Source organism: Winogradskyella ursingii, from assembly GCF_013403975.1.
GTDB lineage: Bacteria > Bacteroidota > Bacteroidia > Flavobacteriales > Flavobacteriaceae > Winogradskyella > Winogradskyella ursingii.
In genome coordinates this window covers 519,043-576,713 of record NZ_JABFDH010000002.1, presented here as the reverse complement: position 1 = coordinate 576,713, position 57,671 = coordinate 519,043, and the positions used below count along the sequence as shown (strand labels likewise).

General features: G+C 35.1%; 53 protein-coding genes and 1 tRNA gene (2 of these 54 only partly in view). 18 read left to right on the top strand and 36 right to left on the bottom strand.

The window, feature by feature from the left end; genetic code table 11:
* On the top strand, nucleotides 1-1,182 hold the 3' portion of the coding sequence (locus HM983_RS06310; protein ID WP_179344541.1) for an MFS transporter. Its footprint begins 90 nt before the window's first position; only the last 1,182 of its 1,272 coding nucleotides appear in the window; its start codon lies off the left edge, out of view; it ends in the stop codon at nucleotides 1,180-1,182.
* Here the strand turns inward: HM983_RS06310 and HM983_RS06305 are convergent.
* Both HM983_RS06305 and HM983_RS06300 read right to left on the bottom strand, forming a co-directional pair.
* Nucleotides 1,179-1,958 carry a UDP-2,3-diacylglucosamine diphosphatase gene (locus tag HM983_RS06305; RefSeq protein WP_179344769.1) on the bottom strand — a complete coding sequence of 260 codons (780 nt, stop codon included), beginning with the start codon at nucleotides 1,956-1,958 and terminating at the stop codon, nucleotides 1,179-1,181. The genes HM983_RS06310 and HM983_RS06305 overlap by 4 nt on opposite strands.
* Nucleotides 1,959-1,968: 10 nt before the next feature.
* On the bottom strand, nucleotides 1,969-2,421 hold the full coding sequence (locus tag HM983_RS06300; RefSeq protein WP_179344540.1) for a 6-pyruvoyl trahydropterin synthase family protein: 453 nt from the start codon (nucleotides 2,419-2,421) through the stop codon (nucleotides 1,969-1,971).
* 122 nt (nucleotides 2,422-2,543) lie between these two features.
* Between HM983_RS06300 and HM983_RS06295 the strand changes: the two genes are divergently transcribed.
* A complete protein-coding gene (locus HM983_RS06295; RefSeq protein WP_179344539.1) occupies nucleotides 2,544-3,173 on the top strand; it encodes a 2OG-Fe(II) oxygenase in 630 nt (209 codons plus the stop codon).
* Nucleotides 3,174-3,311: 138 nt separating this feature from the next.
* Here the strand turns inward: HM983_RS06295 and HM983_RS06290 are convergent, their stop codons facing one another.
* Entirely contained in the window at nucleotides 3,312-4,646 is a 1,335-nt protein-coding gene (locus HM983_RS06290) for an MATE family efflux transporter (RefSeq protein ID WP_179344538.1), read from the bottom strand.
* Entirely contained in the window at nucleotides 4,643-5,143 is a 501-nt protein-coding gene (locus tag HM983_RS06285; protein ID WP_179344537.1) for a GNAT family N-acetyltransferase, read from the bottom strand. Before HM983_RS06285 ends, HM983_RS06290 begins: the two co-directional genes overlap by 4 nt.
* 47 nt (nucleotides 5,144-5,190) lie before the next feature.
* Here HM983_RS06285 and HM983_RS06280 point away from each other — a divergent pair, with 47 nt between their 5' ends.
* The 4 genes from HM983_RS06280 (at nucleotide 5,191) to HM983_RS06265 (ending at nucleotide 10,032) form a co-directional block, all read left to right on the top strand.
* Nucleotides 5,191-5,988, top strand: a complete 798-nt coding sequence (locus HM983_RS06280) for a universal stress protein (RefSeq protein WP_179344536.1) — start codon at nucleotides 5,191-5,193, stop codon at nucleotides 5,986-5,988.
* 22 nt (nucleotides 5,989-6,010) lie between these two features.
* Nucleotides 6,011-6,084 (top strand) — tRNA-Ala (locus HM983_RS06275).
* 136 nt (nucleotides 6,085-6,220) lie between these two features.
* Nucleotides 6,221-7,582, top strand: a complete 1,362-nt coding sequence (locus tag HM983_RS06270; RefSeq protein ID WP_179344535.1) for an acyl-CoA dehydrogenase family protein — start codon at nucleotides 6,221-6,223, stop codon at nucleotides 7,580-7,582.
* A gap of 89 nt (nucleotides 7,583-7,671) precedes the next feature.
* Entirely contained in the window at nucleotides 7,672-10,032 is a 2,361-nt protein-coding gene (locus HM983_RS06265; protein ID WP_179344534.1) for a hybrid sensor histidine kinase/response regulator, read from the top strand.
* Here the strand turns inward: HM983_RS06265 and HM983_RS06260 are convergent, their stop codons facing one another.
* From HM983_RS06260 to HM983_RS06240, 5 genes are all read right to left on the bottom strand, one after another.
* Complete coding sequence (locus HM983_RS06260) at nucleotides 10,033-10,878, bottom strand: alpha/beta hydrolase family protein (RefSeq protein ID WP_179344533.1); 846 nt, start codon at nucleotides 10,876-10,878, stop codon at nucleotides 10,033-10,035. It abuts the gene before it with no gap.
* Complete coding sequence (locus HM983_RS06255) at nucleotides 10,869-13,637, bottom strand: PD-(D/E)XK nuclease family protein (RefSeq protein ID WP_179344532.1); 2,769 nt, start codon at nucleotides 13,635-13,637, stop codon at nucleotides 10,869-10,871. Before HM983_RS06255 ends, HM983_RS06260 begins: the two co-directional genes overlap by 10 nt.
* 62 nt (nucleotides 13,638-13,699) lie before the next feature.
* Nucleotides 13,700-15,103, bottom strand: coding sequence for an OmpA family protein (locus HM983_RS06250; RefSeq protein ID WP_179344531.1), 1,404 nt, complete (start codon nucleotides 15,101-15,103; stop codon nucleotides 13,700-13,702).
* A 124-nt stretch (nucleotides 15,104-15,227) separates the two neighbouring features.
* Nucleotides 15,228-16,421 (bottom strand): glycine C-acetyltransferase, encoded by a 1,194-nt coding sequence (gene kbl / locus HM983_RS06245; protein ID WP_179344530.1) that lies wholly within the window; start codon nucleotides 16,419-16,421, stop codon nucleotides 15,228-15,230.
* A 52-nt stretch (nucleotides 16,422-16,473) separates the two neighbouring features.
* On the bottom strand, nucleotides 16,474-19,602 hold the full coding sequence (locus HM983_RS06240; protein ID WP_179344529.1) for a UvrD-helicase domain-containing protein: 3,129 nt from the start codon (nucleotides 19,600-19,602) through the stop codon (nucleotides 16,474-16,476).
* Between the two features lie 112 nt (nucleotides 19,603-19,714).
* On the opposite strand from HM983_RS06240, the gene HM983_RS06235 reads away from it, so the two are divergent.
* Nucleotides 19,715-20,323: a superoxide dismutase gene (locus HM983_RS06235; RefSeq protein WP_179344528.1), complete on the top strand. Its 609-nt coding sequence runs from the start codon at nucleotides 19,715-19,717 to the stop codon at nucleotides 20,321-20,323.
* A gap of 559 nt (nucleotides 20,324-20,882) precedes the next feature.
* On the opposite strand, the gene HM983_RS06230 is transcribed toward HM983_RS06235, so the two are convergent.
* The 4 genes from HM983_RS06230 to purN form a co-directional block, all read right to left on the bottom strand.
* The gene (locus tag HM983_RS06230; RefSeq protein ID WP_179344527.1) at nucleotides 20,883-22,781 is read right to left on the bottom strand and encodes an amidophosphoribosyltransferase; all 1,899 of its coding nucleotides are present in this window, start codon (nucleotides 22,779-22,781) and stop codon (nucleotides 20,883-20,885) included.
* Between the two features lie 58 nt (nucleotides 22,782-22,839).
* Nucleotides 22,840-23,766, bottom strand: a complete 927-nt coding sequence (locus tag HM983_RS06225; RefSeq protein WP_179344526.1) for a PfkB family carbohydrate kinase — start codon at nucleotides 23,764-23,766, stop codon at nucleotides 22,840-22,842.
* An 80-nt stretch (nucleotides 23,767-23,846) separates the two neighbouring features.
* Complete coding sequence (locus tag HM983_RS06220) at nucleotides 23,847-24,488, bottom strand: ribonuclease H1 domain-containing protein (RefSeq protein WP_179344525.1); 642 nt, start codon at nucleotides 24,486-24,488, stop codon at nucleotides 23,847-23,849.
* 85 nt (nucleotides 24,489-24,573) lie between these two features.
* Nucleotides 24,574-25,137 (bottom strand): phosphoribosylglycinamide formyltransferase, encoded by a 564-nt coding sequence (purN, locus tag HM983_RS06215; protein WP_179344524.1) that lies wholly within the window; start codon nucleotides 25,135-25,137, stop codon nucleotides 24,574-24,576.
* 182 nt (nucleotides 25,138-25,319) lie between these two features.
* On the opposite strand from purN, the gene HM983_RS06210 reads away from it, so the two are divergent.
* The 6 genes from HM983_RS06210 (at nucleotide 25,320) to HM983_RS06185 (ending at nucleotide 30,438) form a co-directional block, all read left to right on the top strand.
* The gene (locus HM983_RS06210; RefSeq protein ID WP_007137004.1) at nucleotides 25,320-25,556 is read left to right on the top strand and encodes an acyl carrier protein; all 237 of its coding nucleotides are present in this window, start codon (nucleotides 25,320-25,322) and stop codon (nucleotides 25,554-25,556) included.
* A gap of 13 nt (nucleotides 25,557-25,569) precedes the next feature.
* Nucleotides 25,570-26,820, top strand: coding sequence for a beta-ketoacyl-ACP synthase II (gene fabF, locus HM983_RS06205; protein ID WP_179344523.1), 1,251 nt, complete (start codon nucleotides 25,570-25,572; stop codon nucleotides 26,818-26,820).
* 7 nt (nucleotides 26,821-26,827) lie between these two features.
* A complete protein-coding gene (rnc, locus tag HM983_RS06200; protein WP_179344522.1) occupies nucleotides 26,828-27,571 on the top strand; it encodes a ribonuclease III in 744 nt (247 codons plus the stop codon).
* 144 nt (nucleotides 27,572-27,715) lie between these two features.
* Entirely contained in the window at nucleotides 27,716-28,195 is a 480-nt protein-coding gene (locus HM983_RS06195; protein ID WP_179344521.1) for an IPExxxVDY family protein, read from the top strand.
* 4 nt (nucleotides 28,196-28,199) lie between these two features.
* Nucleotides 28,200-29,639, top strand: coding sequence for a pyruvate kinase (gene pyk, locus HM983_RS06190; protein ID WP_179344520.1), 1,440 nt, complete (start codon nucleotides 28,200-28,202; stop codon nucleotides 29,637-29,639).
* A gap of 100 nt (nucleotides 29,640-29,739) precedes the next feature.
* Entirely contained in the window at nucleotides 29,740-30,438 is a 699-nt protein-coding gene (locus HM983_RS06185) for a TonB-dependent receptor plug domain-containing protein (RefSeq protein ID WP_179344519.1), read from the top strand.
* Nucleotides 30,439-30,547: 109 nt separating this feature from the next.
* Here the strand turns inward: HM983_RS06185 and dinB are convergent, their stop codons facing one another.
* Nucleotides 30,548-31,648 (bottom strand): DNA polymerase IV, encoded by a 1,101-nt coding sequence (gene dinB, locus HM983_RS06180; protein WP_179344518.1) that lies wholly within the window; start codon nucleotides 31,646-31,648, stop codon nucleotides 30,548-30,550.
* Nucleotides 31,649-31,739: 91 nt separating this feature from the next.
* On the opposite strand from dinB, the gene HM983_RS06175 reads away from it, so the two are divergent.
* Together HM983_RS06175 and HM983_RS06170 are read left to right on the top strand one after the other, a co-directional pair.
* On the top strand, nucleotides 31,740-32,216 hold the full coding sequence (locus tag HM983_RS06175; RefSeq protein WP_179344517.1) for a CYTH domain-containing protein: 477 nt from the start codon (nucleotides 31,740-31,742) through the stop codon (nucleotides 32,214-32,216).
* Complete coding sequence (locus HM983_RS06170) at nucleotides 32,213-32,743, top strand: YciI family protein (RefSeq protein ID WP_179344516.1); 531 nt, start codon at nucleotides 32,213-32,215, stop codon at nucleotides 32,741-32,743. The genes HM983_RS06175 and HM983_RS06170 overlap by 4 nt, the downstream gene beginning before the upstream one ends.
* A gap of 1 nt (nucleotide 32,744) precedes the next feature.
* Here HM983_RS06170 and HM983_RS06165 read toward each other — a convergent pair whose 3' ends face one another.
* On the bottom strand, nucleotides 32,745-33,659 hold the full coding sequence (locus tag HM983_RS06165; RefSeq protein WP_179344515.1) for a PorP/SprF family type IX secretion system membrane protein: 915 nt from the start codon (nucleotides 33,657-33,659) through the stop codon (nucleotides 32,745-32,747).
* Between the two features lie 5 nt (nucleotides 33,660-33,664).
* Nucleotides 33,665-34,603, bottom strand: a complete 939-nt coding sequence (locus tag HM983_RS06160; protein WP_317166947.1) for an endonuclease/exonuclease/phosphatase family protein — start codon at nucleotides 34,601-34,603, stop codon at nucleotides 33,665-33,667.
* Nucleotides 34,604-34,682: 79 nt separating this feature from the next.
* On the opposite strand from HM983_RS06160, the gene hflX reads away from it, so the two are divergent.
* Entirely contained in the window at nucleotides 34,683-35,906 is a 1,224-nt protein-coding gene (gene hflX / locus HM983_RS06155) for a GTPase HflX (protein WP_179344513.1), read from the top strand.
* Nucleotides 35,907-38,177 (top strand): transglycosylase domain-containing protein, encoded by a 2,271-nt coding sequence (locus HM983_RS06150; protein WP_179344512.1) that lies wholly within the window; start codon nucleotides 35,907-35,909, stop codon nucleotides 38,175-38,177.
* A 137-nt stretch (nucleotides 38,178-38,314) separates the two neighbouring features.
* Here the strand turns inward: HM983_RS06150 and HM983_RS06145 are convergent, their stop codons facing one another.
* The 17 genes from HM983_RS06145 to HM983_RS06065 all read right to left on the bottom strand — a co-directional run bounded on the left by HM983_RS06145 (nucleotide 38,315) and on the right by HM983_RS06065 (nucleotide 55,394).
* On the bottom strand, nucleotides 38,315-39,223 hold the full coding sequence (locus HM983_RS06145; protein ID WP_179344511.1) for a DUF3078 domain-containing protein: 909 nt from the start codon (nucleotides 39,221-39,223) through the stop codon (nucleotides 38,315-38,317).
* Nucleotides 39,224-39,355: 132 nt separating this feature from the next.
* The gene (locus HM983_RS06140; protein WP_179344510.1) at nucleotides 39,356-39,862 is read right to left on the bottom strand and encodes a DUF2480 family protein; all 507 of its coding nucleotides are present in this window, start codon (nucleotides 39,860-39,862) and stop codon (nucleotides 39,356-39,358) included.
* An 18-nt stretch (nucleotides 39,863-39,880) separates the two neighbouring features.
* Nucleotides 39,881-41,716, bottom strand: a complete 1,836-nt coding sequence (locus HM983_RS06135) for an ABC transporter ATP-binding protein (RefSeq protein WP_179344509.1) — start codon at nucleotides 41,714-41,716, stop codon at nucleotides 39,881-39,883.
* A gap of 104 nt (nucleotides 41,717-41,820) precedes the next feature.
* On the bottom strand, nucleotides 41,821-42,147 hold the full coding sequence (locus tag HM983_RS06130; RefSeq protein WP_179344768.1) for a DUF59 domain-containing protein: 327 nt from the start codon (nucleotides 42,145-42,147) through the stop codon (nucleotides 41,821-41,823).
* Between the two features lie 71 nt (nucleotides 42,148-42,218).
* On the bottom strand, nucleotides 42,219-42,641 hold the full coding sequence (locus HM983_RS06125) for a SufE family protein (protein ID WP_179344508.1): 423 nt from the start codon (nucleotides 42,639-42,641) through the stop codon (nucleotides 42,219-42,221).
* 33 nt (nucleotides 42,642-42,674) lie between these two features.
* Nucleotides 42,675-43,196, bottom strand: a complete 522-nt coding sequence (locus HM983_RS06120; protein ID WP_179344507.1) for a hypothetical protein — start codon at nucleotides 43,194-43,196, stop codon at nucleotides 42,675-42,677.
* Between the two features lie 104 nt (nucleotides 43,197-43,300).
* Complete coding sequence (locus HM983_RS06115) at nucleotides 43,301-44,365, bottom strand: zinc metalloprotease (RefSeq protein ID WP_179344506.1); 1,065 nt, start codon at nucleotides 44,363-44,365, stop codon at nucleotides 43,301-43,303.
* Between the two features lie 159 nt (nucleotides 44,366-44,524).
* A complete protein-coding gene (locus tag HM983_RS06110) occupies nucleotides 44,525-45,763 on the bottom strand; it encodes an aminotransferase class V-fold PLP-dependent enzyme (protein ID WP_179344505.1) in 1,239 nt (412 codons plus the stop codon).
* A complete protein-coding gene (gene sufD / locus HM983_RS06105; RefSeq protein WP_179344504.1) occupies nucleotides 45,764-47,077 on the bottom strand; it encodes a Fe-S cluster assembly protein SufD in 1,314 nt (437 codons plus the stop codon).
* A 160-nt stretch (nucleotides 47,078-47,237) separates the two neighbouring features.
* Nucleotides 47,238-47,990, bottom strand: a complete 753-nt coding sequence (gene sufC / locus HM983_RS06100) for a Fe-S cluster assembly ATPase SufC (RefSeq protein ID WP_179344503.1) — start codon at nucleotides 47,988-47,990, stop codon at nucleotides 47,238-47,240.
* A 4-nt stretch (nucleotides 47,991-47,994) separates the two neighbouring features.
* Nucleotides 47,995-48,402, bottom strand: a complete 408-nt coding sequence (locus HM983_RS06095; protein ID WP_179344502.1) for a hypothetical protein — start codon at nucleotides 48,400-48,402, stop codon at nucleotides 47,995-47,997.
* 70 nt (nucleotides 48,403-48,472) lie between these two features.
* A complete protein-coding gene (gene sufB, locus HM983_RS06090; protein WP_179344501.1) occupies nucleotides 48,473-49,921 on the bottom strand; it encodes a Fe-S cluster assembly protein SufB in 1,449 nt (482 codons plus the stop codon).
* Between the two features lie 9 nt (nucleotides 49,922-49,930).
* Entirely contained in the window at nucleotides 49,931-50,260 is a 330-nt protein-coding gene (locus HM983_RS06085; RefSeq protein WP_179344500.1) for a HesB/IscA family protein, read from the bottom strand.
* Nucleotides 50,261-50,779: 519 nt separating this feature from the next.
* Entirely contained in the window at nucleotides 50,780-51,838 is a 1,059-nt protein-coding gene (locus tag HM983_RS06080) for a cytochrome-c peroxidase (protein WP_179344499.1), read from the bottom strand.
* Nucleotides 51,839-51,845: 7 nt separating this feature from the next.
* The gene (locus tag HM983_RS06075) at nucleotides 51,846-52,616 is read right to left on the bottom strand and encodes an MbnP family protein (protein ID WP_179344498.1); all 771 of its coding nucleotides are present in this window, start codon (nucleotides 52,614-52,616) and stop codon (nucleotides 51,846-51,848) included.
* Between the two features lie 7 nt (nucleotides 52,617-52,623).
* Entirely contained in the window at nucleotides 52,624-53,958 is a 1,335-nt protein-coding gene (locus tag HM983_RS06070) for an autotransporter outer membrane beta-barrel domain-containing protein (protein WP_179344497.1), read from the bottom strand.
* Nucleotides 53,958-55,394: a choice-of-anchor B family protein gene (locus tag HM983_RS06065; RefSeq protein ID WP_246277470.1), complete on the bottom strand. Its 1,437-nt coding sequence runs from the start codon at nucleotides 55,392-55,394 to the stop codon at nucleotides 53,958-53,960. Before HM983_RS06065 ends, HM983_RS06070 begins: the two co-directional genes overlap by 1 nt.
* Before the next feature lie 151 nt (nucleotides 55,395-55,545).
* Here HM983_RS06065 and thiL point away from each other — a divergent pair, with 151 nt between their 5' ends.
* A complete protein-coding gene (gene thiL, locus HM983_RS06060; RefSeq protein WP_179344495.1) occupies nucleotides 55,546-56,592 on the top strand; it encodes a thiamine-phosphate kinase in 1,047 nt (348 codons plus the stop codon).
* Here the strand turns inward: thiL and HM983_RS06055 are convergent.
* From HM983_RS06055 to HM983_RS06045, 3 genes are all read right to left on the bottom strand, one after another.
* On the bottom strand, nucleotides 56,582-56,812 hold the full coding sequence (locus HM983_RS06055; RefSeq protein WP_179344494.1) for a hypothetical protein: 231 nt from the start codon (nucleotides 56,810-56,812) through the stop codon (nucleotides 56,582-56,584). The genes thiL and HM983_RS06055 overlap by 11 nt on opposite strands.
* A gap of 75 nt (nucleotides 56,813-56,887) precedes the next feature.
* On the bottom strand, nucleotides 56,888-57,130 hold the full coding sequence (locus HM983_RS06050; RefSeq protein ID WP_179344493.1) for a hypothetical protein: 243 nt from the start codon (nucleotides 57,128-57,130) through the stop codon (nucleotides 56,888-56,890).
* Nucleotides 57,131-57,208: 78 nt separating this feature from the next.
* Nucleotides 57,209-57,671, bottom strand: partial view of an alpha/beta fold hydrolase gene (locus HM983_RS06045; protein WP_317166946.1) — the 3' portion only. Its footprint extends 305 nt past the window's final position; 463 of the gene's 768 nt are visible here — the last part of the coding sequence; its start codon lies beyond the right edge, outside the window; it ends in the stop codon at nucleotides 57,209-57,211.

Genomic DNA, 57,671 nt, shown 5'->3' with positions numbered 1-57,671 from the left:
ATGCAGTTTGTAGTTATAGAATGGCAAGTGTATTCTTTAACCGAAGATCCATTGTCACTTGGGATTATTGGTCTTTGTGAATTTTTGCCTGCATTTTTATTGGCACCATTCGCGGGTCATATTGTAGATAAAAAGGAAAAACGAAATTTATTTACACTTTGCATTGCGTTATTTTCTCTAATAAGTTTTGGCTTGTTTTGGTTAACTTCAGAGTATGTAGAAGCGACTTTAGAGACCAACATCGTTTTGTTCGGTATATATGCATTGGTGTTTTTTGGTGGAGTTTTAAGAGCGTTTTTTGGGCCGACTATTTTCTCACTCATAGCACTTATTGTTCCCAAAAAAGCCTATCCAAATGCAGCAACCTGGAGTAGTAGCACATGGAAAGGAGCTAATGTTTTTGGTGCTTTATGTGGTGGCTTCTTGATTGCTTGGATTGGAGTGCATTTTACACTCGGCATAATATTCTTTTTGGTATTACTGGCTTTGATTTTGGTGTTCAGAATCACCAAAAAGCCTGTTTTAAACAAAGGTTCTAAAGAGTCTGTAAAGGAGAGTTTAAAAGCAGGAATTAGATTTGTGTTTAACGATAAGGTTATTTTAGGAGCGCTTACCTTAGATATGATTGCCGTTTTATTCGGAGGTGCCGTTGCCATTTTTGCCGTATTTGCAAAAGATGTTTTAGATGCAGGACCTAAAGGATTTGGACTTTTAAATGCCGCACTATCCTCAGGTAGTATTATAACAATGCTGGCTACAACTTACATTCCAATAACAAAAAATACAGGAAAGAAATTATTGGTTTCGGTATTTGGATTTGGTGTATGTATGATCATTTTCGGAGCTTCAAAATTATTGTGGTTGAGTGTTTTGGCACTTTTCTTTTCTGGTGTGTTCGATGGGATTTCAATGGTAGTCCGCCAAACCATTCTTCAACTTAAAACGCCAGATGCTATGAGAGGTCGTGTTGGTGCAGTTAACTCTATGTTTGTCGGGTCTTCCAACGAACTTGGCGCACTAGAAAGTGGTATAGCTGCAAAACTTTTTGGAGCGCCCTTAGCAGTCATACTCGGTGGCTCTGTGACACTAATTGTAGTTGCAATAATTGGTGTAAAAAATAAACCGCTAAGTCAGCTCGATTTAAGGGAAGATATCGAAAGACATTCTATGGAAGAGTTTTAAAACGTCTTTAATTTAAAATGCTCCCCATCATAAACCCCATAAGTATAATATTGAATCCAATCTCCAAGATTAACATATTTAGAAGTATCATTCAATTGAATTTCGAGCGGTAAATGTCTGTGTCCAAAGATGAAAAAATCTCGATGTTTTTCTTCTAATTTCTTTTTACAGTAAATAGCCAACCATTCATTTTCTTCGCCTAAAAAAGTTGCGTCGTCGTCACCAGAAATCATTTTGTTTTTAACTGAAAAATATTGTGCTATACGCATACCAATGTCAGGATGTCCCCATCGAAACACCCATTTAAAAAATGGACTTAAAAACACCTTTTTCATCCGTTTGTAGCCTTTGTCACCAGGTCCTAAACCGTCACCATGACCAATAAAGAAGGTTTTGTTTTTTAATTTAGGAGCCTCCACATCTAAAGAAAAAATAAATTCTTTTGGTTTGTGGTGTACAGGGATACCGAGTTCTTCTTCAAAATATCCATTCATCCATAAATCGTGGTTGCCCACAAAGTAATGAATTGGGATACCAGAATCGCTGATTTCGGCGAGCTTGCCTAGAGTTCTTGTAAAACCCTTAGGAATAACAGTCTTATATTCAAACCAAAAGTCGAATAAATCACCCAAAAGAAAAATAGCGGCAGCATCATGTTTAATTTCATCTAGCCACGCGACAAATTTTTTTTCACGCGGTCTTGATGCTTCAGTTGTTGGCGCGCCAAGATGGTTGTCTGAGGCAAAATATATTTTTTTTCCTGCGGGAATTGTTATGTGGCTGGATTTAATCATTATCTGAAGCAAACCACTCTGCAAAACTAGTGGCTGTTTCCTGCAGTTTTAATGAATGCAATTGTATATTTTTTGGCAATCGTTGTTTTATTTTTTGTGCAAAATCAACGACCATCATCTCACTCGTTGGTTGATAATCTACAAGCAATACGTTATGGCCTCTATTTTCCAGCTCTTTTGCCAGCTCTACATGAGGTGTATTCTTATTAAAAACTGTAGCGTGGTCAAACACATCTACAATTTCTTCCTTTATTATTTTTTTAAGATCACTAAAATCTATAACCATTCCAAATTTTACATTGGTATTGTCCTCAATCGGTCGGCCGATTACTGTAACATCTAAGCGGTAACTGTGACCATGAACGTTTTTGCACTTGCCGTCATAACCATAAAGTGCATGTCCTGTTTCAAAAGAAAACTGTTTTGTAATACGAATGTTGCTCACGCTAAATTTTATTTAAGTTACAAAGATATTATAAATGTAGAAGTAATTGGTTTTTACATTACATTTGCCCGCTTTTTTTAGGCGTAGCTAAAATAGTATAAGTAAATTTATATAAACTTGATATGAGTCATCTTTTTGAAGCTATTCCGTTTGTTAAAAACGAATTATATGAAAAAATCATCACAGACATTGGTGCGCAAAAGTTTTGTATCATCGATGATTTTTTTACTTCAGATGAAGTGGTGAAGTTGAGAGAATCTTTAATGATACGTTTTGAAGAGGATGCATTCAGAAAATCTGCAATTGGCAATAAGACGAATGAAGTTATAAAGCAAGCCGTACGTGGTGATCTCATTTTTTGGATTGATGAACAAATTGGTAATGCTGCGGAACAATTATTTTTTAAAAAAATCAATGATTTAAAAGATTATTTAAATCGAACTTGTTTTATGGGTATTGGTCATAAGGAATTTCACTACGCCATTTATCCAAAAGGCACATTTTATAAGCGCCATTTAGACACTTTTCAAAATGATGATCGACGTAAATTATCTTTCGTCTGTTATTTGAACAGCGAAAATTGGCAGGCAGAAAATGGTGGTGAACTCGTTTTGTATTTAGATAAAGAGGATAAGTTTATTTATCCATTTCCAGGTAAAGTGGTGATTTTTGAGAGCCAAATTATTGAGCATGAAGTTAAGCCTGTAAACACTCAACGCCTAAGTATTACAGGTTGGTTAAAAACCCATTAGCGGATTTTAACGTCTTTTGTTTCGGTTATAGAAATAAACGACGACAAGAACAATTCCTAAAATTAAGAACAATCCATTACCACCTAAAAAGCCAAGAATATCCATAGTTTTAACTTAATGTAGATAAATCGACCAAATTTAAGTGTTTTGCGCAAGTGTTTTGAAGGTTTTACGGAATTTTATAATTAGCGGTAAGCCACGTGCAATAATCCATAGTGTAAATGCTATAAAAATGCCGTAAAGTTTTAAGTCGAGATAATCTGTCCAGAAAATCACAGGAATAAAGATGATTAAAGTTGAAAATAAGAGTACATTCCTCAAGTATTTCATTTTTCCTAAACCTTTAAAAACCCCATCAAAAATAAAGGCTAAAGCACATAAAGGCTGCATGGCGAGTACAATCCAAAACACATTATAAAATTCGTTGAGTACTTCATTGTCATTGCTAAAAATGTTACCAATAGGGTAATAGAGAGCAGCGCCGATAATGGCAATAACAATACCTATGGCAATACCGTATTTTATGAGTTTATTGCTTAAATCGATAAGGGTATTATAAGCTTTGGCGCCTAATAATTTGCCCGACAAAATGTTACCTGCACTGGCATAACCGTCTATTAAAAAGGCACCAAGAAACCAAAGGTTAATGGCGATGGTATAAGCTGCAATGTAATTTTCGCCATATTTTGTAGCGAAACTTGTGGCAAAATACAGTGCTAAATTCAGGGCAATAGTTCTCACAAAAAGGTTAAGAATCATTAATGAGAACCGTTTTATTTCTGGGTTAAAAGGTAGTTTGGCCATTAAAGGTACATCCGTTTTTTTCAATAAGTAAAAGGCTGAAAACAGAGCCATTAAGACTTGTGCGATAACACTGGCATACGCGGCACCTTTAATATTCATAGCAGGTATCCAGCCTTCAATTCCGTATACCAAAATAAAATCTAAAATAATGTTTGATGTGGTACCGACAATAGCTATTAACATTGGATAATAGGTGTTTTGCAACCCTCTAAAGGTGCCAAAAATGGCAATAGTGAATAAGGTGAAAGGAAAACCAAATACACGAATTCTGTAATAAATTACACTGTAATCGAGAATTTCTCCAGATGCATTATAAAGTCTAAAAATGGATTCGGCAAACGGAAATGTTGTACCAATGATTACTAGGCTCAATGCGGTAATTAATAAAATAGCTTGGGCAGGCAGATTTTTTATCTTTTCTAACTGATTGGCTCCCAAATACTGTGACACGATAGATGAAATAGCACTGCGCGTCTGTCCCAAAACCCAAATTAACATGGACAAAAAAGTTGCGACAATACCCACAGCAGCTAGAGAAACTGTCGCGTTTTTTTCCATATTGCCAATAATGGCAGCATCAGTCAATGAGAGAATTGGCTCAGAGACCCCAGAAATAAGTGCTGGAATTGCAAGTCTATTAATTTGCTTTAGTGTAATGTTTGTGCTCAAAATACCAATTCGTAACAATGAAATGGGAATTCACTTTGCTTCGGAAAGTAAATATCACCCAACTTTTTGTAGCCACGAAGTTCGTAAAACTTTTGGTTTCTTTTATTCTGTGAAAAAGTATCTAATCTAATTGATGTATAGTTGTTTTCTATTGCAAAATTTTCAGAAAAATCCATAAGTTGCTGTGCATATCCTTTTCCTTGATATTTTGGATGAATTGCTAATCTATGGATATAGATATTATTAACGTTTTTAGTAAGCCATCCTATTGGGATATATTCTTCATCCATAAAGGTTGAAATTACAATGGAGCCACAAACTCTACCGTCTATTTCCAATACATAAAGTTCATTTCTCTGTAAGTCATTTCTAAAAGCGACTTCGCTAGGATAATGCTCGTTCCATTGAAATATTCTTTTGGAAATCATTGTTTTAGCACAAGCTTTTGTCATATCCAAAATTGGCTCAATATCTTTTTCTTCTGCTTTCCGAATCATTTATAATGCGTACTTTTGTGGCGACAAAAAACTAAAATTTTTTAAAGATGAAAACAATACTAGTTCCTGTTGGGTCTTCAAAAAATGCAAAATCCCATTTGCAGTATGCAGTAGATTTTGCTAAAGCTTTTGGTGCAAAAATTTATGTGATCCAAATATATAATGTTTATACCAAAGCAGGTACTATGATCAAAGTAGATCCTATTTTGGAACGTGAATCTAAATCCTTTTTAGAGCAACATGTGGCTTCTATAGACAAAAAAGGAGTTGAGGTAATCACAAAAACATTTAAGGGAAAACTAATAGATACGCTCGAGAAAGTCTGTAATGCTCTCGATGTAGATTTAATTATTTTAGAGCCAAGAACCAATTCAGTAAAGGACCAAGTCTATTTAGGAAAAACCTCTGGAAGAATTATTAAGCGCACACAAATTCCTGCTTTGATTGTCCCAGAAGGCTATACGTTTAAGCCAGTCTCAAAAATTTTGTTTGCTTTAAAGTCGGCAATAATTCATAAAGAAGGCGTTTTGATTCCTTTAAAATCCATAAAAGATAAATTTGACGCAGTGTTAAATCTATTATTGGTAAAAACACCGTTTCATAATAAAGAGGATTTTGAATTGAATGATGAATTAAAAAGTTTAATTACAGATAAAAAAATTACCGAAAGCCCAACAACATTTCAAGCAGTTTTGGAACATCATAAAACTCAAAGTCCAGATATGCTTTGTGTAGTCAGACGCAAGCGTGGCTTTTTCTCAAAACTTTGGGAAGATGATACGGTGTTAAAGAAAGATTTTCACAGTTCTAAGTTTCCTGTTTTGGTATTAAGTGGATTAAAATAGTATTTTTGAGAAACTAATAAAAGGGGATGTAGCTCAGTTGGCTAGAGCGCTTGACTGGCAGTCAAGAGGTCGTCGGTTCGAATCCGATCTTCTCCACAATTTCTTAGAATTTTAAAATAGAAAAACCTATTGAGTTACCTCGATAGGTTTTTTGCTTTCTGATAGATATCTTAAGGTAAATTCTCTAAACTATTTTAGGCTTTTAACCAAACTAATTGCTTAATTTAAAGTCATGAAACTCTTCAACAAAATAAAGCAGATTACCCATTTAATGAAACAGGTAGATTTTGACGAATTGGGTAAAATTTCCGAGAAAATAGACCTTGCTAAAATCGTAAAATCTGTGGGCGAATTAGACGATAATCAGCTCAATGGCTTAATGAAAATGCTCACAGAAAAAGCAAAGAAGGGACAACATAAATTGCCACCGATTGATGGTGATTTTTATGAATATGATTTAAAACTGAGTCAAGAGCATAGAGCCATTCAAATGAAGGTCAGGAATTTTATGGAAACTGAGGTAGAGCCAATAGCCAACGAGTATTGGAATAAAGCAGAATTCCCGATGCATATTATACCCAAACTCGCAAAATTGAATATTTGTGGTGTGGCTTACGAAGGTTACGACTGTCCTGCCTTGCCATTTGTAATGGAAGGTATTATTGCTGAAGAAATTGCGCGTGTTGATGTGTCTATATCTACATTTTTTGGTGTACATAGTGGGCTTGCGATGGGTTCTATTTACCTCTGTGGTAGCGAAGATCAAAAACAAGAATGGTTGCCAAAAATGCAAAGAATGGAAGCGATTGGCGCTTTTGGATTAACCGAACCCAATGTGGGCAGTGCAGTAGCTGGTGGTATGGAAACTACGTGTGTAAAGGTTGGTGATGAATGGGTTTTAAACGGACAAAAAAAGTGGATCGGTAATGCGACATTTGCAGATGTTATAATTATTTGGGCACGTGAGGTTGAAAGTAACCAAGCCAAAGGGTTCTTAGTAAGAAAGGGTAATTCCGGTTTTAAGACTGAGAAAATCGAAAACAAAATGGCTTTAAGAACCGTGCAAAATGCTTTAATAACTTTAACGGATTGTAAAATTCCTGAAAGTGATAGACTTCAAAAAGCTAATTCTTTTAAAGATACTGCAAAAGTACTGCGAATGACAAGAGCAGGCGTGGCGTGGCAAGCATTGGGATGTGCTAGAGGTGCATACGAAAGCGCGTTAAAATATACCAAAAAACGGGAACAATTTGGAAAACCTATTGCTAAATTTCAGCTTATTCAAAACCACTTAGTAGAAATGTTGGCCAATGTAACGGCAATGAAGTCCTTGGTCTATAGACTTTCTGAATTGCAGGATCAAGGTTTGCTAACGGACGAGCATGCATCCTTGGCTAAAGTTTTCTGTTCTATGCGCACAAGGGATGTGGTGAGCAGAGCACGTGAGGTTATGGGTGGTAACGGCATTTTACTCGAGTATGATGTAGCACGTTTTGTGGCAGACGCAGAAGCGATTTATTCGTATGAAGGTACCAAGGAGATCAATTCTCTAATTGTTGGTCGAGCAATTACTGGTTATAGTGCATTTGTATAAAAATTAGTTTTATATTTTATAAATAAATTATTTAAACAACCTCATTTAAGGTTTTTTTGTTAGATTGTACTCAGTTTTAATGCCCCAACATGAAACGTCTACTACTAATAACCTACTTATTAGCATCAACTTTGTATGCTCAAAACAAGGCTTTCGACCCTGAAACGTCTCAAGGAGATTTATATGAATATTCTGAATATGTAAATACGGGTGATTTAGATTTCTCTATTGAAGATATCTTAAAATTATCTAGCTTAGAATATCAGGATTTAAAATCTGAGAATCACGATTTTGGATTTAATTCAGATACACATTGGATTAGGTTTCAACTCGAAAACTCTTCTAATTCTGATAAGAAATACTATCTAGAAACCGCTAGGGCAATAACTGATATAGCTAACTTATATCAAATAGGTAAAACCATAAAGCTCCATAGAAGTGGTGATCAAATTGAGTTCGCTCAACGAGATGTTGAGCATCGACAGACCGTATTTGATTTTACATTGCCGGCAAAAAGTCTCCAAGAATTTTATCTAGAAATAAAAAGTGATGGTGAAACTACAAACTTACCTTTGAATCTCTATACTCCAAGTGGTTTTACAAATAAGAACAATAAACAACAACTTTTCCTTGGATTGTTCTATGGTGTTTTGTTATTGGCAGGCTTAATTTATCTATTCTTTTACAAAAGTTTAAAAAACAAAGCCTTTTTGTTCTATGGACTATATGTGTTTTCTATTGCACTTATGCAAGCATCTTTAGATGGATTTATCTACCAATATTTTTTTACAAATGGTGGTTATGTCAATAGCAGGATGGTGTTAATTGCAGCATTATTCTCTAATTATTACCTGTTGAAATACTGTGAATACTTTTTAAATATCAACGAGAATTTAAGTGCTTTCAAAAAAGTGTATAGCTTAATTTACACGGCCATAGCAATACTTTTTGTTATGATATTTATTAGTCCAGCTACTTTAGAGCTCGTCTATCCCTTAAGTAACCTCAATGGGCTTTTAAGTCTTATTCTCATCTTGAGTTCTATATTTACCATGCGTTACAAAAAGATGAGGGTCGACCCTTATTTTTCTTTTGGTATTTTCTTTTTGGTAGTAGGACTTTTGGGATTTGTAATGAATAACCTTGGACTTCTGCCAAGCAATTTTTACACATTGAACAGTTCGAAATTTGGAACAGGGTTTGAGGTCATTTTCTTATCACTTTCTATGACCAACTTAATTAGAAAGCTAAGAGAAGATAATGATCACTCCCAAGCATTAGCTTTAAAAAAGTCTGAAGAAATCAGTGAAATGAAAACATTTTTTATGTCTAATATAAGTCATGAGTTGCGTACACCTATTAATGCAATTATGGGTATGGTTGAGGATGGACTTTCTGACGTGAATAATAGTATCGAAACTCGAAAAAATTATCAAGTTATTAAGAATGCTTCAATTAGTTTATTAAGTAGCGTTAGTGACGTCTTGGATTTTGAAAGAATTGAAAAGAACGAACTTAAGCTGCACGAGGAAACATTTAATCCCTCGATAGCTTTACACCAAATAAGCGATAATTGGAAATCTGAAGCCAATAAAAAGGGACTTAAATATAGGTTTGAAATGGATTCTGAGATTCCTACTAGCTTGATTGGTGATGCAGATCGATTTGTACAAATTATTAATAATGTTTTGGCTAATGCCGTTAAGTTTACCAATGTAGGCTCTGTGAAGTTAAAACTAAAGTGTCTGGATCAACCTAATGATGTGTCTCGATTCTACCTTCAGATTTCAGATACAGGTGTGGGCATGGATGATGATAATAAACTCACGGTTTTTGATAGTTTTAACCAAATGAGATTAAGCCATAAGCGTCAATTTGGTGGAATAGGATTAGGCCTCACCATTGTAGAGCACCTTGTTAAATTATTTAAAGGAAAAATTACAATTGAAAGTGAGCTAAACAAGGGAACTGATGTTTTTATAGAAATACCCTTAAAACAAGTTGCCAAGATTGATACACAAGATCTTATCGAAGATAATAATTCAACCCTAAAACCTTTACACGTACTTATCGTAGAGGACAATAAACTCAACCAAATGGTGATGAGAAAACTTTTAGGTGGACTCATAAATGTAAGCTTTGCTGTTGTCAACAACGGAAAAGAAGCTATAGACACTCTAAAGAATGAGGTTTATGACTTGGTGTTAATGGATTTACAAATGCCAATTATGGATGGCTACGAAGCCACGACAATTATAAGAAGTGGTGAGTTGGGCGAGGTTGTTGGAAGTATTCCTATCATTGCCGTAACAGCAGATGCCATGGAGGACACCAGACGTCGGGTTCTCGAATTAGGGATGAATGATTATATGACCAAGCCTATTAAAAAAGAATTGCTCGTGGAAAAAATGCAAGGATGTATTAAACACCATAAACTCAGCGTAGCCTAATTAATTTTTCTTTAAAAAGTCGATAATTGAAGTTGTTACTTCTTTTAATTCATTTGACAGCGTCTTTTTATCCCAAGGGTGTTTTGTATTGAATACGTGGTCAGCATTCTCAATGATCTTTTGTTTTGCTTTTGGATACCACTTTTTAAGAGTCTTTGCTTCTTTTACTTCCACGGAAGTATCTTTATTGCCGTGAATGATTAAAATAGGAATGTTAGTTTTTTTTATAGAAGATTCAATATTCAGACGATCTTCATTTGTTTTAAAGTCTTCATAAAATTGAATATAATGTGGCATTTTTTGTTTTGTACGGCCATTAATTACATATTTTACGCCGTTTTGTTTCCATTCTTTCAGATTGCCTACTGTATATGTTCGGGTACCGAAATCACTAACGCTCGCTAGTGTTATTAATTGAGATATTCTTTGATCTTCAGACGCATGTATAATAGCGATTCCACCGCCACGACTGTGACCAATTAGCGCGATATTGTTTACATTTATATTTCTATTGTTTTTGTATTGGTTAATGGTCCAGTCTATTACATCATTTAAATCGTCGAGCTCTTTTGTATAATTATTGTTTCCAAAGGCATTAAGATCGGGAAAATCTATAGGTTGCTCAACCGTGCCGCCATTATGCGAAAAGTTGAATTTAATAAAACAGAAACCTGCTTTTGCAATTGTTTCTGCCATTAAATTCCAAGCGCCCCAATCCTTGAAACCTTTGTAACCGTGACAGAAAATAACGATGGGTTGATTCTGCTTGTCTTTGGAATAAAATGTATCAATAACTATTGGTTTTTTTGAAGGTCTTTCTAAAACGATGTTCTTTTCTATTTCCATTTTTTGATTTCTTTTTCAGTGAAATTAATATTAGTATCAAAAATTTCTAAGATGAGTTGATGAAGCTGATTTTCGAATTCATTTAGGGTTTCTTGTGAAATAAGTTGCTCTTTTGTTCGGGTTCTGGCAGTATCCTTTTTGCCGAATTTAAGAAAACCTTCCCTCAGATTTTTGAATGAAATGATACCGGCTTCAACGGGTAGATTTATCAAGTTTTTTTTATTCATAATATAAGCGTAGCACAATACTTGAAAGGATTTACTATACTTGTCATAATCCGTGGTGAGATCTTCCCAGTTAACAATCTCGACTTTATTTTGTTCAACTTTGCCCGACTTGTAATCGATAATTCTGGTGACACCATTAAAGCTGTCAATTCTATCTACCTTTCCAGTGAGTTTCGTGGGAAAGTCGAGACCTTTGATTTTAAGTTCAATTGTTTCGTTAGCTTCAATGGCCAAAATTTTTATTTTATTTCCCTTCATGACACTTTCTATTTCTGAATTGATGAAATTAGAAACATATCTTTTGGCTATTTCAAAGATGATGAGGTTTTTTCCAGAACTAAAATCGCCCTTATTATAAAGTTTCTTGAAATGCTTTGTTACAGTTTTATTTATGAGCGTTTTGAAAGATTCTAGTATTTCCAAATTCAAAAAATCACCGATACAGGTTTTATAGAAATCTTCCAATGTGTTATGAATCACAGAACCCAAAGTATTTGCCGCAATATTTTCTTCTACATCTTCAAATTCTTTTATGTCCAAAACCTTGTCATAATAGAAATCTATTGGATTCCTGATATAATTGGTTAACGAGGACGGTGAAAAGCCATTTGATGCTACTTGTTTTAATTTGCCAATGACCAAACTGGTTTTTGAAATTTGTCTAACTTGTTTAGCGATCATTGGCACTTCAGGTGCTAGTATTTTATGGTCTATTTCGTGAATATTTTCAACTTCTAACTGAGTAACAAATCTGCTTTTTTCTCCACCCAATAGCACATCAATTTCAGTATTATATATTATGACAACATTTTTTGCACGTTGTAAAAGTCTATAAAAGTGATACGTATAGACTGCATCTTTCTCTTTAAATGTTGGAAGATTATTTTCAATTTTTACATCAAAAGGGATAAATGAATTATTGGTTTTTCCTGAAGGTAATATTCCTTCATTGACTGAAGTGATAATAACGGTTTCAAAATCCAACACACGTGATTCTAGCATTCCCATAATTTGCAATCCCTCCAGAGGATCTCCTTTAAAATCTAACGTCTCTGTGCTTAAAAGTTCTTGATAAATGCGATGTAGAATACTAATTGAGCCAAGTTGCTTATAGTTTAAGTTCAGCTCTTGCAATTGATTAAAAACTGTATTGAACCTATATAGGTACTCGAGCTCTAATCGATTTAATGATTTATGATCCTCATGATAATTTTTCATTTTAAAAATGAGTTGACTGCAATTATCTAAAGCCAAAGTAGTGTTGTTTTCCCAATTTTTGAAAAGTAGTTGTGTAATTTCATTTTTGGATTTGTTTACAGACAACAAATCTTCTAATGCCAGATAAACTAAATTATTTTTTTGAATGTGGTCAACAATTGAAGTTGCTACATTGCCTGAGGTAGTATGATAGAGCGGATAAATCGATGGATGGGAGATTATGCCTATTACGTCTTTATAATAAAATTTATCTGCGTTGTTTTTGTGGATTTGAAATAAATTTTTGAACAATGTGGATAGCGGAATTAATCTTAGGGGCAAGCCCATAGTCACATTTAGTGCTTTCACCTCTTTAGGAATAGAATTTAATAATGGTAATAAGAGGTTTTCTTCTCCCAAAACAACCGCAACACTCGATAATTTTTGGTTAGTTTTTGAGATCTCTTTTAATAGTTGCCCAACATATTTAGCTTGCCCTACAGATTTAGGAATTCCGGTAACTTTTATGTTTTTATAGTCACGATAGTTGTTTTCAATCCAATTGAAAGTGTGTTTATTAAAATATGTCCATTTCTTTTTATGTTGCCTAGTGAACATTCCTGCGTCATGAACATTATCATTGAAAAACACTTCATCTATATCCCAATAAATGTCAGCCAGGTCACTATGAAGTAAAGCTTGGATAATAATGGATTCTGAAGTGTTTAGAGCATTAAAACCGAGGAAAACATGTCTCTTCTGAGGTTTACTATCAATAAAACTTTCTATGTTTTCTACCGCTTCTCTGTAAATTAATCCTTGATAACCTTGTTTTGAATTGAGTAAGTCCTCAGTAAAAGCATAATAATAATCTTTTAATCTATTCCAGAATTTAAGATGATTTTTTATAAGGTCAGTAGGTTGTTTATTTACGGACCAATGGTCTAATTCTTTTATAGCATTTAGGTAGTCGAATATTTTTTCTTGTTCTATAAGATATCTGTCGATTTCATTAAAATCTTGCAATATTATTTGTGCCCATTGAACAAAAGTTTCGAATGGCTCTTGTTCTGAAGGCTTGGTAATTTTAGAATAAGATTTATAGAATCTAAATAGCAATTCTGTATTTGGAACAGATTTAATACCTGATAGCTCTTCAATAAATTCTTCAATACTGGATATCTTTGGTGAAAATATTGGGGCATTAAGTAATGCGGATAGTTCTCGTTTTAAGAAAACACCTGCGCGTTTACTGGGAAGTATAAAATGAGTGTTTTCAAATTTTAGATCTTTCGTAATTAGATCTTTTAATACGGTTTTTATAAAACTATCCATTTTATAAAAATAAAAAACGCTCCGAAATTCGGAGCGTTTTTACTATTTATTTAAGAAGTATATTAGTTAGTTAATTTAACCTCTACACGTCTGTTGTTTTTTCTACCGTTTCTGGTGCTATTATCAGCAATTGGCTGAGATTCACCGAATCCTTGAGCTGTTAACCTTGCTTTATCAATTCCGTTAGCTATTAAGTAATCTCTTACTGAATTTGCTCTTCTTTCAGATAACAACTGGTTGTTAGCTTTAGAACCAACACTATCAGTGTGTCCGTTGATAGAGAATGTTGCTTGAGGATATTCCTTAAATATTGCAATCATCGCCTCTAAAACTTCTTCAGACTCATTTTTAATAGATGCTTTACCAGTATCAAATAAGATAGTTCTAGCATACTCATTTAAAGTCTTCATTACTTCTTCTGTTGGCTTAATTTCTGGGCAACCATTGTTTGCAACAGTACCAGCTTCGTTAGGACATTTATCATCTTTATCTAACACACCGTCACCATCAGTATCTGGCCAAGGGCAACCGTTATTAGCAGCAGGACCAGCTTCGTTAGGACATTTATCATCTCCATCAGCTACACCATCGCCATCAGCATCAGGACATCCCATCATAGATTTTAAACCTGCAACATTAGGACATTTATCGTCTTTATCCATAACACCGTCACCATCACTATCAGGACAACCATTAAATTCAGCTAAACCAGCAGTATTTGGACAATCATCTTTAGAATCTTGGATACCATCATTATCAGAGTCTGGACAACCATTGAAAGCTTCTAAACCAGCTTCTTCAGGACAAGCATCATCTTGATCGTAGATTCCGTCTCCATCCGTATCAACACCACCGAACATAAAAGTAACACCTAATGAATGTTGGAAATGCTTAGGTAGGTAATCTTCAAAAGAATGCTTATATGTGGACTGAGCAGCAATAGCAACTTTTTCTGAAACCCAAAGGTTAAGACCTAAAGTTCCATTTAAAGTACCAGCTCCTATATCATCTAACCAAGAGTAACCACCACCAACACCTAAATATGGGTCAGCCCAGCCACCAGGACCATTGATTAAGTCTCTAAAGCTATAGCTTACAGCTCCATCGACTGCGTAATATGTTAAGTCATCTACACTGTTCGTACCAGCTTCAGTACCGTCCGAATTCAAATTAGTGCCAAACTTATCAATTTTGTTAATAGATCCAGCTACGGTTAATACAAAGCCATCACTTAAGTATCTAGAAACTGCAAGTCTAGAAATTGAAGGTAAAATATTCCAATGGTCTGTAACATTGAAATACTCGTCAAAATAGTCACCTTGAGGCGTGTCCTCTCCCACAGGATAAGGGTCAACCGCATTAACCCCTAAGCTGAAAGCCCATGGATTGTTCTTATCTTGCGCATTTGATGTGCTGAAGCATACTAAAAGTATGGTTACAAAAAATAATCTGCTAAGATTTTTCATATTCTAATTAATTTTAATTTTAAGTGTTAATTGTTGGTAAAAGTAAGTTGTTAAATATTATTAACAAAGACAAATATAAAAAAATATTGTTACAAAGCCCTAAAAATAGGTGTTTGTAATCATTTTAAATAATTTCTAGCTTTTTTCCAACTTTGGTAAAAGCAGCAATGGCTTTATCTAATTGATCTTTATTATGTGCCGCACTTAATTGTACTCTTATTCTTGCTTTTTCTTTTGGAACAACGGGATAAAAGAACCCAATGACGTAAACACCTTCTGTCAGTAGCATATTGGCCATAGTTTGAGACAGTTTGGCGTCATAGAGCATAACCGGCACAATCGCAGAGTCTCCGTCTATAATATCAAAACCAGCATCTTTCATTCCTTTCTTAAAATATTTGGTATTCCAATCCACTTTATCCCTAAGAGAATTGTCGTTTTTGAGCATATCAAAAACCTTTATAGAAGCTCCTACGATTGCTGGAGCCAACGAATTAGAAAACAAATAAGGTCTGGAGCGTTGACGTAAAATTTCTATAACTTCTTTTTTGGCTGTTGTATAGCCGCCCATTGCACCTCCCATGGCTTTACCCAATGTACCTGTAATGATATCTATTCTTCCTAAAACACCTTTTTCTTCTAAAGTACCGATTCCAGTTTCTCCTATAAAGCCAGTGGCATGACATTCGTCTATCATAACCATTGCATCATATTTATCTGCCAAATCGCATATTTTATCGAGTGGAGCGACGATGCCATCCATAGAAAAAACACCATCTGTAACTATAATTTTGTATCTAGCGCCATTAGAATTGGCAGCAATGAGTTGCTGTTCTAAGTCTTCCATATCACTATTTTTATAGCGATATCGCGCGGCTTTGCAGAGTCTTACACCATCAATGATAGATGCGTGATTTAACGAATCTGAAATAATAGCATCCTCTTTTCCTAAAAGTGGTTCAAAAACGCCTCCATTGGCATCAAAAGCAGCCGCATATAAAATGGTATCTTCTGTACCATAAAAATCAGAAATTTTTTGTTCCAATTCTTTATGTATATCCTGTGTGCCACAGATGAATCTAACCGACGACATACCAAACCCATGAGAATCTAATGTGTCTTTAGCAGCTTTAACAACCTCTGGATGAGATGATAACCCTAGGTAATTGTTGGCGCAAAAATTAAGTACTGTCTCACCAGTACTCAATGTAATCTCAGCTCCTTGAGGTGACGTGATGATCCGCTCTTTTTTATATAGACCTGCGTCTTTTATATCTTCTATTTCTTTTTTTAAATGATTTTTTATATCTCCGTACATGAAAATGGTTTTTTATTTATTCAAATATTTATTCAAAAATATGTAGATAAACTCAGACTTCAATAATCTCAATGTCTTCATTTATATAAACTAATAATTTTTTTGAGACGGCAAAACCCATTTGCGTTATTACTTTCTCATAAGCCCCTAATTGGGTACCGTGATTAAGTTTCGGTTCACCTGTTTTGTAATCTATAATAACAGCTTCATTATTAGTTGTAATCACTAAACGGTCTGGTCGCAACAATTGACCAGTACTCGTAATGATATCGTGTTCGTTATAAATTTGAAGACGGTCCTGAAAATATGGACTAAGTTTTGGGTGAGACACAACGGCTGCAACAGTCTGTTTGAGATCGTTTAATTGATTATGAGAAATCTCTCCTAAAGTCAATAAATTTTCAAGTTCAAAATCCAAATCACCTACTGTCCTGATTTTAGAAAGGACCAAATGAACCAGATTACCACGTTCAATAGCTTGTTCTTGGTGGGTATCCCACAACAACCCAGATCTTGTTACAATACTAAAATTATGTTCTTCTTTTGCTGTTGAAATAAATCCGATTGATTCGGATTCCTCTGTGATGTTATTAATTGTTTGCGGTTTAATCAAAGTTCCAAATTCGTAAATAGGTTGGTTTTCGTCCCACAGGTCTCTATGTTGCAAATACGATATCAGCATGCCTGCATAGCTGTTTTCATTTAGTTTGCCTTTTGAGTTTAAATCTTTTTTGCTTATAATGTATAATTGCTCAACAGCTCTTGTAAGCACTACATATAAAAGATTAAGATTATCCAGTTCCAATTCCGATTGATGAGTATCGAAAATCATTTTACCGGCATCTCCAAAATGTTCTACATCTTTAGAGTAATTAATTAAAAATGACTCAAATCCAACTTCGCTATTATCCATTGGAAACCAAACCTTAGGTTCTATTTCTTGGTAAATATTTAAGTCTGCAAAAGGAAATATAACAACAGGAAACTCTAGACCTTTGGCCTTATGGATTGTCATAATCTGAACCGCGTCTAAATTTTTTGGAGAAACCACACTCAAACGATCTTCATTCTTTTCGAAATAACTAATAAAACCGACTAAGTCAGAGTCATTTTTTTGGGCGAATTCCAACACGACATCCATATAAAATTGAAGGAATGCGTCCGAGTGGTCGTTCATATTAAAAGTTCTGACCAGTTTCTCCAAGAGCTCATACAAAGGCAACTGTAACAGCTCGTTGATGTTAAGATGGATATCTATTGTCTCAAGGCTTTTTAAAGTTGCTTTAAATTCTCTCTTTAGGTGAGTAGTAAAAAAATTATGGCTATCTGTTATGTGATTTTGCTCGGCTAAAAACGAAAGAAATTCTACCTGAAGCACATCATTGTTAGGCTGAAGTAGTAATTTTAAAAAGATATTTAAGAAATTTACTTTTTCAGAGTTTTTTAAAAGTAAAGTTTCTGAGGAAGTTATTTTTATTCCATTTTCACTAAGATTTTGTGCAATAGCTACACCTTCTTTTCGTTTGCGCACCAAAATGCAAATATCACTTAGTGGATAACCGTTTTCTTTACATTTTAGAACAGTCTGCATAGTTTCGGTCACATACGGTTCTGCATTATCGTCCTTTTCCTGTAGATCTAAAAAGTTGAGATTCACATATCCTAAGCTTTCACTATTTGTGTGCTGCATGGCATTCTCAAAAAGCTCCGCATAATTGGGATTGCCAATAAAGTTTTGACCCAAGAATTTAAACAAAGAATTATTAAATTCTACCACTGCTTTAGCACTTCTGTAGTTGGTTTCTAACGCGAAAATTTCTTTCTCAGTTTGAAATGGATTAGTGTGTTTATTATATAGATTTATAAACTGCTCAGCTTCTCCGCCACGCCATCTGTAAATAGCTTGTTTGGCGTCACCGACCAACATTACAGAGCCGTTTGGGCCAGATAGAGCGTTATCTAAGAGTGGTACCAAATTATCCCATTGCATCTTAGAGGTGTCCTGAAATTCATCTATAAAATAGTTTTTGAATTTTTCCCCAAGCCGTTCATAAATAAATGGTGTTGGTTGATTTTTAATTTCTTCATGAATGATAGTGTTAAATTCTGAAATCAGCATTTTATTCTGCTCTTCTTTCAAAAGATATAGCTCGGTTTGTATGGCATTTAAGACAGAAACTGGTGTGATATTTTTATAAAATGCTTTTTTTAACCTTAAATCAAAGAACATTTTTTTTGTGCTGGTAAAAGCAGAAGCTAGTTGAGGCTGAATACTATCAATAGTCTCAGCGATGCTTTTTGAAACACGCTTAGGATATAACGCGTTGCCGTTAACCAAATCATCTTGCCAATTAGCTTCAAAACCAATGCTAAAGTTAATTTCTGCTAGTTTTATAAAATAGTTGGGTAGAGATTTCCTATTAAAATCATCGAACTGTAGTCCGCTTTCTTCTATTAATTTCAAAACCGTTTCTGAAATAGTTTTGATTTTGCTTTCAATAATTGAAATTTCTTTGCTAAGGTGCAGCTTCAATTTTTTAAAATCATCGAGAGACTTATCTTTCAACTTTTTTGTAAATGGCAAATCAGCCTCACTAATCAAGAGTTTAGCTATTTTACTAAAATCATAGCTTATGTCCCAGCTCTTATCGTCATCTGCTTTTTCTATGGCAAAATCCACCAATACTTTGGTTAATTTTTTGTCTGTCCCTGCTTTGGCGATTAGTCCGTCAACAGCTTCATTTAATAAACGATCTTGGTCAAGTTCTACTTCAAAATTTACAGGTAGTTTCAAATCTTTTGCAAATGTCCTTATCACACGGTGGGTAAAACCATCAATAGTAGAAATATTGAAGGCACCATAATTATGCAAAATGTGCTTTAAAATTATTTTGGATTTGGTGATAAGTTGATTTGGAGAAATTTTTAATTCGTCACATATGGCAGAAAACATTGGGTGTGGTAGTGATAGACTTTGGTCAGAAGAAAATGTCTTGAGCATTTCTATAATTCTTGTTTTCATTTCTCCAACTGCTTTGTTGGTAAAGGTTATAGCAAGAATAGATTTAAATTTATCTGGACTTTCCGCAGAAATCAAGATTTTTAAATACGATTTGGCCAAAGTAAAGGTTTTGCCACTGCCAGCAGAAGCATTATATATTTTAAAAGTTGAATTTTGCAAACGATTAATTTTATACCAAAATAGGGAATCTTAATAGTTTATTAAGAAAAAAACGAACTCAATATCGTAAATTTGAGAGAAAACAAGTATTAACCAAAAAAAATTAAAGATTATGGCTTTCGAATTACCGAAATTAAAATATAGTTACGATGCTTTAGAACCGCATATTGATGCAAGAACGATGGAGATTCACCATTCTAAACACCATCAAGGTTACACTAATAAATTGAATAATGCAATTGAAGGGACTGACCAAGAAGGTAAGACCATTGAAAATATCTTAATCAACCTTGATATGGATAACCAAGCTGTTAGAAATAATGGTGGCGGATTTTACAACCATTCCTTATTTTGGGAAATTATGAATCCTGAAGACAAGGGTAGACTTTCTGGTGAGCTCAAAGATGCGATTGAAGGTAAATTTGGTTCATTTGATGCTTTTAAAGATGAATTCTCAAAAGCAGCTGGAGGGCAATTCGGCTCTGGTTGGGCCTGGTTATGTGTTCACAAAGGTGGGAAGGTAGAAATATGTTCTACTCCAAACCAAGACAATCCGTTAATGCCAGGTGTTGGCTGTGGTGGTCATCCTATTTTAGGATTAGATGTTTGGGAACATGCTTACTATTTAAAGTACCAGAATAAAAGACCTGATTATATTGATGCATTTTTTAATGTAATTAACTGGAACGAGGTAGAAAGACGTTATGCTGAAGCTAAGTAATTGATTGCTCTATATAAAATTGAAAAATCCAAGCTGAAGAGCTTGGATTTTTTATGAATTAAAATGTTGTTAATTATTTGAAAAGATATCAAGTAAACTCATTAAGATTGTTACTCATCTGGGAATTAAAAATGAAAAAGGATGAACAGACGTTCATCCTTTTTGCCCCAAATCTACCATAAACTTAACCTACTTATGTTATGGTGAGCCAAATATAGGTTGACATTTAATTATATAGTTAATTTAATGGATAAACGACATATATATTAGTCTAAGCGTGGAAACTATTGCTTAATTATATTAATTAAAATCTAATAGTACTTCTCTTATATATTTATAGGGTTATCTTACTTAAAGTGAAACTTCAACTAAATGCATAAAAAAAGGTGAACAGAAGTTCACCTTTTTTTGCCCCAAATCTACCATGAACTTAACCTACTTATGTTATGGTGATACCAATGTAGATGTTATTTGTTAAAACGAATCTATAATATAGATAAAATGCATTTTTTTTCGGCAAAAAGATAATTTTATCGGATTAACCGTTTGCTGATACCTTTTAATAAGCTCTTTCTTTATTTCCTTCGTAAAAATTAATAAACGCTTTGTTTACAACTCGATTACCGCCTGCAGTAGGATAATCTCCTGTAAAATACCAGTCACCTAAATTCTTAGGGCAGGCCTTATGGAGATTTTTAACTGGTTGGAAAATAATTTTAACCTCCGCATTAACCTGATCATCACTTAAAAGATCTGCTATTTTATTAGAGATGTCTTCATCCGTGAAATTATCATAGATTTCCTTAACGTAATTGACGACATTTTTGTCCTTCATTTTAACTTGAGTGAGGCACTTTTTATACACGTTCTCAACGATTTCGTATTGATTGTTTTCTTTTAACAATTCTAGTGCAGCTCTAAAGGCGACTAAGCTTTCTAGATTTGCCATATCTATTCCGTAACAGTCTGGATAGCGTATTTGTGGAGCAGATGAAACAACAATAATTTGTTTTGGCTTTAGACGATCCATCATTTTAATGATACTCTTTTTAAGAGTAGTACCTCTAACAATACTATCATCAATGATTACCAAATTATCAGTTGGCTTTATTACACCATATGTCACATCATAAACATGTGCTACAAGATCGTCTCTGCTACTGTCTTCGGTAATAAAGGTTCTTAGCTTAACATCTTTGATGGCAATCTTTTCTATACGTGGTCTTTCTGATAATATTTCTGTTACTCTTTCTGCTGAAAGTTTTCCATTTCCATCTAAAATAGATTTTGTCTTTCTCTCATTGAGATATTCTTCAACCGTATCAATCATACCGTAAAATGAAGTTTCAGCTGTATTTGGAATAAAAGAAAAAACCGTGTTCTCTGTGTCATAATCTATGGCTTCCAATACCTTTGGCATCAGCAATCTCCCAAGTTCTTTTCTTTCCTCATAGATTTCTGCATCACTACCTCGCGAAAAATAGATTCTCTCGAAAGAACATGCTTTTCGTTCTAACGGTTTTAAAATTTTCTTAATATCGACAGAGCCAGATTTTTTCGTGATTATAGCATGACCCGGTTCCAACTCTTGCACACTTTCAAATGGCACGTTAAAAACTGTTTGAATCACTGGTCGCTCAGAAGCAACAACGACAACTTCGTCATCTTTATAATAATATACAGGTCTAATACCTGCGGGATCACGAAGTACAAATGAATCTCCATGACCTAAAAGCCCAGCCATGGCATAACCACCATCCCAATTTTTTGCGGCTCTTTTTAGAATCTTGGCCACTTTTAGTCTTTCGGCAATTAAAGGGGAACATTCCACTTTACTAAATCCTTCTTTTTTAAGGTCTTTATAGATTTTTGCAACTGCATCGTCTAGAAAGTGACCAATTTTTTCCATTACGGTAATTGTGTCGGCTTTTTCTTTTGGATGCTGGCCAATTTCAATAAGATTATCAAAAAGCTCATTAACGTTTGTCATATTAAAATTACCAGCTACGATTAGGTTTCGATGCTGCCAGTTATTTTGTCTTAAAAACGGATGGACACTTTCTACACTGTTTTTCCCAAAGGTTCCATATCTCACATGACCCAATAATAATTCGCCAATATAAGGAATGTGTCTTTTCTGTAAAGCTACATTGTCTTGGTATTCTGGGTGTTGGGCAAAATCGTAATTAATGCGTTCATTAATTTGGGCAAAAATATCTTGTATGGGTTGTTGTGCAATAGATCGCACTCTACTTATGTAACGTTCCCCAGGCTTGGTGTCTAACTTGATACTTGCAAAACCAGCTCCGTCCTGTCCACGATTGTGCTGTTTTTCCATCATTAGATACATCTTGTTAACACCGTAAAAAGCACTGCCATACTTTTCTTTATAGTATTCCAATGGTTTTAGTAACCTAATAAGTGCAATACCGCACTCATGTTTTAAAGCATCACTCATTGTTGTAAACTGCTATTAATTTTAATAAAAACGCACCCTATTATGAGTGCGTATGTTTTTATGCTAATTCTATATCGAATTGAGTTAGACTCTTAAATTCTTCTAAACGTTTATAAATATCTTTGTCTGTTATGTTTTGCATCCGCTCAGTGCCAAATTTCTCAACAGAAAATGATGCCAATGTAGAACCATATATGACTGCGCTTTTCATGTTTTCAAAAGAATAATCATCAGTCTTTGTTAAATACCCTGCAAAGCCGCCTGCGAAAGTGTCTCCTGCTCCAGTTGGGTCAAATACTTCTTCCAATGGCAATGCAGGTGCATAGAATACGTTGTCGTCGTGAAATAGCAAGGCTCCGTGTTCACCTTTTTTTATCACCACATATTTAGGTCCCATTTCATGAATTTTTCTGGCTGCTACCACCAATGAATATTCTCCGGTCAATTGCCTAGCTTCTTCGTCATTAATTGTAATGACATCTATATGTTTGATGGTGTTTTTTAAATCTTCTAAGGCGCAGTCCATCCAGAAATTCATGGTGTCCAAAATAACCAATTTAGGTTTTTTTGTCATTTGGTTTAAGACGCTCATTTGCGTAAGTGGGTGTAAATTACCGAGCATTACTACGTCTGCATCTCTATAATTCTCAGGCACTTTAGGCTCGAAATCTGCAAGAACATTTAATTCTGTTACTAGGGTATCTCGAGAATTCATGTCGTTATGGTATTTGCCGCTCCAAAAGAATGTCTTTCCATCTTTTACAATTTCAATACCAGAAATATCAATATTTCGGTTACTCATTAAATCGAGGTATTTTTGAGGAAAGTCTCCACCAACCACAGAAATAATTGCCGAATCTACATTAAAATTAGATGCTGCCAGACCAATAAAAGTGCCTGCGCCACCGAGAATTTTATCGGTTTTGCCAAAAGGTGTTTCGATAGCGTCAAAAGCTACAGTCCCGACAATCGCTAATTTACCCATATATAAAGTTTGAATTATGATGCAAATTTACGTAAAATAAATTCCTTGTGAAATAAGCTAATTGGCATTCGATAAATAAATCATTTCCTTCCAAAATCGGCAGGAATCTCACCCCAAGCTTTGGTTTCCCATTTTACAATGATTGTAGAATACTTATTGGTCTTTAGCCATTTTACAGCTCTGTCCACCAAGTCGTAAACAGGTTTGTTTTTTTCCGTACGTTGTAATTTAGAATTGCAGTTTTTTTTGCGCACCCAGCTCATAGCGGTTTTAGAATCTGTATAGATTATCCGATCGCTTTTATGTTGTTTTAAAAAAGCCAAACCATGTACTATGGCCAAGAATTCACCGATATTGTTAGTGCCTTGTTCAAATGGGCCTTGTTTAAAGAGTTGTTTTTTTGTTTTGGTATCTACACCTCTGTATTCCATTATGCCTGGATTTCCGCTTGATGCCGCATCTACTGAAATAGAATTATAATTAGGTTGACCAATTTTTTTGAGTTGTGCCTCGGTGAGTTCACTTTTAAAAGACTTCTTTTTCCCAACATAGTCATAATAATTCCCTTTTAACGCTTTTTTTGCTGCAGCAAAAGTTGGGAACGACTTATATTGCGCACCTTGAAAATCTTTGATTTGGGCTTTGCAGTCGTCCCATTTTTCGAAGATTCCGGTTTTGTGACCTTTCCAAACGGTATAGTATTTTTTCTTCTTTTTACTCATTTTTGCCAATCCTGCGCAGGCAGGAATCTCATAATCTAAAATTTTGTTTCAAATGTATCTCGACGGCGCTCGATGACACAGAAATTTACTTTAATAGCTTTCCCACAATTTTGGGGAAATGCTCCATCTCCAAATCATGAATTTTCATCGCCACATCCTCGGCAGAATCTGATGCTTGAATCTCACATTTTGCCTGAAAAATTATGGCTCCTTCATCATAATTTTCATTGACATAATGAATGGTGATGCCGGTTTCAGTTTCTTTATTGGCAACGACAGCTTCGTGCACAAACTTTCCATACATGCCTTTCCCACCATATTTTGGTAATAGAGCGGGATGAATATTGATCACTTTGTTTTCAAATTCCTTCAAAATAAATTTAGGAAATTTCCAAAGAAAACCTGCCAATACAATCAAATCTGGTTTTGAGGCTTGTAGGATATTCAAAACATCCTCAGATTTTGAAAATGCTATTCTGTTGAATGATAACGCGCTAATATTCAATTTTTTACAACGATCCAATACTTTGGCATGAGGATTGTTAGTGAGTACTTGAATAACACGCGCATTATCGCTGTTGTGAAAAAACTTTATTAAATTTTCAGCATTACTCCCACTTCCGGACGCAAAAATTACAATTCGTTTCATATACTTGCCATCATGTTCAAATTATTCAAACAAAAAAAAGAATAATAATTAACAATTAGGGCAAAACGGAATACTTCTATTTTATTTTTACTAAATTAAAAGCACATTTTATCGGTAAAGATGATTATTAACGTAAAGTTTTTTATTTTTGCCATCTAATTAAAACTTAAAATTAAAAGATTATGTCAGACATTGCATCACGAGTAAAAGCGATTATCGTAGATAAATTAGGTGTTGATGAAAACGAAGTTGTAACTGAAGCTAGCTTCACTAACGATTTAGGAGCGGATTCATTGGATACTGTAGAATTAATAATGGAATTCGAAAAAGAATTTGATATTCAAATCCCAGACGATCAAGCTGAGAACATTGCAACAGTTGGTCAAGCTATTTCTTATATAGAAGAAGCAAAAAAATAAGAACTTTATTTTTATGGAATTAAAGCGAGTCGTAGTTACCGGTTTAGGTGCACTTACACCCATAGGCAATACCAAAGATGAATATTGGGAGGGATTGGTCAATGGAAAAAGTGGCGCTGCACCTGTGACGCATTTTGATGCTTCAAACTTCAAAACACAGTTCGCTTGTGAAGTAAAAAACTTTGAAGTAACTGACTTTATTGATAGAAAGTTAGCGCGTAAAATGGATAAGTTTTCGCAGTATGCTATGGTGGCTTCAGATGAAGCTATCGCAGACTCAAAACTAGATCTAGATGCGTTAAATAAACTAAGAGTTGGAGTTATTTGGGGAGCTGGTATCGGTGGCTTAGAAACATTTCAAGAAGAGGTGTTGAATTTTGCAGCTGGTGATGGTACGCCTCGATTCAATCCATTCTTTATCCCAAAAATGATTGCCGATATAGCACCAGGAAACATATCCATAAAATATGGTTTTATGGGACCGAACTATACAACGGTGTCAGCTTGTGCATCTTCTGCTAATTCAATGATCGATGCCTTAAACACAATTCGTTTAGGTCACTGTGATGTTGTCATTACTGGAGGAAGTGAAGCTGCAGTAACTATTGCTGGTATGGGAGGTTTTAATGCTATGCATGCCATGAGTACTAGAAACGAAAGTCCTGAAACAGCTTCTAGACCTTTTGATGCCAATCGTGATGGATTTGTATTGGGAGAGGGAGCAGGTTCTATAGTTTTAGAAGAGTATGAGCATGCTAAGGCAAGAGGAGCAAAAATCTATGCTGAAGTTGTAGGAGGAGGACTTTCGTCTGATGCTTATCACATGACGGCACCACATCCAGATGGTATTGGTGTTGTTGCAGTAATGAAAAATTGTTTAGAAAACGCAGGGTTAAATCCTGAAGATGTAGATCATATTAATACACACGGTACATCAACACCACTAGGTGATGTGGCCGAACTCAAAGCTATATCAGAAGTATTTGGCAGCCACGCTAAAAACATAAACATTAATTCTACAAAATCCATGACGGGTCATTTGCTTGGTGCTGCTGGAGCTATTGAGGCTATTGCTTCAATATTAGCAATGGAGCATGGCATTGTGCCACCAACAATTAATCACGAAACTCATGATGAGAACATAGATTCAGAATTAAATTTAACTCTCAATAAAGCTCAGAAACGAGATATTAAAGTCGCAATGAGCAATACATTTGGATTTGGCGGTCATAACGCTTGCGTATTGTTTAAAAAAATAGATTAAATCCCGAATGAAATTCATTCGTAACATATTGAAAAATTCCCGTGCTGATGAAGACGGGAATTTTTTTTTAAAACTTAAATCCATTTTAGGGTTTAATCCCAAGAACAAAGAGCTTTATGTCAAGGCATTTACCCATCGCTCAATGAATATTAAGGACAAAAAAGGTAATGCCATTAATTACGAAAGACTAGAGTTTGTAGGTGATGCTATGTTGAGTTCTGTCATTGCTTGTTACTTATTTGAAAAAGTACCGCACGGAGATGAAGGTTATCTTACCAAAATGCGATCTAAAGTGGTCAGTAGAGAGCATCTCAATGAATTGGGAAAGGATTTAGGGCTTATTGAATTGGTACAGAGTAAAATACCGACTTCAAATTTTGGAAATAATATCCACGGTAATTTGTTTGAATCTTTAGTTGGTGCTATTTTTTTGGACAAAGGTTACAAGTACTGTGAAAAATTTATTTATGATAGGGTTATTGAACCCTACGTAGATATCGAAACCTTAGAAGGTAAGGTTATCAGTTATAAAAGTTTGCTCATTGAATGGTGTCAAAAGGAAAAAAACACATTTGATTACGAAGTTTATGAAGATACTGGTAACGACGCACTAAAACATTTCTCTGTAAAATTGAGCATTAACGATAAAGTGATTGCCAAGGCGAGAGCCACTTCAAAAAAGAAGGCTGAGGAAAAAGCATCAAAACGTGCATTTTTTGCTTTTCAAAAACAGATTACCAAACTTATCTAGTTGTATTTATAAGTGAAATTACAAATCTGCTCAAAACACCCGCAACTATAACGTTTTCGTAGCTTAGGAGAGATAAAGATTAACCAAATCTTAATCAAATTCAATGTATAATGTACTATATTTACCATTCAAAGTTATAACCTTATGGCTTTACACAAACTTCTGGTAGATGATTTTAATGATGACGATTACAAGCTCATTGCCATCCATTGTAATTTAGAAGATTACCGTTTAGCCTATTTACTCAATAAAAATTTAGACCTAAGGTTACAACGCAAACAAAAAGATTTAGACTTTAAATATTTAACCTCTTCGTATAGTATTTTTGAGTGGAATAACGAGTCGCAATATGTCACATGGAACTTAGTGTCCAATATTTGTAAAAAAGAAGAGAATAGTCTTTCTAGTACTGGCACTTTATTCGAGAGTGAAGAAAAGACACTAAAGACTTTCAATTTGATTTCAGAATTGAAGCGTGTGGATTATTTTCTAAAAATTTCTGAGGAAATCCAAAATGTGAATGAGCATTTGATAATAAATAGGTTACAGTCAATTCCGCAAATAGTGACGAGCTATACCGTAGACCCCTTAAAAATAAAGTCCAAGGACCATTTAATTTTTTAACTAGATGCCAAATAAAAAAACAAAAATAGTAGCCACATTAGGCCCAGCAACAAGTACCAAAGCTGTTTTAAAAGATATGTTGGACGAAGGTGCCAACGTATTCAGAATTAATTTCTCACATGCGAATTACAAAGACGTCAAAGAACGAATAAAAATGATTCGTGATCTCAATGATGAGTTTGGATATAACGCATCAATTCTGGCCGATTTACAAGGTCCTAAGTTGCGCGTAGGCACCATGAAGGGTGAGGTTTTTGTCGATGAAGGTGATGAAATCGTTTTTGCAACAGGAAAGCGTTTTACGGGCACAAAAGAACGTGTTTACATGACCTATGATAAATTTCCTCAAGATGCTAAAGCAGGAGAGCGTATTTTATTGGACGACGGAAAGCTGATTTTTGAAGTTGTCTCAACAGACGGAAAGTCTGAAGTAAAAGCTAAAGTCATTCAAGGAGGGCCCTTAAAATCTAAAAAGGGTGTCAATTTACCAAACACAAACATTTCTCAACCGGCTTTAACCGAAAAAGATATTGAAGATGCCATTTTTGCTATTGGACAGCAGGTAGATTGGATTGCATTATCCTTTGTGCGCCATGCTGAAGATTTAATGGAATTGGAAAAACTTATCAGTGAACATAGCGACCATAAAATTCCAATAATCGCCAAAATAGAAAAGCCAGAAGCTGTTGAAAATATTGATAAAATCGTAGCTTACTGTGATGGGTTAATGGTAGCTCGTGGAGATTTAGGAGTGGAAATTCCAGCAGAAGAAGTACCGCTAATTCAAAAGCAGTTAGTACTACGTGCCAAACGCGCAAGAATTCCTGTGATTATAGCCACGCAGATGATGGAAACGATGATTTCTAGTCTTACGCCAACTCGTGCGGAGGTGAACGATGTCGCCAATTCCGTAATGGATGGAGCTGATGCAGTGATGCTATCTGGTGAGACTTCTGTTGGGCAATACCCAGTTCAGGTGATTCGCCAAATGGCAAATATTATAAGAAGTGTGGAGGATTCACCTTTAATTGAAGTACCACAAAACCCACCTCACATTCGTACTAAGCGTTATATTACCAAATCAATTTGTTACCACGCAGCTAATATGGCCAATGAGATTGATGCCAAAGCCATCTCTACATTAACCAATAGTGGTTATACTGCCTTTCAGATTTCCGCTTGGAGACCATCAGCTCATATTTTAGTTTTTACATCTAACAAGAGAATTTTAACCCAATTGAGTTTACTTTGGGGCGTGACTGCATTCTTCTATGACAAGTTTGTAAGTACAGACGAAACAATTGAAGATGTTAATTCTATCGCATGTAAAAAAGGCTATCTTGAAGTTGGCGATATGTTAGTGAGTTTAGCAGCAATGCCTATACAAGCTAAAGGTATGGTGAATACGTTACGAGTTACTGAGATTGAAAATTGTAGTTTTTAGAACAGACTTTAAATTTGCCTTTTATTAGCCTATACTAGCGTTTTGTGGGATTGAACCAAGAATTAAATGTCCTAAATTTAGATTTAATAAAGAATAAATTATGAAAAATTTTTCGCTGAAATCGTTTAAATTAGTATTCTTATTTTCTTTTATATCTAGTATTTCTTATTCTCAAGAAACACAAAATACTACAGTAACAGGGACTGTAAAAACCTTAAAAAATATTGTTGTTGTTGGTGCTGAAGTAAAAGCAACAAATAGTAAAGTGAAGGTGCTGACTGATAGTTTGGGGAATTTTAAAATACTTTGCTCTTTTAAGGATAAAATTAAAATTAGCGCAAAAGGTTTTTATACTAAAAAACTTAAAATAGATGAAAAAACTAAGGATATATCTGTAGAGTTAAATTTTAAACGAGGGAAAAAAAATGTTGATTTAGCATTAGGTTATGGACATATAAAAGAAAAAGATAAATCTTTCGCCATATCAAGTTTCAAAAATGATGATCAGTACAAATTTTCAAAGTATTCCAACATGTTAGAGCTCATTATTAACAGTTCTCCTTCAATAGTGGTTTCTAACGGCAATATAATAATTCGTGGTACAAATTCTTTATTTGGCTCAAACGCGGCCTTGATAATCATTAACGGGATGGATTCGACTTCTTCACAACTATTTAATTTACCAACTGCAGATGTGAAAAGCGTCGAAATTTTAAAAGATGGATCTTCGGCAATTTATGGGGCTAGAGGCGCCAACGGTGTTGTTATTGTGACTACAAAAAATGGAAAGGATGATTAAGGAATATAGTTCAAGTAGCTGCTTAGATATATGAAATTTTTAAATCGCTTTCTGTTACATTGATACTTCTTTATAAATCTAAATTTATCAATGATATTATTTATCTGAATTAAAATTCAAATTTTAGCTGTACACTAACTGCTTCTTCTTTTGGTTTCGCAATTTTGGATTCAGTATTTAAATTTGACAAAGAAATACCCAAAAGTCTTACTGAATTATTCAACTTTTCTTGATATAACAAGTCCTTTGCTGTTTCAAGAATCATAGCTTTTTCACTTACAAAATATGGCAATGTTTTACTTCTGGTTTGTAGGGTGAAATCACTGTATTTAATTTTTAGTGTTATGGTTTTACCAGAGACATTACTTTTAGCCAAACGTTTTGACACCTCTTCGGCAATATGCTCTAGTTTTTCGAGCATAAAAATTTCAGAAGATAGATTTTCACTGAATGTTCGCTCAGCAGCTAAAGATTTTCTAATGCGATTAGGCTTCACTTCACTATGCTGAATGCCGCGCACAATCTGATAATAATATCTACCAGATTTACCGAAATGCTCATCTAAATATTTGAGGCTTTTCGTTTTTAAATCTTTACCAGTAAAAATGCCTTTTTGGTACATTTTTTCAGCCGTGACCTTACCGACACCATAAAATTTTCTGATGTCCAAATCCTCTAAAAACTGAAGAACATCTTCTGGGTTAACAGTTTTCTGTCCGTTGGGCTTATTGATATCACTGGCAACTTTAGCAATAAACTTATTTATGGAAATTCCTGCAGAAGCCCTCAATCCAACTTCATCATAAATGCGCTGTCTGATTTTTTGGGCAATCAATGTGGCACTAGGCAATCCGATTTTGTTTTCGGTAACGTCCAAATATGCCTCATCAAGAGACAACGGCTCTACCAAATCGGTATAATCAAAGAAAATCTTTCTAATCCGACCCGAAATTTCTTTGTAACGGTCAAAATCGGTTTTTACAAAAATGAGATCTGGGCATAATTTTTCTGCCAGACGGCCAGACATCGCACTTTTTACACCAAATTTTCTAGCTTCATAGCTTGCTGCACTTACAACACCTCTTCCGCTACTGCCACCAACTGCAATTGGCTTACCCTTAAGTTCAGGATTGTCCAGCTGTGCAACGGACGCATAAAATGCGTCCATATCCACATGTATTATCTTTCTTATTGGTAAATCGATTGGCATGCTGTAAATTTATGAATTCCTAAGAACGCAGGAATCTCTACAGAGAGAATATTAACCATTTAAAAGAATTCTGCTTTTGCACTAATTAAAGATGGCATTAGAAATAGAACGAAAATTTTTAGTCAAATCCCATAGTTTCAAATCAGAAGCTTTCAATAGCTATGTAATTAAACAAGGTTTTTTAAATAGCCATGCAGAACGTACAGTCAGAGTACGATTGAAAGAAGAAAAAGGGTACCTCACCATAAAAGGTAAGTCCATTATCAACGGATTATCACGTTTTGAATGGGAAAAAGAAATCTCAAAAGCTGAAGCCGAAGCGCTTTTAAAATTATGTGAATTAGGAGTCATTGAAAAGACCCGTTATGAAATTAAGTGTGGTGACCATATTTTTGAAGTCGACGTTTTTGAAGGCGATAATATTGACTTAATCGTCGCAGAAGTAGAGTTAAATAAAGAAGATGAACATTTTGAAAAACCCGAATGGTTAGGCGAAGAAGTAACTGGAGATGTTAGGTATTACAATTCTCAATTAAGTCAACGACCTTATAAAAATTGGAAACAATGAAAAAACTAGTTCTATTAATCATACTTTTTTGCTGCATTCTCGCGTGTAAAAACGAAACAAAAGAAGAGCCAAACGAATTTACTTTTGAAGATAAAAAGATTGAAACCACAAAAGAGGACAGCAAAACAATAACAGAGCAGTCAACCGCCGAAAAAAAGGCGGCTCTAGTCGAAAAGGGCTATCAAATTTTCGATTATGTGGATGAGAAAACCCAAGACACTGTTCTCATGCAGCAGTATTTTATTGCGTTTTTAAAACGTGGACCAATAAGAAATCAAAATGAAGAAGAAGCAAACCGATTACAAAAAGCACATTTGGCGCATCTAGGGAAAATGTACGATTTGGGCTTTGCTGATATTTCTGGTCCGTTTGGTGATGACGGTGAAATAAGAGGTATCACTATTTATAATGTACCAACTCAAAAAATGGCAGATAGTTTGGCGAACGCTGACCCGATGGTAAAAGCTGGAAGATTGATGATTGAAATTCATCCTTGGTGGGCAGCAAAAGGGTTTCCATTGCGTTGAATTAAAAAAAACGTGGGGAAATTGCCGCACGACTCGGAAGATCAATATTAAATAACAAAAAAACTTCATGTGATGCTGGTGCGAACGCTTTGATTTGGGATGATACGGCATCATAAGCATATCCGATTTTAATTGAAGGTGTAATACTAAAATTTACCAATCCAGAAATAGAGTCTTCCAAACGATAAGATACTCCTAATTCAAATTTTTCATAGAAAAGTGCATTTAAATTCGCATCAAAAGAAGTTGAAGCCTCAAAAGCAGATTTCAATAAAAATGATGGTTTCAATTTTATGTTTTCTGATATGTCTAACACGTATCCACTGGTTAAAAAATAATGTTGTGTTTCTGATCCCAACCTTAAACCATTATTATCTAAATGGACTGCTGCTAATAAGTTTGGTGCAGATAGAGCTATATAATAATTATCTGTATAATAAAATAAGCCACCACCCACATTGGGTGTTACTTCACTGATATTCTGTGAAAAAAATGGATCATTTTCATCAATAATATCTAACCCGGTTAATCCTATATTATGGAAGGTAACACCCAATTTTATTCCAAATGCTAAGCGATGTTTATTTTCAAGTTTTATGGTATAGGAAACATCACTATAAACATTCGTTTCCGTAAGAGGTCCAATATTGTCTGTTATTGCAGATACACCAAAGCCCAAACTACTGCCAATCGGTGCATGACCAAAGAATGTTCCGGTTTCAGGTGCACCATTAAAGCCTGTCCATTGATTTCGATAAAGTAATCCGAGGGAAATATAGTCATTAGAGCCAGCGTATGCAGGATTGACCACACTCATATTGTACATGTACTGTGTATACTGAGGGTCCTGTTGGCAATACATTTTGTTCACCAACAAGAAAAAAACTATGAGAAAACAAGTTTTTACCTCTCTCACGTTTCCTATGTTTTTAATTGAATATAAACAGGAAAATGGTCACTATAACCACCTTTATATTTTTTGCCCACATAGGTTCTAAAGGGTTGTCCTTTAAATTTTCCATGATATTGCGTCAAAAATTTGCTATTAAAGACATTAGCACTTTCATAAGTTAATTGTGAATTTTGAACCTCGAAAAAATTGATTGAAAATAGAATTTGATCAAACTGATTCCAATTGAAATTATGATTGAGACTACCTTTTTCGAACGACCAAACGGTCTTAAATGGATTGAATAATTGACACTTGTTTTCCATTAATGTCACACTTGTACTGTCTGGATTATCGTTAAAATCTCCCATTACAATAATCTTGGCGCTCACATCTTCCGACTTTAGTTTGTTGATTATGTAAATTACACGGTTGGCAGCAGCAATACGTTTATATTGGGTTTCCAAGTCACCTTCTCTTTTTGAAGACCAATGATTAACGATGACATGTATTTTTTCGGAATGTAATATACCAGTGACTAATAAAATATCGCGCGTATAATCACGTAAACCTGCCTCATTTTCAATATAAACGGAAAATGTTTCAGAATTTAAAACTTCAAAATCTTTAGGTTGGTAAAGTAACGCTACATCAATGCCACGCTCGTCCATAGAATCATAATGGACATAGCTGTAATTTTCGTTTTTAAGTGCGTGATGGTTGACTAAATCATTTAAAACAGTTTTATTTTCGACTTCTGCCAAACCAATAATTGAGGGTGATTGTTCGGTGTTTTCGTTTCCAATTTTTGAAATTACATTTCCTAATTTCATCAATTTGTTCTCATAACGTTTTTTGGTCCAACGCTTTTTTGAAGTCGGCAAAAAATCATCATCATTGGTTAAAGGGTCATTTTTAATATCAAATAAATTTTCGATATTATAGAAAGCAACAGTATACGCCTTGTGCATAGTCATAACGTTAAATATATGATTTTTAAAGCTTATATGTTGTGGTGGTATTTGTTTAACTTTGTACTTTAATTAATTTATGATAGAAGAAAAAGACATCAGTCTAGAGAAGGCAGTATTAATAGGGATTATTACACAAGACCAAGACGAAGAAATTTCAAAAGAGTACCTTGACGAGCTTGAGTTTTTAACCTATACAGCAGGTGGTGAAGTAGAAAAACGATTTACCCAGAAAATGACCATGCCCAACCCTAAAACATTTATAGGTTCTGGGAAGATGGAAGAGGTCAGGGAATACGTTAACGAAAATGATATCGGTACGGTGATTTTTGATGATGAATTATCACCAGCTCAAGAACGAAACATCAGTAAGATACTTAACTGTAAAATTCTCGATAGAACCAATCTCATCCTTGATATTTTTGCTCAGCGCGCGCAAACCAGTTATGCCAGAACGCAAGTAGAATTGGCACAATGCGAATATCTATTACCGCGATTAAAAGGAATGTGGACCCACCTTGAAAGACAAAAAGGTGGTATTGGTATGCGTGGTCCTGGTGAAACCGAAATTGAGACAGATAGACGTATTGTCCGCGATAAAATTTCTTTGTTAAAGAAAAAAATAGAGACCATAGATAAACAGATGGCTGTACAACGTGGTAACCGCGGTAAACTCGTGCGAGTGGCACTTGTGGGTTATACCAATGTTGGGAAATCTACACTAATGAATGTGATTAGCAAAAGTGAAGTCTTTGCAGAAAACAAATTGTTTGCAACGCTGGATACTACGGTTAGAAAAGTAGTGATTGGTAATTTGCCTTTTTTAGTGAGTGATACTGTAGGTTTCATCAGAAAACTGCCGACACAATTGGTAGAATCTTTTAAAAGTACTTTGGACGAAGTTCGAGAAGCCGATTTGCTGCTTCATGTGGTTGATATTTCTCATTCAAATTTTGAAGAGCACATTGAATCGGTCAACCAGATTCTGGACGAAATCGATAGCAAAGACAAGCCAACCATTATGGTATTTAACAAAATTGATGCTTACGAACCAGAACCTTTTGATGATGACGATTTAATTGCTGAGCGCACCAAATCCAATTATACTATTGAAGAGTGGAAACGTACGTGGATGTCTAGAGTTGGCGATAACGCTCTGTTCATTTCTGCTTTAAATAAGGAAAATATGGACGAGTTTAGAAAAAGAGTCTATAAAGAAGTACGAGAAATCCATGTCACACGTTTTCCTTACAACGAATTTCTATATCCAGATATAGAAGAAGGTGGCAATGTGGCTTTATAAATGAATAATTATCTGTTACAATTAAAATCCTGGACTAAAAAAAGACTTCAAAACAAATGGGTACGTTTCGGACTTATTGGTTGTGTCGTAATTCTAGGGTTTTTCATCGGGCTGTATATTAGCATTTATCTCGGTGCATTTGGGAAGATACCGACCAAAGTAGAACTCAGTTTCATAAAACAGGAAGAAGCCACACAACTTTTAGATAGAAATAAAAAGCTTATTGGTAAATACTATATCTACGATAGACAACCTGTTGAATTCGAGGATTTACCCAAACATCTCATTGATGCCCTAGTTGCCACTGAAGACGTTCGTTTTTACGAACACGATGGTGTCGATAATGTGAGCTTAATGCGTGTATTTGTAAAGAATCTTTTGCTTGGTGATAAGTCCGCAGGTGGTGGCAGCACCATAACACTTCAACTCGCTAAAAATCTTTATGGCCGGAAGAATTATGCGGTTTTCGGCATGCTTATAAACAAATTCAAGGAATCCATAATTGCCAAGCGGATTGAGGAGATCTATTCAAAAGAAGAAATCCTTATTTTATATTTCAACACTATTCCATTTTCAGACAATACTTATGGCATTGAAAGTGCCTCGCAGAAGTTTTTTAATAAATCGGTTGAGGACTTATCAAAACTGGAATCTGCCACTTTGGTTGGGACGTTAAAAGCTAATAATTACTTTAATCCAAGATTACATTTAGATCGGAGCAAAGACAGACGAAATGTGGTATTAAATCAAATGGTAAAATACGGCTATTTGGAAAAGGACTCGCTGGAAACTTTAACCAATCAAGAGGTAAATTTAGACTACCGTTCATTCAATCACGATTTGGGTTTAGCACCTTATTTTAGGGAAGAGGTAAAAAAGCAACTAAGTAAAATTTTAGACTCTATTGAAAACCCTGAAGGTGAAAAATACAACCTCTATAAAGATGGATTAAAAGTTTACACCACACTTGATTACAAAATGCAAGAGTTGGCCGAAACGTCAATGAAAGACCATCTTTCAAAATTACAATCTGCTTTTGAGACTTCACATGGCCAAAAGGCACCTTGGAATAAAGACGGAAAACTAGTGAAAAAGGAAATCAAAAAACTTGCAATTTATAAATCATTAAAAAAGAAGGGGCTTAAAGAAAAACAGATTGAAGATTCATTAAAGGTAAAGCGCAATGTAGAACTGTTTAGTTGGGAAGGAGATACCATACAATCAATTTCAGTTATAGATAGCTTAAGTCATTATTTGAAATTCTTAAATGCAGGAATGCTATCCATCGAACCAAATACAGGTGCAGTTAGAGCTTATGTAGGTGGCATAGATTATCGCTATTTTAAATACGACCATGTTTCCCAAAGTAAACGTCAAGTAGGTTCAACATTCAAACCTTTTGTTTATACCGCTGCGATTGAAGACGGCATGGATCCATGTACTTATTTCTCATTGTCTGAAGTCACATATACCAATTACGACAACTGGAAACCAAGCAATTCCGGAAGCGAGGAAGAAGATCCATACATCAATTACACTTTAGAAAAAGCGTTGAGCAATTCGGTGAACACCATTGCCGTTAAAGTATTCGATAAAGTCGGTATACCAAAGGTTATTAATCAGGTTAAAAAACTAAATGTATCTGAGGACTTACCAAAAGAGCCATCTTTAGCTTTGGGTGTAGCAGAAATCAATTTAAAAGATTTAACGGGTGCTTATGCCAGCTATGTCAATAATAGCAAACCGGTAAACCCATATTTCATTTCAAAGATTGAAGACAAAAAGGGCAATATCATTTTCGAATTTCAACCTGAGAATAAAATCGAGGAAGCATATTCAGATTACACAAGACAAGTAATGCTAGAGTTTATGAAAGCAACTGTTAATAACGGAACAGCATCTAGATTACGAAGCACTTATAATTTAAACAACGCTATCGCAGGTAAAACAGGTACTACACAAGAAAACAAAGATGGTTGGTTTGTGGCATTAACTCCAAAATTGGTCACTGTTACTTGGGTGGGTAATGATAATCATAGTATTGGTTTTAAAACCACAGGTTTGGGTCAAGGTGCTAATTCAGCATTACCGATTTTCGCAAATTTTTATCAAAAATTGAATGCAGAAAGTGAATTTAACACCATCACCAAAGCACAATTTGACAAAGCATCAAATGAGGTTTTAAACGATTTAGATTGCGAACCAGAAAAAAGGGATGGATTCTTTAAACGTTTATTCAAACGAAAGGAAAAAAAGAAAAAATTTGAATGAGCTCAGACTGTCATTTTAAGCGTAGTCGATAGATCACATTAATTCGTGAGAATCGTCTTCTTTGCCTATTCTTAATGAGATAAAATAAAAAGACCTATCAATCCAGATAGGTCTTTTATTATAATATTTATTTAAGCTTAAAACTTATAGCTCAAACCAATCGTGTAATAAGATTGCAAATCGTTGTCAGCATCTTCTAAATCAACACCTTGAAAGTTGGCAGCCTCTTGTTGGTTACTTCTCAAAGCAAAATCAAAACCTACACCCAACGCTTTCCAAAGGGTATAGCTAAAGTTGTTTGTCCATGTCCAGTTAGATAGATCAGAATTTTTATAACTCTGAAAGGTCGAAAAATTAGTTTTAAAGGAAATTTTACCAATCTGTCTTGTGTAGTCCGCAACGATTTTAGCACCCGCAGAAGATTCAAAAACAGCATCGTTATCTGCAAAGACAAAGTTGTAGTTCAATGGATGAATCACCACAATTAAATTATCTAATGGTGTCCAAGTTCCACCGAGACCAACATCTAAATAACCTGGGTCGTTAAAGTTATTTAGAATTGTTGTTCTGTATTCACCTAATGCAGATACGGCCCATTTATCGCTGAGTTTATAACCGTAAAGAGACGATATGTTAAAGACGTCTGTCGTTGGCTCAAAATCTTCATTGTCAGTGTCGTCGTCCTTATCGTCAAATTTTACCCAAGCCAAATTTGTGGTCAAGGAATTACGCCAGAAATATTTGTCTTCAATTAAGTTTGCAAAAGCATTAAAATTGATTCCAATATTTCCCGAACTATTGTTTGGTGTTCCTTGTGCATACCAATTATTGAAGTTAGATAAACTACCACCAATAATACCAAAAGCACCCTTACGCCAGCCTGGCAAAGCATCTATTTGTGATTGAATGGCATCTGCTTCAGATTGGAGCTTATCTGCTTCAGCTTGTATTTCAGCTTTTTGTGCTTGTAATTCCTCTTTTGTTTGTGAAAAACCGAAGGTAATTACAAACATAAGGAATCCTGATATTAGTAATTTTTTGTTCATAATGAGTTAATTTTTAATCAATTATAATTATTATTAAGGTTACAAATATAAGTTTTTATTGAATTTAAGTAAAGAATCACTTACAATGAAAACGTTGCTATTCTGACCCAAAAAAATAAAGAAAGTCACATTTTATTTTCTTTTAAATAAAGGCACAAAAGAACAGGCCTCGCCAAACATAACGGATTTGGCAATAGGTTTCAATTTTTGAGTGAGTAATACCAAAGCATTGGCTGGGACAGGTTTATTGGCGCAACCTTTAATAATAACAGGAAGGTTCTCAAACTCCGAAATGTTCATTTTAGAAACAATCTCGGCAAAAAGAATAGATTCCAGTTGTTCTAAATCGCCAATCACAGAAAGCTTCGCAAAATCTTGAAGTTGAATTGAGATAAGCATATAAGCCCAATCAGGAACAATTGCATCGGTTGAACAATGCAATGCTACATAGCAGTCCTGATATTGTGACCAATCATGCTCTGAAATATGTAATCTGAAATCTTTTTCGCGCAACACCAAGCCTTCCATTAACCAATCTTTTATATCAAAAAGCACGCGTTTACCTTCAGGATAAAAATCCTCGAGGTCGATTGTTTTTAGCTTGCTATTTGCTACTCTATTTATGATTTCTTCTGCCATAATACAAAGTTAAAGATTTTACTGATAGCCTTTGGCTTGTAGTTCAAACAATTCCGCATACAGGTTTTTGTTTTCCATAAGTTCTTCATGTGTACCAATTTCAAGCACTTTGCCTTCTTCTAAAACTAAAATTCGGTTGGCCTGTCTCACAGTACTGAATCGATGCGAAATAATAATGCTCGTTTTGTCTTCGGTTAAACCAATGAATCGACCAAAAACTTCACTTTCTGCCCTGGCATCCAATGCCGAAGTAGGTTCATCTAAAATAATGACTTCGGCATTTTTCATGTATGCTCTTGCCAGAGCTACCTTTTGCCATTGGCCTCCAGATAGTTCTTGGCCACCACTAAAACGCTTGCCTAGCTGTTGATCGTAGCCATCGTGTAATTCTGAAATTACCTCGTTCGCCAAACTTAATTCCGCTGCATTCTCAATTTTGGTCTGATTATCGATTTCATCAATTTTACCAACGGCTATATTCTCTTTTACGGTAAATTCATATCTAAAATAATCTTGAAATATAACACCAAAAAATTCTTGATATTCGGCAATGTTGAAACGGTTTATGTTGGTGCCATCCAATAATATTTCACCAGAAGTTGGCTCGTAAAAGCGCAACAGTAATTTAATTAATGTGGTCTTTCCGGCACCATTTTGTCCAACAAAAGCCAATTTTTCGCCAGCCCTTATAGTAAAACTGATACCTTTTAAAATGTCATTTTCAGAATTTGGATAAGCGAAATAAACGTCTTTAAATTCAATTCCTTTTTCAATTTTATTAGGTAAAGGAATATCTTCCTGTGTTTTCGGTGCAATGGAAATATCTATAAAATCGAAATAATCTTTAAGGTAAAGTGCGCTTTCTGAAATCCGGGTGAATTTCGAAAAGAAATCCTGTAAATTTTTCATTAATCGATTGAAACTACCAGATAAAAAGGTGAGTTCACCAATAGTAATCACACCAGATAAGACGCGGTAAATGATAAAAACATAAGCCGCATAATAACTTACAGAGCCCAAAAAATTAAACAGAAAGCCAAAAGCCGAACGTTTTATCGCTAAGGTTTTATTGAGTTGATAATAATCTTCTGAAAGATTTTTGAAACGATTGACCACAAAATCAGTTAATCCGAAGAGTTTTATTTCTTTTGCCGTTTTGTCATTGGCGCCGATGTACCTTAAATAATCAAGTTCCCTGCGCTCGGAAGTCCAACTTCGAGCCAAAGAATACTGTTGTTGAGAAAAACGTACCTCATTGATAAATGAAGGAATAATGCTCAGTACTAAAAGAATGATTAAGTAAGGTTCAAAATATATTAAACCTGCTATAAGGGTGGCGATTGAGATGGTGCTTTGCGCTTGTCCCAATACATTAGACAACAATGCCACCCGACCTGTAGTCTGCGTTCTTGCACGTTCTAATTTGTCATAAAATTCGGAATCTTCTAATAGACTAATATTAATCTGGTTGGTCTTTTTGATGATGGTAACCGAAGTGGCAATATTATAAGCATCACCCAAGAGTCCGTCTGTGAGAGAAATAGCCCTACTGATTAATTCTGAAAGAATGACCAACCCAAACTCAATAGCGACATAGGTCCAGAGTTGATAATAATCAGGATTGTCAAGCGATACCTGAAGTATAATTTCGTCAATTATAAGCTTCCCAACCCATAAAATTACTACAGGAATAAGGGCTCCGATTAACCTGCAAAATGCAGAGAGCAAGAATAGCTTTTTGTTTACTTTCCAGATTTCCTTAAAAAACCTCGGAATATAAACCAGCGCATTAAAAGAAGATTTTATACTGGTTTTTTTCTTGTCTTTTAATGATTTAGGTGTACGTCTTGGCATTTAAATTTTTTTGAAATCGAAGTTTTCTGAAGAAAACAACAAGCTGCTATACCGAAACAAATTCAGAACAGGCTGCAAACTGCGACTGAAAACTGCAAACTGATTTAGAGCATACCAAGTTCTAGCTTGGCTTCTTCGCTCATTAAATCTTGTGTCCATGGCGGATCAAAAGTAATCTCTACCTCAGCATCTTTGACGTCGTTAAGGGATTTAACTTTTTCTTCAACTTCTAAAGGCAAAGTTTCTGCTACTGGACAGTTCGGTGTAGTTAATGTCATTAAGATTTTTACATCGTAATCCTCATTAACAAACACGTCGTAAATAAGACCCAGTTCATAAATATCCACTGGAATTTCTGGATCGTAAATGGTTTTTAGGACTCGGACTATTTTTTCTCCTAATTCTGTGGTATCTATAGTTGTTTCGCTCATCATTATAATGTTTATTGTTGAGTAGTTTGTCGTTTAGTTGTTCTGGTCTTACCAACTAAACAGAAAACGACTTAACTAAGTTGTGTCTGGTACGCAATTGCGTACATTTTTATTTGTTTTATCATGCTCACCAAACCATTTGCTCTGGTAGGTGATAAATGTTCTTTCAGTCCAATTTTATCAATAAATTCGGTGTCAGCTTCAATTATATCTTTTGGATGTTGATTGGAAAACACACGAATTAAAATTGCAATAATACCTTTGGTAATAATAGCATCACTATCTGCTGTAAATTCAATTTTATCGTTATCCATTTCAGCATGTACCCAAACCTTACTTTGACAACCTTTTATGATGTGATCTTCATTCTTATATTTTTCATCAATTAACGGCAACGTTTTGCCGAGATCAATCATGTATTGATAGCGTTCTTCCCAATCTTCAAACATTGAAAATTCATCTATTATATCATTCTGAATTTCTTCAATTGTCATAGTCTAAGTTCTTTTTGCAAAATTACAAAATAGCTATTCTTTAGTCACATTTTCTTTGATGGATAACACTTTATTAACTAAATTTTCTATTTCTGTTGGTGGATGCCCGTGATCAAAAGTGGGCGAAGTCACGGTCTTATCGCCGTTACGTATCGATAGCGTAGCGTGTGGCGCACCATCGTAAAGCCTTTTGTCTGTTGGTGCTTTGAGTGAACTCAACGATTTGGTATTTACAGCTTCTATCATTTTTTTTAGCTCTAGCCAATCGGTTTTGTTGCAAGAATAAGTCTTCATCTGTTTTAAATCACGATCATTAGAGAGGGAAACTTTGGATTCGGAAATATTCGTATAACTGAAAGTGCCTCTACTAGAAACGGTATACGTAACACCGGAAGTAAGATTATATTCTGAAGTTTGGTCCTTTTTTGGGGTCAATGCTTGGGTGTCAGATTTTATTGTTTCAGCATTTTCGTTAGATTCGCTATTACTTTCTTTAGTTGATTTGCAAGATTCCAGAATTAGAACGAGGGCGAATAAGCTTAATAAAATTTTCATATGGTCTGTTTATAGTAAATATAGTGCTTTTTTAATTTCGAATATTTTGCCAAATGAAAAGGCACCTTGAAAAAGGTGCCCATCATAAATAAGTATATTGAATTTTAGTTGCCAACTAATGAGGCTCTTGCACCACCAGGAGCAAATATAGCTCGCATTCTCGCTTTTTGACCTTCCGTAAATAACCCCATACAATCATCGTCAGAATAATCCATATAGTTTTCTACCATATCTGTTGATCTGCAGCTTACTTCATTTAAATCACAGCTATAGTTAGGTCCATCAGAAGAAGGTGTATCTGATACAAAGTCATCTTGACGGCATCTTCCGTCGCCCCAAATATGGCGTAGGTTCATCCAGTGACCAACTTCGTGAGTTGTTGTGCGACCTCCATCAAAAGGTGCTGAAACGAATCCCGTAGTTCCGAAATATTGAGGTGACATTACAACACCATCTGTAGATGCATTACCACCTGGGAATTGTGCATATCCTAAAATACCACCACCGATGTTAGCAACCCACATAGTTAGGTAGCCAGGTTGTGCTGGATAAGCGGATTTAACAGCATTGTTAGTTCCCCAAGAAGTTGTGGAATTAAATTGTCTGTCTACAACAGGAGTCATAAAATTAATTTCTACATCTGCACCTAAGCCTTGGAACTCAGTGCGAACATCGCTAAAATTAGTATCATTAAAATCGGCATTTAAAACAGCCATTTGAGAATTAATCTGCGCACTGCTAATGTTTTGTTGGTCATTAGAATAAATCACATAGATATAAACAGGAATATTAAGCGTTCCTAAGCCATCATCAACGGGATCTCCACCATCACCGTCACTGCCTCCATTTCCGTTTCCATTTCCATTGCCATTTCCAGCACCATCAGGTTTTTTGCTATTGATAAAGCGCCTAGTTGCGACCTCGATATCATACATTTTTTTATACTGCCCTGGATTTTCGTTGAGTTGTCTATTCAAAACCTCCATGGAAGAACAATTTTTTCCGTTAACTACTCTATCTGTAGTACCTGCTTCATAAGCATCGGTATATAAATAGAAGTCACTCATATCAATGTCTTGTTCTTCTTGATTTTGAGTTGGGTTTTGGTCGTCATTACAACCAACAAAAAGTGCTGTGCAAACAACTAATCCTAAAAGTGATTTTTTCATATTAGTAAATATTTGGGTTAAATTTTGTCGAATATATCATTAAATTTTTAAAAGATTAACGAAAGATTAGGAAAACATCAAAATGTTTAAATAAACGTAAATAAAAAAAGCACCTTAATTTTAGGTGCTTTTTCATTTAAATTTATGTTAATTAAATACTTAGCTCAACATAGCTATTGCTTTTCTCAAACTAGATATAAATAAATCGATTTCTTCTTTTGTGTTATAGAACATAAAAGAAGCTCTAATTGTGCCAGGAATTTTGTAGAAATCCATAATCGGTTGTGCGCAATGGTGTCCTGTCCGGACAGCAATTCCCATTTTGTCGAGAATTGTTCCGATATCATAAGGATGAATGGTACCAACATTAAAAGAGATAACAGAAATCTTATTTTTGGCTGTACCGTAAATTTTTAGACCTTCAATTTTTAAGAGTTCTGTTGTACCGTATTCCAGAAGTTCGTTTTCGTAATTGGCTATAGTATCAAAACCAATTGTGTTCATATAATCGACTGCTGCACCAAAAGCAATTCCGCCACAAATATTTGGTGTTCCAGCTTCAAACTTATGAGGCAAGCCAGCGTAGGTCGTTTTTTCAAAAGACACCTCAGCAATCATTTCTCCACCTCCTTGGTATGGTGGTAATTTGTTGAGCCATTCTTCTTTGCCATAAAGCATTCCGACGCCAGTTGGGCCGCATATTTTATGTGCAGAACATACGTAAAAATCAACATCCAATTTTTGGACGTCTGGTTTTATGTGTGGACAGGCTTGTGCGCCATCGACCAATACTGCAGCTCCAATAGCATGTGCTTTTTCAATAATTTCTTCAATAGGATTTATTGTTCCTAAAGCATTTGAGATATGATTAACAAAAACCAATTTAGTGTTTTCGTTTAAAAGTTTTTCATATTCTGAAAGAATCAATTCTCCATTTTGATTCATCGGAATAACTTTCAATTTGGCACCTGTACGTTCGCACAGCATCTGCCACGGCACAATATTACTATGGTGCTCTAATGCCGAAACTAAAACTTCATCTCCTTTTTTCAATAAGGTTGAAAAACCATTCGCCACTAAATTAATACCGTGGGTCGTGCCAGCAGTTAAAATAACTTCGTAAGCGTGCTTAGCATTAAAATGATGTTGAATCTTAATTCTAGCTTGCTCATAAGCATCCGTTGCTTCTTGGCTTAAACTATGTACACCTCTGTGAATATTGGCGTTATAGCTACTGTAATAATCCACAATAACATCAATGACCTGCTGAGGTGTTTGCGATGTTGCCGCGTTATCAAAATATACTAAGGGTTTTCCGTTGACCTCTCGTTTGAGGATAGGAAAGTCTTTTCTGATATTTTCGACATTGAAGTTGATATGTGTTTCTGTTAGATTCATTTACAATTCAAACCCAATCTTAACACCTAATTTGTTAGCAATAATTTTCGTTATGCGTTGTTTAATTTCAGGAATGGTCACCGAATCCAACACATTATTGCTAAAAGCAAACATTAATAGGGCTCTCGCTTCTTTTTCAGGGATGCCTCGCGAACGTAAATAGAACATTGCACTTTCATCCAATTGACCAATGGTACAACCGTGTGAGCATTTTACATCATCTGCAAATATTTCGAGTTGAGGTTTAGTGTTGATAGTGGCTTTATCGTTAATTAAAATGTTGTTGTTTGCTTGGAAAGCATTCGTTTTCTGTGCTTCCTTTTCTACCACCACTTTGCCATTGAACACACCCGTTGAATTGTCATTGAAGATGCCTTTGTAATCTTGATGACTTTCACAGTTGGGCTCAATATGATGCACTAAAGTATTGTGATCTACGTGTTGCTTATCACCAATAATTGTGATGCCTTTCATAGTAGAATCGATGCGTTCTCCGTTTTGGTAAAAATTAAGGTTATTTCTCGTCAGTTTTCCACCAAACGAAAACGTGTGAACTTTTGCAATACTTTCATCTTTTTGATTTACAAAAGTATTGTCAATCAATGAAGCAGTCTGCCTGTCATTCTGGATTTTATAATAATCTACAATCGCACGTCTGTCAGCAAAGATTTCCGTGACGCTGTTAGTCAATACAGGATTGTCTGTTAAGCTTTGATGACGCTCAATAATCTGGACATGTGAATTCTCATCAACCACCACTAAATTACGAGGCTGCAGCATTAACGCAGCTTCATTGCCTGTTGAAAAATGTATAATTTGAATTGGCTTATCGACCAATTTATTTTTTGGAATATGAATATAAGCGCCTTCTGCTGAAAATGCCGTATTTAGAGAAGAAAGTCCATCTTTTGGTGCAATTTTATTGAAATAATTTTCAATAATCGGACGGTATTTTGGTTTTGATAATGCTGAAGACATTAAGCAAACATCGATGCCTTCATGTGTTGTTTGCGAGAGATAAGATGAATATTTGCCATCAATAAAAACAATCTTGTAAGCATCAATATCATGAATGAAATATTTCTTGATATCTTTAAATTCCAGCGCATTTTCATTTTTTGGAAACACGCTATAATCATGCTTTAATATGGAATTAAGCGATGTATATTTCCAAGCTTCCTGCTTCTTAGTTGGAAATCCTTGAGCTTCGAAATTCTTTATAGCTTCGGTACGTATATCATGCACAGGCGAGTGAACGTCTACGTTGTCCTCAAAAACCATAAATGATGATACTAATTTTTCTTTTAAATCCATTCTTTTCAGTTTTCAGTTATCAATCGTATTTTCGGTAATTCAGAAATACGATTTAAACTGTTTACTTATTTATTCATACTTTGTAAAATGAAACTTTTAAGTCTTTATATTCAGTGAAAGTTGATCAACTCATAATTGTGACTGAATACTGCGACTTATTTTAAGCTCCAACCTCTTCCTTAATCCAATCGTAACCTTTAGCTTCAAGTTCATGTGCCAATTCCTTCGTGCCTGATTTCACAATGCGACCATTGTGTAAAACATGTACAAAATCTGGAATAATATGGTCTAACAATCTTTGATAATGCGTAATAACTATTACTGCGTTGTCCTTAGATTTTAATTTGTTCACACCATTGGCAACAATTCTAAGAGCGTCAATATCAAGACCAGAATCCGTTTCATCTAAAATGGCTAATTTTGGCTCTAACATTGCCATTTGAAAAATCTCGTTACGCTTTTTTTCACCACCTGAAAAACCTTCATTCAACGAGCGTGATAGAAACTTACGATCAATATCCAAAAGTTCAGATTTATCACGAATCATTTTTAGCATTTCGTTGGCAGGCATATCGTCCAGTCCTTTTGCTTTTCTTGTTTCGTTAATGGCTGTCCTCATAAAGTTTGTAACACTAACACCAGGAATTTCTACAGGATATTGAAACGATAAAAATATACCTTTATGTGCACGTTCTTCTGCGCCTAACTCATCAATATTTTCTTCTTCAAAAAGTATTTCTCCTTTGTCAACCTCGTACTCTTCCTTTCCTGCAATTACTGCTGCAAGTGTACTTTTACCAGAACCATTTGGTCCCATAATTGCGTGGACTTCGCCTGGTTTTACTTCAAGATTAATACCCTTTAAAATACTTTTGTCGTCTACACTTGCGTGCAAGTCTTTTATCTTTAACATAGTCTTAATTTCCTAATTTTATAACGTCGTCTTTATTTTCCTGAGGCTTTTCAACCTTTAAAATTTCTTTTATTTCTACTCTATATGGCCAGCCTTCCTCATCTTCTGCTTTGGCAAATTTTCTAACGCGCACTGTAACTGGCACCATGTCAGTGTCTTCTTTTTTGAATTCTTTGACCTTGTTGTTTAATTGATGCATATTCTCGTCAATAACAACACCATATATTTCGCGTGGTGTTTGTAAAACGGCTGCATCCGCGTAATACACAAATTCCCCTTTCATGATGATTAGGCCATCGTTCTGATCGTAGGATTTATCTCGATTTTCTTCGAGGTTAACATCTTGTTTTGTGTCGTTCTTGCAACCTACTAGGGCAACGCAAAGCAGGACTATAAAACTTATTTTTTTCATAATGTTTGTTTCTAACACTTCTGATGAATTCTTCTTTTCTGTGAGGTTCCCACTTGTGCAGGAAGGGTTGCTATCCAACAGATCCTTCCAAACTAATTTCCAATAATTTTTGGGCTTCAACCGCAAATTCCATTGGTAATTTATTCAATACTTCTTTGCTAAAACCGTTGACGATTAAGGCAATTGCCTTTTCTGTATCGATACCACGTTGATTACAATAGAATATTTGATCTTCACCAATTTTACTAGTTGTAGCTTCGTGTTCTATTTGAGCTGTTTTGTTTTTTGCTTCGATATAAGGAAACGTGTGTGCTCCACATTCGTTACCCATTAATAAACTATCGCATTGCGAAAAGTTACGAGCATTCTCAGCACGTGAGTTGATCTGAACCAAGCCGCGATAAGAATTCTGAGATTTACCAGCAGAAATTCCTTTTGAAATAATTGTAGATTTAGTGTTTTTGCCTAAATGTATCATCTTTGTTCCTGTATCCGCTTGCTGATAATTGTTTGTTACTGCGATTGAATAAAACTCACCAACAGAATTGTCACCTTTAAGAATACAGCTTGGATATTTCCAAGTTACGGCAGAACCAGTTTCAACTTGTGTCCAAGAAATTTTTGCATTTTTCTCACAAATACCTCTTTTAGTCACAAAGTTGTAGACTCCACCTTTACCTTCAGCATTTCCTGGGTACCAGTTTTGTACAGTACTATATTTTATTTCGGCATCCTCCAGGGCAATCAATTCTACTACTGCTGCATGCAATTGGTTTTCGTCACGGCTTGGTGCGGTACATCCTTCTAAATAAGAAACATAACTGCCCTCGTCAGCTACAACCAAAGTTCTCTCAAACTGACCTGTTCCTGCCTGATTGATTCTAAAATAGGTTGAAAGTTCCATTGGGCAACGCACACCTTTTGGAATGTAACAGAAACTTCCGTCACTAAATACAGCAGAATTCAATGCTGCATAAAAATTATCCTTCTGCGGAACAACAGTTCCAATATATTTTTTCACGAGTTCTGGATGCTCTTTTATAGCTTCAGAAATACTCATAAAAATGATGCCTTTTTCGGCCAAAGTTTTCTTAAATGTTGTTGCTACAGAAACAGAATCAACAACCACATCCATGGCTACCCCAGCAAGTTTTTTCTGCTCATCTAGGGAAATACCTAGTTTTTCAAAAGTAGCCAAAAGCTCTGGGTCTACTTCGTCAATACTATCATATTTAGGTTTACTGTTTGGTGCAGAATAATAGGATATAGCTTGAAAATCTGGTTTTTTATAATGGACATTCGCCCAATCTGGTTCTACCATTTCTTTCCAACCTCTAAAAGCTTCGAGTCTCCATTCCGTCATCCATTCTGGCTCTTCCTTTTTCTTGGAAATGGCTCTAACAATATCTTCATTTAGACCAACAGGAAATGTTTCAGATTCTATATCTGTGTAAAAACCATATTCGTATTCTTTGGTTTTTAATTCTTCTCTTAGGTCATCTTCTGTATACTTGCTCATAAAATCTTTTTAAAGTGAGAATGATTCTCCACAACCACAGGTACGGTTGGCGTTTGGATTATTAAATACGAAACCTGTCCCATTTAATCCACCGGAGTATTCTAGCGTTGTTCCTATCAAATAGAGGAAACTCTTTTTGTCCACAATGATTTTTACACCATTATCTTCAAAAACCTTATCGCCATCGATTTGTGAATTATCGAATTTTAAATCGTAGGATAATCCAGAACAACCACCACTCTTAACTCCGACTCTGACATAGTCAGATGCTGGGTTGTAGCCATCGTCCGTCATTAGTTCAACGACTTTCTTTTTAGCTGTTTCAGAAACTTTTATCATATTCTAATATAGATTAAATCTAAATTGTGTGCAAAGATACGATATAAGTCTGTTTTTACCATAGAACCTAACATTATATTAGCATATGGTGTAATAGGCAAGTATTATTAATACTTAAAGAAAAAAGTATAATAGTTAAGTTAATAATTTGGGTTGAAGTTTCGTTGTTTGAGAAGGAATAATTGCCTCAGAACAGATTGAATATGAGTATTGGAGATACTGGACTGCTCAAAGTTTCCCTTAGAGTCTGTCATAACAACAGCATTGCAATTACAACAAGTTAATTCTAGTGTATTATCCATGTTTGTTTTTGACTTCACATAGTTGTGGCCAAAAACGGCACAAGGAAGTGCTTTGTTGGTTGTAGGGTTCATAATGTAGGTTAATAATTTGGGGGCTGTAATCTACATAAATAAATGAGTTGTTGGGTGAAATACGTTATTTTTTCGATGAAACGCATAGGTTTTGTAGTCCTAAATCTTCAAAAATTAACATAGATCAACTTTTGGAACCTGAAATTTAATTTTGAAAAGATGGATTATTGATGAAAGATGGGTCTGATAATGTGAGTAGAAAAGCTTTTAAATCTGCTTTGTCCTGTTCGGTCAACTGTACGCCGCCTTGATCTACTTTTTTCATTAAAGGATCTATTGTTGGGGAATTATTTAGACCTTCACTATAATGGTTAATAACCTCATCTAATGTGGCAAAACGTCCATCGTGCATGTATGGTGCTGTATATGCTAAATTACGAAGTGAAGGCGATTTGAATTTTCCGTTATCACTTGGATCACCTGTTACTCCGCCCAAACCCAAATCTGTAAATGTAGCATCTAAACCGTTATTGTGAAAAATATTATCCGTCCATAGAGGGTTATTGGGACTGCCATGGCAGTGAAAGCAATCTCCTCTGGCTTCATCCATAAAAACGTTAAGACCATTTAACTCGTTTTCCGTTAAAGTAGCTTCGCCTAAAGAATATTTATCGAATTTTGAATTTGCTGAAATCAAGGTTCGCTCAAACTGAGCAATGGCTTTAGTGGCCAATTCTTTAGTAATAGTTGAAGTTTTAAAAGCACTTTCAAACAATTCTGGATATTCGGGATGTGCTTGTAATCGGGTAACCACATCGTTCCAATCGCTGTGTAATTCAATAGGGTTTTGAACAGGTTCTATTGCCTGACGCTCTAAACTTAATTCTTTACCGTCCCAAGTAAAACGTTCTCCGTAATTCCAAGCAAGGTTGAACAATGGCATAGAATTACGAATGCCAAAATTTCCGTCAATACCATCACTAGTAGGAGTGTTGTCCGTGAACGCGTTTTGAGGGGAATGGCAACTTGCACAAGACTGGGTTCCATCACCGGAAAGGATCGTGTCAAAAAATAATCGCTTTCCCAAAGCCACACCTTCAACAGTAAGAGGATTATCGGTTGGAATAACGGGCGAGATTATATTATCTGAAAATATTTGAGGAATATTAAGCGGTAAGGGTGTAGGCTCATAGCCGACATCTTCGTCTGAACAGCCGAAAGCAACAATTGCTAATACACTAATTAAAGCTAATGTTGTCCTCATTTGTATTTTATTGGATACTGCTTTTTAGATTAAAAACTGTTTGCCCATTTTGGTACATCATTATTTGGGCTGCAGAGTTTGGCATTAATACGGTATTTAATTCATTTAAATTCCAAAGATTGGGGCTTTTAAACCACTCTGCTAAGTTGGCTTCAATTTCGATAGTTGTATCGTTTGTAAACGTCGTTTCGCCAAGATTTACTGTGAAAAATGTGTCCTGGGGAAAATTTGGGTTGTCACCAGGATTATCAACTGCTCTAATAGAGTGATAGTTAAAGCTTTGTTGGTTTGAATCCGCATCTAAATATTTCCCGTCAAACTGCATATAGTGATAGCCTCCGCCAAGCATAGCTGGAACGTTAAACGAAGCTGAATTTAAATCCTGATAGTTTTCTGAATTATCTTCATTGTCAAGACCAAAAGTGAAAGAAACATTACTATAAGTTCCACTTGGAATTGTCGTATCGGGAGAAAAGAATAGTCCCGTACCGTTTGTTACATCAACTAAATTATAAATATCTAGCTCAATATCTTCGCCAGACATGGTGGTAAATGTCATATCCGAAATGATATAACGAAGCCGCTCAATGCTCAATGTTTCTCCATTTTCATTGATGAATTTAAAGTCATTGAAATCTTCGTTGGTAACTGTTTCGCCATTCCAATTGTGTGAAAATTGAAAAGTCGTTATTACGTCCCTTATGCTATCATCATTATCATTACTGCATGACGTTAAAAACAAACACACTATACTTACGAATATTGCTATATTCTTCATTTTTAAATTATTTCATTTTGATTTTTAACAGATCCGTAAAGCCCTTATTCTCCAGAATATCACCATTATTACTACTTGTATCGCCTACAGCTATGATCGAATCATCATTTAATTGTGCAATTCCATATAAGAAGTCGATATCTGAGCCTCCTACATTTTTTTCCCAAAGTAGATTGCCGTTCGCATTAACTTTGACAATCCAAGCATCATTTTGACCTTGGTTTTCGGAAACATCTTTATCGCTACTTCGTGAACTTCCTGCTAATAAAAACCCATTATCAGTAGTTTTTACCAACGCTCTTGAAACATCAAAACTTGTTCCTCCTATAGTGTTTTCCCAAATTAAATCACCATTGGGAGATATTTTTATCAACCAGATGTCTGCAGCTCCTTGGTTGTTCCCTACATCGTTTGTAGAACTCCTTGTGTCACCAGCAATAACAAAATTTCCATCTTCCTCTTTTACTATAGCCCAAGCTTCATCAATTTGGTCTCCTCCATATGACTTTTCCCATATCAAATCTCCTGTAGAAGAAATTTTAATCACCCAGAAATCATAAGAACCAATATTGCCGGAAATATCAGTGTCCTCACTATCAGAACCACCCACAATAATAAATTCGTTATCTATAGTTTGTACCGCTGCTTGGGGAGAATCCGTAAAATTGCCTCCAAAGTATTTGCTCCATTCTATATTACCAGAAGCATCAAGCTTTAGGGCCCAATAATCGCCACCTGCATGTCTGCTGTTGTTGCGTTGAGTGTTGCCTTCTCCACCAGAAGCCGTAACATCTAGAACGCCTAAAATCAAAAAGCCCTGGTCATTGGTTTGAATGACTGATGTACCAGTATCAGATCCCTGATAACCATAAGAAGTCTGCCAAACGAGATTTCCGCTAACATCTAATTTGGCAAGCCAAAAATCTTGCATTCCTGAGTTGCCCGAAACATCATTATCATTACTGTTGCTAGTGCCTAAAACCGCATAACCTCCATCATTGGTCTGGATGATGGAGTTACCTCTATCATCACCAGAACCTCCATAGGTTTTTTGCCATTGCAATGTATCATTTGCATCAAATTTTAAGATCCAGTAATCGTAACTTTCATCTTGTTTGCTTAAAATATCTCCATCACTACTTTGTGTGAATCCAAGTATAGCATAACCGCCATCATTCGTAGCAATTATAGATTGACCACTGTCGTTGTTAGAACCTCCCAAAGTCTCAACTGAAATGACTTGTGGATTATTGTCTCCATTTGAAACACCATCGTCAGATTCGCAAGTTGCAAGAGTAGCAAGAAGAGTAATTGCCAACAGATATGTATTTCTGAAGGTCATTATAAATCACTTTTTCTAACTACAAACAGTCCTTTTTCGATGTCACTGATTATAATATTTCCACTTTGGAAATACGGATAAACACTCCAAACACCATTAAAATTGGCACTATTACTCTCAGGAAAAGTATCGATAAAATGAGTTTCTTCCATTGGATTTGTTGATGCGGAAATATTGGTAATGTCTAAAACACGCAGACCTGCTCTATAATTTGCCAGATAATATTCATTGCCCAACACATAGCCGTTATGATCAATAGCTGCAGTAGGTCCAAAATAAGTTGCAGAAAGTGTTGGGTTGTCCAAATCAGTAAAATCAAATACCAGTGTTTTGGAATTGAAGCCAAAACTCTGCTCATCAACTTCGTCACCCAAAATAAAATAAGCCTGATCTTCTGTAAACCAACCTTGGTGAGCATAAGCTGTTTGAGGATATGTAAAATCGCTAATAGGAATTATATTGCTTTTATCGGTAACATCTAATATGACAACTTTGTCAGTGTTTCCATTACTTCCTATATAAATTTCCTTGCCAGTATAATCAGAATCTGGACCATTGTAAGTCACTACTTGAGCGTCATGGGAATAACCTCCAGCAGTATAATCTCCTAATAATGTTGGATTCATAGGGTTTGAAATATCGACAAAAATTGGTCCGCCACCATTAGTAGATGTGCAACCTACTAAATAAGCTACAGCTTCACTTTCATTGATTACAATGTTATGGCAACTGCCAACTCCGGAGTAAACAGCATCAGCTGAAAATGTTGCAGGTGCATTTGTTACATCTCTCAATCTTGTTAAATCAAAAACTTGCATGCCATGATTTCCAGCACCGTCAGCCACAATAAATGCATAATTATTGTAAACTTTAACATCACGCCAAAAATTGGTTCCTGCATTGGTGTTTAATCTTCCTAGAAATATAGGGTTTACTGGATCTGTGACATTCACAAAAGCTGTACTATTCGTCATGGCGACAATTGCATACTCATCTTGTGTAGACGGGTCTGTCCATCCCCAAATATCGCTTCCTTCTGTTGCTGTACTACCACCTAAAGTTGTGGCGTCAATTGTGGACATGACGTCAATGCCATCACAAGGATATGGTCCCGCCATTCCATTAATACATCGAAATAAAGGTTGAGCAACTTCATTTTCATCACAAACATCTCCAATGCCATCACCGTTAGTGTCTTCTTGATCAGGATTAGGCGTCAATGGACAATTGTCGGTTATATCATTTACACCATCGCCATCATCATCGTCATCACAAAGGTTTCCAATACCATCATTGTCTGTATCCAACTGGTTTGCATTAGAAATGTCAGGACAATTGTCTAAAGAATTTACAATACCATCATTGTCTGCATCATTATTAATATTGTTATCCACAGACTCATCTTCGCATCCCAACATCAGTGCAATTATGCACAAAAAAAATATTTTAGTTATTTGATTCATAGATATCGATTTCATAGGCTCTTTTTGTGCAATTTACTTCAATTTTAAGAGTTGTCGAAAAATTGGTATTCAAATAACGTTGATTATCTGATTATATTTAGTAAAAGCATAATATTTTTGCATTATGATAGAAGACAAAAACCCACAACGGACACCTTTAAGCGAACTTGGAGAGTTTAAACTGATAGACCATTTAACAGATCAGTTTGAGATAAAACACAAATCAACGATAATGGGTATCGGTGATGATGCTGCGATTTTAAATCATGATAGTAAGCAAATCGTAGTTTCAACGGATCTATTGGTTGAAGGTGTACATTTTGATTTAAGTTATGTGCCTCTGAAGCATTTAGGGTATAAAGCAGTCATGGTCAATCTGTCTGATATTTATGCGATGAATGCTATGGCAACCCAAATAACAGTCTCCATTGCTGTTTCCAATCGTTTTCCTTTGGAGGCTTTGGAAGAATTATATGATGGTATTGCTACTGCGGCAAAATTATATAATGTCGATGTGGTTGGTGGTGATACAACTTCTTCAACTTCTGGGTTAATTATTTCAGTTACTGCAATTGGTGAGATTGAAAAAGGTGATGAGGTGTTACGCTCTGGAGCGAAGCCCAACGATTTGTTAGTTGTTTCGGGAGATATTGGAGGAGCTTATATGGGCTTACAGGTTCTGGAACGTGAAAAGGAAGTGTTTAAAGTGAACCCAAACAATCAGCCCGATTTGTCCATGTACACTTATATAATTGAGCGTCAACTAAAGCCAGAAGCGCGAAAAGATATAGTGGAATTGTTGAAAGAGCTCGAAGTTAAGCCAACCAGTATGATTGATATTAGCGACGGATTATCTTCTGAAGTTATTCATCTCTGTAAGCGCAGTAAAGTTGGTGTAGATGTTTACGAAAATAAGATTCCATTAGACCCTCAGGTCATTTCAACATGTGAGGAATTTAACATAGATAGTACTACAATTGCATTGAGTGGAGGTGAAGATTATGAATTGTTGATGACTATTTCCCAAGAAGATTTTCCAAAAATAAAAGGTAACCCAAATTTGACTGTAATTGGTTACATGACAGAAGAGGACAGGGGAATGCACTTAGTAACTCGTGCGGAAACTAAAATTCCGATAATTGCAAAAGGTTGGAACGCGCTTAAAGATTAGGCATTAAAATTCTGCGACCACGTTCTAAACGTTTTTTGTGTATACGGTTTAATACCGAATTTATTTCCTTGTATTTTGGAGTTAATGGGATTGCTTTCCCATTTCCATCTGTTGTTAACTCAGATTTACAGTGTTTGCATCTGTACTCTTTAACGTGGTAAGTCACATTCTTTGACACTTGGTAGTCGTGGCCAAAAAGTGAGCAGTGAATCGATTTCATTTAAAGGTCAATAAGGGATTAATTAGCTTAGGTGCTTAAATATATAAAAATCACTTATCAACAACTTGTTAACATTTAATAAATCGATGAACTGAGCGTTTTCCTCTTTAAACGCATCATACGATTGTTATAGATGCGCTCTAAGGCTTGATTAATTTCTTGAAACTTTGGGGTAAGTTCAATTAATTTACCATTACTATTAGTTGTCAATTGTTTTTTACAACATTTGCAAGTGTATTCCTTTACGTGATTAGTTACTTTTTTAGAGATTTGATAGTTGTGACCAAAGAAGTCACAGTAGAGTTTAGTTGCTGCCATTGTAGGTTAATTTTATGGTAGATTTGTTTTCGGTTCGATAAACTTATATAAAAAACAATAAAATAACGCTAAACAGTTTTATTTTTCGATGAAATGTTTTAAAATGTAGGTTAATTCTGATTTATTCTCAATATGGCTCATATGTCCTTCTGATAATGCTTCAAATTTAATATCGGTATTTTCTATTTGTGCTCTAATACTGTCGCCATCAATAATCGAATCTTTCTCTCCAATAATAATAAGTTTTCTAGCTTCTAGATTTTTGAATGTATTAAATCTATCTGGCCTTAATCTCATACCTTCTTGTGCGGCAATGTATCCTTGAACAGGTGTTTGTAGCGCCAATTCCAATGCTTTATCAAAATCTTCTTTAAATTTTAATTTACTTTCGGGAGCAAAAAGATTTGTAAATGACATTCGCACTAAAGCTTCATAATTTGTCTTTGCCATTTTAGCACTTCTTGTTCGAAGTTTTTTTCGCTCTTTATCATCAGCCTCGAATGTAGAATTCATTAAGCACAATCCATTAAACATTTGAGGT

Excerpts from the sequence above, each read along its gene's own strand:
- HM983_RS06255 (WP_179344532.1), bottom strand. The coding sequence starts at position 13,637 with ATGGATAGTTTTATAAAAACCGTATTAAAAGATCTAATTACGAAAGAT.
- dinB (WP_179344518.1), bottom strand. The coding sequence starts at position 31,648 with ATGCCAATCGATTTACCAATAAGAAAGATAATACATGTGGATATGGAC.
- HM983_RS06110 (WP_179344505.1), bottom strand. The coding sequence starts at position 45,763 with ATGAATCTAACAGAAACACATATCAACTTCAATGTCGAAAATATCAGA.
- HM983_RS06095 (WP_179344502.1), bottom strand. The coding sequence starts at position 48,402 with ATGAAAAAAATAAGTTTTATAGTCCTGCTTTGCGTTGCCCTAGTAGGT.
- HM983_RS06125 (WP_179344508.1), bottom strand. The coding sequence starts at position 42,641 with ATGACAATTGAAGAAATTCAGAATGATATAATAGATGAATTTTCAATG.
- HM983_RS06140 (WP_179344510.1), bottom strand. The coding sequence starts at position 39,862 with ATGGCAGAAGAAATCATAAATAGAGTAGCAAATAGCAAGCTAAAAACA.
- HM983_RS06115 (WP_179344506.1), bottom strand. The coding sequence starts at position 44,365 with ATGAAAAAATCACTTTTAGGATTAGTTGTTTGCACAGCACTTTTTGTT.
- HM983_RS06220 (WP_179344525.1), bottom strand. The coding sequence starts at position 24,488 with ATGAGTAAAAAGAAGAAAAAATACTATACCGTTTGGAAAGGTCACAAA.
- HM983_RS06295 (WP_179344539.1), top strand. The coding sequence starts at position 2,544 with ATGAGTCATCTTTTTGAAGCTATTCCGTTTGTTAAAAACGAATTATAT.
- HM983_RS06070 (WP_179344497.1), bottom strand. The coding sequence starts at position 53,958 with ATGACCTTCAGAAATACATATCTGTTGGCAATTACTCTTCTTGCTACT.
- HM983_RS06285 (WP_179344537.1), bottom strand. The coding sequence starts at position 5,143 with ATGATTCGGAAAGCAGAAGAAAAAGATATTGAGCCAATTTTGGATATG.
- HM983_RS06195 (WP_179344521.1), top strand. The coding sequence starts at position 27,716 with ATGGCTTTACACAAACTTCTGGTAGATGATTTTAATGATGACGATTAC.
- hflX (WP_179344513.1), top strand. The coding sequence starts at position 34,683 with ATGATAGAAGAAAAAGACATCAGTCTAGAGAAGGCAGTATTAATAGGG.
- sufD (WP_179344504.1), bottom strand. The coding sequence starts at position 47,077 with ATGGATTTAAAAGAAAAATTAGTATCATCATTTATGGTTTTTGAGGAC.
- HM983_RS06280 (WP_179344536.1), top strand. The coding sequence starts at position 5,191 with ATGAAAACAATACTAGTTCCTGTTGGGTCTTCAAAAAATGCAAAATCC.
- HM983_RS06270 (WP_179344535.1), top strand. The coding sequence starts at position 6,221 with ATGAAACTCTTCAACAAAATAAAGCAGATTACCCATTTAATGAAACAG.
- fabF (WP_179344523.1), top strand. The coding sequence starts at position 25,570 with ATGGAATTAAAGCGAGTCGTAGTTACCGGTTTAGGTGCACTTACACCC.
- kbl (WP_179344530.1), bottom strand. The coding sequence starts at position 16,421 with ATGTACGGAGATATAAAAAATCATTTAAAAAAAGAAATAGAAGATATA.
- HM983_RS06225 (WP_179344526.1), bottom strand. The coding sequence starts at position 23,766 with ATGGGTAAATTAGCGATTGTCGGGACTGTAGCTTTTGACGCTATCGAA.
- HM983_RS06075 (WP_179344498.1), bottom strand. The coding sequence starts at position 52,616 with ATGAAGAATATAGCAATATTCGTAAGTATAGTGTGTTTGTTTTTAACG.
- HM983_RS06170 (WP_179344516.1), top strand. The coding sequence starts at position 32,213 with ATGAAAAAACTAGTTCTATTAATCATACTTTTTTGCTGCATTCTCGCG.
- pyk (WP_179344520.1), top strand. The coding sequence starts at position 28,200 with ATGCCAAATAAAAAAACAAAAATAGTAGCCACATTAGGCCCAGCAACA.
- HM983_RS06055 (WP_179344494.1), bottom strand. The coding sequence starts at position 56,812 with ATGAAATCGATTCACTGCTCACTTTTTGGCCACGACTACCAAGTGTCA.
- HM983_RS06145 (WP_179344511.1), bottom strand. The coding sequence starts at position 39,223 with ATGAACAAAAAATTACTAATATCAGGATTCCTTATGTTTGTAATTACC.
- HM983_RS06120 (WP_179344507.1), bottom strand. The coding sequence starts at position 43,196 with ATGAAAATTTTATTAAGCTTATTCGCCCTCGTTCTAATTCTGGAATCT.
- HM983_RS06250 (WP_179344531.1), bottom strand. The coding sequence starts at position 15,103 with ATGAAAAATCTTAGCAGATTATTTTTTGTAACCATACTTTTAGTATGC.
- HM983_RS06080 (WP_179344499.1), bottom strand. The coding sequence starts at position 51,838 with ATGAGGACAACATTAGCTTTAATTAGTGTATTAGCAATTGTTGCTTTC.
- purN (WP_179344524.1), bottom strand. The coding sequence starts at position 25,137 with ATGAAACGAATTGTAATTTTTGCGTCCGGAAGTGGGAGTAATGCTGAA.
- HM983_RS06160 (WP_317166947.1), bottom strand. The coding sequence starts at position 34,603 with ATGCACAAGGCGTATACTGTTGCTTTCTATAATATCGAAAATTTATTT.
- sufC (WP_179344503.1), bottom strand. The coding sequence starts at position 47,990 with ATGTTAAAGATAAAAGACTTGCACGCAAGTGTAGACGACAAAAGTATT.
- HM983_RS06150 (WP_179344512.1), top strand. The coding sequence starts at position 35,907 with ATGAATAATTATCTGTTACAATTAAAATCCTGGACTAAAAAAAGACTT.
- HM983_RS06130 (WP_179344768.1), bottom strand. The coding sequence starts at position 42,147 with ATGAGCGAAACAACTATAGATACCACAGAATTAGGAGAAAAAATAGTC.
- HM983_RS06210 (WP_007137004.1), top strand. The coding sequence starts at position 25,320 with ATGTCAGACATTGCATCACGAGTAAAAGCGATTATCGTAGATAAATTA.
- HM983_RS06185 (WP_179344519.1), top strand. The coding sequence starts at position 29,740 with ATGAAAAATTTTTCGCTGAAATCGTTTAAATTAGTATTCTTATTTTCT.
- HM983_RS06050 (WP_179344493.1), bottom strand. The coding sequence starts at position 57,130 with ATGGCAGCAACTAAACTCTACTGTGACTTCTTTGGTCACAACTATCAA.
- HM983_RS06265 (WP_179344534.1), top strand. The coding sequence starts at position 7,672 with ATGAAACGTCTACTACTAATAACCTACTTATTAGCATCAACTTTGTAT.
- HM983_RS06235 (WP_179344528.1), top strand. The coding sequence starts at position 19,715 with ATGGCTTTCGAATTACCGAAATTAAAATATAGTTACGATGCTTTAGAA.
- thiL (WP_179344495.1), top strand. The coding sequence starts at position 55,546 with ATGATAGAAGACAAAAACCCACAACGGACACCTTTAAGCGAACTTGGA.
- HM983_RS06085 (WP_179344500.1), bottom strand. The coding sequence starts at position 50,260 with ATGATAAAAGTTTCTGAAACAGCTAAAAAGAAAGTCGTTGAACTAATG.
- HM983_RS06230 (WP_179344527.1), bottom strand. The coding sequence starts at position 22,781 with ATGAGTGATGCTTTAAAACATGAGTGCGGTATTGCACTTATTAGGTTA.
- rnc (WP_179344522.1), top strand. The coding sequence starts at position 26,828 with ATGAAATTCATTCGTAACATATTGAAAAATTCCCGTGCTGATGAAGAC.
- HM983_RS06260 (WP_179344533.1), bottom strand. The coding sequence starts at position 10,878 with ATGGAAATAGAAAAGAACATCGTTTTAGAAAGACCTTCAAAAAAACCA.
- HM983_RS06135 (WP_179344509.1), bottom strand. The coding sequence starts at position 41,716 with ATGCCAAGACGTACACCTAAATCATTAAAAGACAAGAAAAAAACCAGT.
- HM983_RS06175 (WP_179344517.1), top strand. The coding sequence starts at position 31,740 with ATGGCATTAGAAATAGAACGAAAATTTTTAGTCAAATCCCATAGTTTC.
- sufB (WP_179344501.1), bottom strand. The coding sequence starts at position 49,921 with ATGAGCAAGTATACAGAAGATGACCTAAGAGAAGAATTAAAAACCAAA.